This is a genomic window from Kutzneria sp. NPDC052558 (assembly GCF_044547355.1).
Lineage (GTDB): Bacteria > Actinomycetota > Actinomycetes > Mycobacteriales > Pseudonocardiaceae > Kutzneria.
Window position 1 is genome coordinate 1 of the sequence record NZ_JBIUAG010000052.1, and the last position, 56,254, is coordinate 56,254.

Annotated in this window: 40 protein-coding genes; 26 read left to right on the forward strand and 14 right to left on the reverse strand. The window is 70.8% G+C overall.

Annotation, left to right across the window (positions count from 1 at the left end):
• Positions 1-189: 189 nt before the first annotated feature.
• The gene (locus ACIG5F_RS46400) at positions 190-672 is read left to right on the forward strand and encodes a 2'-5' RNA ligase family protein (RefSeq protein WP_396526676.1); all 483 of its coding nucleotides are present in this window, start codon (positions 190-192) and stop codon (positions 670-672) included.
• A 2-nt stretch (positions 673-674) separates the two neighbouring features.
• On the opposite strand, the gene ACIG5F_RS46405 is transcribed toward ACIG5F_RS46400, so the two are convergent.
• Positions 675-1,463: an ABC transporter permease gene (locus tag ACIG5F_RS46405; RefSeq protein WP_396526678.1), complete on the reverse strand. Its 789-nt coding sequence runs from the start codon at positions 1,461-1,463 to the stop codon at positions 675-677.
• A gap of 80 nt (positions 1,464-1,543) precedes the next feature.
• Complete coding sequence (locus ACIG5F_RS46410; protein ID WP_396526679.1) at positions 1,544-2,500, reverse strand: ATP-binding cassette domain-containing protein; 957 nt, start codon at positions 2,498-2,500, stop codon at positions 1,544-1,546.
• A gap of 202 nt (positions 2,501-2,702) precedes the next feature.
• Between ACIG5F_RS46410 and ACIG5F_RS46415 the strand changes: the two genes are divergently transcribed.
• The 15 genes from ACIG5F_RS46415 to ACIG5F_RS46485 all read left to right on the forward strand — a co-directional run bounded on the left by ACIG5F_RS46415 (position 2,703) and on the right by ACIG5F_RS46485 (position 27,026).
• On the forward strand, positions 2,703-3,629 hold the full coding sequence (locus ACIG5F_RS46415; protein WP_396526680.1) for a TauD/TfdA family dioxygenase: 927 nt from the start codon (positions 2,703-2,705) through the stop codon (positions 3,627-3,629).
• 103 nt (positions 3,630-3,732) lie between these two features.
• A complete protein-coding gene (gene sbnB, locus ACIG5F_RS46420) occupies positions 3,733-4,776 on the forward strand; it encodes a 2,3-diaminopropionate biosynthesis protein SbnB (RefSeq protein ID WP_396526682.1) in 1,044 nt (347 codons plus the stop codon).
• Positions 4,777-4,799: 23 nt separating this feature from the next.
• Positions 4,800-5,780 (forward strand): 2,3-diaminopropionate biosynthesis protein SbnA, encoded by a 981-nt coding sequence (sbnA, locus tag ACIG5F_RS46425; protein ID WP_396526683.1) that lies wholly within the window; start codon positions 4,800-4,802, stop codon positions 5,778-5,780.
• Positions 5,781-5,811: 31 nt separating this feature from the next.
• Positions 5,812-17,670 carry an amino acid adenylation domain-containing protein gene (locus ACIG5F_RS46430; RefSeq protein ID WP_396526685.1) on the forward strand — a complete coding sequence of 3,953 codons (11,859 nt, stop codon included), beginning with the start codon at positions 5,812-5,814 and terminating at the stop codon, positions 17,668-17,670.
• Positions 17,663-18,373, forward strand: coding sequence for a thioesterase II family protein (locus tag ACIG5F_RS46435; RefSeq protein WP_396526687.1), 711 nt, complete (start codon positions 17,663-17,665; stop codon positions 18,371-18,373). The genes ACIG5F_RS46430 and ACIG5F_RS46435 overlap by 8 nt, the downstream gene beginning before the upstream one ends.
• Before the next feature lies 1 nt (position 18,374).
• The gene (locus ACIG5F_RS46440) at positions 18,375-20,882 is read left to right on the forward strand and encodes a non-ribosomal peptide synthetase (protein ID WP_396526688.1); all 2,508 of its coding nucleotides are present in this window, start codon (positions 18,375-18,377) and stop codon (positions 20,880-20,882) included.
• Complete coding sequence (locus ACIG5F_RS46445; RefSeq protein WP_396526690.1) at positions 20,879-21,709, forward strand: SDR family oxidoreductase; 831 nt, start codon at positions 20,879-20,881, stop codon at positions 21,707-21,709. Before ACIG5F_RS46440 ends, ACIG5F_RS46445 begins: the two co-directional genes overlap by 4 nt.
• A 21-nt stretch (positions 21,710-21,730) precedes the next feature.
• Complete coding sequence (locus ACIG5F_RS46450) at positions 21,731-21,940, forward strand: MbtH family protein (RefSeq protein WP_396526692.1); 210 nt, start codon at positions 21,731-21,733, stop codon at positions 21,938-21,940.
• Between the two features lie 43 nt (positions 21,941-21,983).
• Positions 21,984-22,235: an acyl carrier protein gene (locus tag ACIG5F_RS46455; protein WP_396526693.1), complete on the forward strand. Its 252-nt coding sequence runs from the start codon at positions 21,984-21,986 to the stop codon at positions 22,233-22,235.
• Positions 22,236-22,269: 34 nt separating this feature from the next.
• A complete protein-coding gene (locus ACIG5F_RS46460) occupies positions 22,270-23,490 on the forward strand; it encodes a beta-ketoacyl-[acyl-carrier-protein] synthase family protein (protein WP_396526694.1) in 1,221 nt (406 codons plus the stop codon).
• Positions 23,487-24,563, forward strand: coding sequence for a beta-ketoacyl synthase N-terminal-like domain-containing protein (locus ACIG5F_RS46465; RefSeq protein ID WP_396526695.1), 1,077 nt, complete (start codon positions 23,487-23,489; stop codon positions 24,561-24,563). The genes ACIG5F_RS46460 and ACIG5F_RS46465 overlap by 4 nt, the downstream gene beginning before the upstream one ends.
• A 12-nt stretch (positions 24,564-24,575) precedes the next feature.
• Positions 24,576-24,938 carry a 3-hydroxyacyl-ACP dehydratase FabZ family protein gene (locus ACIG5F_RS46470; RefSeq protein ID WP_396526696.1) on the forward strand — a complete coding sequence of 121 codons (363 nt, stop codon included), beginning with the start codon at positions 24,576-24,578 and terminating at the stop codon, positions 24,936-24,938.
• The gene (locus ACIG5F_RS46475; RefSeq protein ID WP_396526697.1) at positions 24,935-25,411 is read left to right on the forward strand and encodes a 3-hydroxyacyl-ACP dehydratase FabZ family protein; all 477 of its coding nucleotides are present in this window, start codon (positions 24,935-24,937) and stop codon (positions 25,409-25,411) included. The genes ACIG5F_RS46470 and ACIG5F_RS46475 overlap by 4 nt, the downstream gene beginning before the upstream one ends.
• Positions 25,408-26,151 (forward strand): 3-oxoacyl-[acyl-carrier-protein] reductase, encoded by a 744-nt coding sequence (fabG, locus tag ACIG5F_RS46480; RefSeq protein ID WP_396526699.1) that lies wholly within the window; start codon positions 25,408-25,410, stop codon positions 26,149-26,151. Before ACIG5F_RS46475 ends, fabG begins: the two co-directional genes overlap by 4 nt.
• Before the next feature lie 173 nt (positions 26,152-26,324).
• Positions 26,325-27,026: a 2-hydroxychromene-2-carboxylate isomerase gene (locus tag ACIG5F_RS46485; RefSeq protein WP_396526701.1), complete on the forward strand. Its 702-nt coding sequence runs from the start codon at positions 26,325-26,327 to the stop codon at positions 27,024-27,026.
• Positions 27,027-27,045: 19 nt separating this feature from the next.
• On the opposite strand, the gene ACIG5F_RS46490 is transcribed toward ACIG5F_RS46485, so the two are convergent.
• Positions 27,046-27,420, reverse strand: coding sequence for a YybH family protein (locus ACIG5F_RS46490; RefSeq protein ID WP_396526703.1), 375 nt, complete (start codon positions 27,418-27,420; stop codon positions 27,046-27,048).
• A gap of 70 nt (positions 27,421-27,490) precedes the next feature.
• Here ACIG5F_RS46490 and ACIG5F_RS46495 point away from each other — a divergent pair, with 70 nt between their 5' ends.
• Positions 27,491-28,372, forward strand: coding sequence for a LysR family transcriptional regulator (locus tag ACIG5F_RS46495; RefSeq protein WP_396526704.1), 882 nt, complete (start codon positions 27,491-27,493; stop codon positions 28,370-28,372).
• Here the strand turns inward: ACIG5F_RS46495 and ACIG5F_RS46500 are convergent.
• Complete coding sequence (locus ACIG5F_RS46500) at positions 28,362-29,732, reverse strand: hypothetical protein (RefSeq protein WP_396526705.1); 1,371 nt, start codon at positions 29,730-29,732, stop codon at positions 28,362-28,364. The two genes, ACIG5F_RS46495 and ACIG5F_RS46500, sit on opposite strands and share 11 nt — an antisense overlap.
• Positions 29,733-29,932: 200 nt before the next feature.
• On the opposite strand from ACIG5F_RS46500, the gene ACIG5F_RS46505 reads away from it, so the two are divergent.
• The gene (locus tag ACIG5F_RS46505) at positions 29,933-31,072 is read left to right on the forward strand and encodes a class I SAM-dependent methyltransferase (protein ID WP_396526707.1); all 1,140 of its coding nucleotides are present in this window, start codon (positions 29,933-29,935) and stop codon (positions 31,070-31,072) included.
• Positions 31,073-31,079: 7 nt separating this feature from the next.
• Here the strand turns inward: ACIG5F_RS46505 and ACIG5F_RS46510 are convergent, their stop codons facing one another.
• On the reverse strand, positions 31,080-31,463 hold the full coding sequence (locus tag ACIG5F_RS46510; RefSeq protein ID WP_396526709.1) for a VOC family protein: 384 nt from the start codon (positions 31,461-31,463) through the stop codon (positions 31,080-31,082).
• A gap of 770 nt (positions 31,464-32,233) precedes the next feature.
• Here ACIG5F_RS46510 and ACIG5F_RS46515 point away from each other — a divergent pair.
• Positions 32,234-33,370, forward strand: coding sequence for a DUF222 domain-containing protein (locus ACIG5F_RS46515; RefSeq protein WP_396526710.1), 1,137 nt, complete (start codon positions 32,234-32,236; stop codon positions 33,368-33,370).
• Here the strand turns inward: ACIG5F_RS46515 and ACIG5F_RS46520 are convergent.
• The 7 genes from ACIG5F_RS46520 to xylA form a co-directional block, all read right to left on the reverse strand.
• On the reverse strand, positions 33,351-34,427 hold the full coding sequence (locus ACIG5F_RS46520) for a cytochrome P450 (protein ID WP_396526711.1): 1,077 nt from the start codon (positions 34,425-34,427) through the stop codon (positions 33,351-33,353). The genes ACIG5F_RS46515 and ACIG5F_RS46520 overlap by 20 nt on opposite strands.
• A complete protein-coding gene (locus ACIG5F_RS46525) occupies positions 34,424-35,071 on the reverse strand; it encodes a hypothetical protein (protein WP_396526713.1) in 648 nt (215 codons plus the stop codon). The genes ACIG5F_RS46520 and ACIG5F_RS46525 overlap by 4 nt, the downstream gene beginning before the upstream one ends.
• Complete coding sequence (locus ACIG5F_RS46530; RefSeq protein ID WP_396526734.1) at positions 35,068-35,703, reverse strand: LuxR C-terminal-related transcriptional regulator; 636 nt, start codon at positions 35,701-35,703, stop codon at positions 35,068-35,070. The genes ACIG5F_RS46525 and ACIG5F_RS46530 overlap by 4 nt, the downstream gene beginning before the upstream one ends.
• 264 nt (positions 35,704-35,967) lie before the next feature.
• Entirely contained in the window at positions 35,968-38,787 is a 2,820-nt protein-coding gene (locus ACIG5F_RS46535; protein WP_396526714.1) for an AAA family ATPase, read from the reverse strand.
• 5 nt (positions 38,788-38,792) lie between these two features.
• Positions 38,793-41,039, reverse strand: a complete 2,247-nt coding sequence (locus tag ACIG5F_RS46540) for an AAA family ATPase (protein WP_396526716.1) — start codon at positions 41,037-41,039, stop codon at positions 38,793-38,795.
• Positions 41,040-41,049: 10 nt separating this feature from the next.
• Positions 41,050-43,872: an AAA family ATPase gene (locus tag ACIG5F_RS46545; protein WP_396526718.1), complete on the reverse strand. Its 2,823-nt coding sequence runs from the start codon at positions 43,870-43,872 to the stop codon at positions 41,050-41,052.
• Between the two features lie 484 nt (positions 43,873-44,356).
• Entirely contained in the window at positions 44,357-45,514 is a 1,158-nt protein-coding gene (xylA, locus tag ACIG5F_RS46550) for a xylose isomerase (protein WP_396526719.1), read from the reverse strand.
• A 106-nt stretch (positions 45,515-45,620) separates the two neighbouring features.
• Here xylA and ACIG5F_RS46555 point away from each other — a divergent pair, with 106 nt between their 5' ends.
• The 4 genes from ACIG5F_RS46555 (at position 45,621) to ACIG5F_RS46570 (ending at position 49,359) form a co-directional block, all read left to right on the forward strand.
• Positions 45,621-46,811, forward strand: coding sequence for a serine/threonine-protein kinase (locus tag ACIG5F_RS46555; RefSeq protein WP_396526721.1), 1,191 nt, complete (start codon positions 45,621-45,623; stop codon positions 46,809-46,811).
• Positions 46,812-46,829: 18 nt separating this feature from the next.
• The gene (locus tag ACIG5F_RS46560) at positions 46,830-47,435 is read left to right on the forward strand and encodes a hypothetical protein (protein WP_396526722.1); all 606 of its coding nucleotides are present in this window, start codon (positions 46,830-46,832) and stop codon (positions 47,433-47,435) included.
• A 26-nt stretch (positions 47,436-47,461) separates the two neighbouring features.
• Complete coding sequence (locus tag ACIG5F_RS46565) at positions 47,462-48,112, forward strand: DsbA family oxidoreductase (RefSeq protein ID WP_396526723.1); 651 nt, start codon at positions 47,462-47,464, stop codon at positions 48,110-48,112.
• A gap of 176 nt (positions 48,113-48,288) precedes the next feature.
• Complete coding sequence (locus tag ACIG5F_RS46570) at positions 48,289-49,359, forward strand: erythromycin esterase family protein (protein WP_396526725.1); 1,071 nt, start codon at positions 48,289-48,291, stop codon at positions 49,357-49,359.
• Here the strand turns inward: ACIG5F_RS46570 and ACIG5F_RS46575 are convergent.
• A complete protein-coding gene (locus ACIG5F_RS46575; RefSeq protein WP_396526726.1) occupies positions 49,347-50,765 on the reverse strand; it encodes an amidase in 1,419 nt (472 codons plus the stop codon). The genes ACIG5F_RS46570 and ACIG5F_RS46575 overlap by 13 nt on opposite strands.
• A 26-nt stretch (positions 50,766-50,791) precedes the next feature.
• Here ACIG5F_RS46575 and ACIG5F_RS46580 point away from each other — a divergent pair, with 26 nt between their 5' ends.
• Positions 50,792-51,280, forward strand: a complete 489-nt coding sequence (locus tag ACIG5F_RS46580) for a glutathione peroxidase (RefSeq protein WP_396526728.1) — start codon at positions 50,792-50,794, stop codon at positions 51,278-51,280.
• A 12-nt stretch (positions 51,281-51,292) separates the two neighbouring features.
• Here the strand turns inward: ACIG5F_RS46580 and ACIG5F_RS46585 are convergent, their stop codons facing one another.
• Entirely contained in the window at positions 51,293-52,828 is a 1,536-nt protein-coding gene (locus tag ACIG5F_RS46585) for a protein kinase (protein ID WP_396526729.1), read from the reverse strand.
• A 220-nt stretch (positions 52,829-53,048) separates the two neighbouring features.
• Here ACIG5F_RS46585 and ACIG5F_RS46590 point away from each other — a divergent pair, with 220 nt between their 5' ends.
• Together ACIG5F_RS46590 and ACIG5F_RS46595 are read left to right on the forward strand one after the other, a co-directional pair.
• A complete protein-coding gene (locus tag ACIG5F_RS46590) occupies positions 53,049-54,296 on the forward strand; it encodes an extracellular solute-binding protein (RefSeq protein ID WP_396526731.1) in 1,248 nt (415 codons plus the stop codon).
• Positions 54,297-54,942: 646 nt separating this feature from the next.
• Positions 54,943-56,127 carry an SGNH/GDSL hydrolase family protein gene (locus ACIG5F_RS46595; RefSeq protein WP_396526733.1) on the forward strand — a complete coding sequence of 395 codons (1,185 nt, stop codon included), beginning with the start codon at positions 54,943-54,945 and terminating at the stop codon, positions 56,125-56,127.
• The last annotated feature ends 127 nt before the right edge of the window (positions 56,128-56,254 follow it).

Genomic DNA, 56,254 nt, shown 5'->3' on the forward strand with positions numbered 1-56,254 from the left:
GTCAGAGGGCATCTGTGTGTCTAGGACACGGTCACACCATCAAGATTTTCGGTGGATCCAGGTTGAACGTGAGGAAGGGCCCCTTCATGACACCGAACGTTGTGAAGGGGTCCTTCCTGACGTTGAACGAGAGGATCGGTCCCTTGATCTTGGGGGGTGGGCGGGGGCGGGGGTGCGGATAATGGGGATGTGCCCAGAGCTGGTGACTCCGCCCTGATCATTCCCGTGCCTTCGGCCGCTCCTCTGCTGGCCCGGGTCGCCGAGGCCTTCCCGGCGGCGGTGCGGGAGGGCGACGTGGGGCACGTGACGATGCTCTATCCGTTCACCACGACGACTCCGGAAGAGCTGGCCGCCGTCGCCGCTGGCCTCGAGCCGATCGACGTGGTGCTGGATCGGGTGGTACGAGAACCGGGATTCGTGGCGTTGACGGCCGATGCCCTTGCGCCGCTGACGGCCCAGGTGCGGCGGCACTGGTCCGAGATCGTGCCGTACGGGGGCAAGTTCGGGCCCGCGCCGGAGGCGCATCTGACGTTGGCCATGGGGGTCACCGAACAAGAAGGCGACGCCATCGCGGGGATGGCGTCGCCCGTGCCGGCCCGGCTGGACCAGCTGTGGCTGCTGGCCTACACGGACACCTGGCAGATCACCGCCCGCTGCCCGTTCGGCGGCTGAGCTCAGGTGCCGGCGGTGCGGTAGGCGCGGATGCTCAGCGGCACGGTGATCGCGGCGATCACCGACAGCATGATCACGGCCGTTGTCATGGGGTGGGTCTCGGGGAAGCTTCCGTCCACAAAGGACACCGGTCCGCTCCAGAGTTCCCGGCAGGTGGCCACCACTGCCGAGATCGGGCTCCACTCGGCCAGCGTGCGCAGCCAGTCCGGCAGGCCGTCCAGCGGCACGAAGGCGTTGGACAGGAACGACCCGCCGACCAGGATCAGGCCGGCCAGCGCGCCGAGGGCCTCCGGGCTGCGGACCGTGAGGCCGAGCAGGACCCCGAGCCACAGCATCACGTACGCGAACGCCAACAGCACCGCGAAACCCGCGAGCACCGCCGCCGCCGAGGCGTGCGGACGCCAGCCCAGCAGCACCCCGACCGCCGTGGCGATGGCCATGCCGATGGCCGCCAGGACCAGGTCGGACACCGTGTGCGCCACCAGGATCGAGGCCCGGGCCGTCGGCAGCGACCGGAACCGGTCGATCAGGCCGTTGCGCAGGCTCGTCGCCGTGCCGATGGCGATGCCGCCGACACAGGCCAGCGCCACCTGCGCGCCGACGCCCGCCATCATGTAGTCGAGGTAATCCCCGTTGCCCCGCACGGTGATCACCTTGTTCAGCATGTAGCCGAGCACCAGCACCATGGTCACCGGGGTCAGGGTCACGCCCAGCACCCGGGTCGGGGTGCGGCGCAGGTGCAGGAAATGGCGATGGATCATCGCCGCGACGTCGCCGAGGGCGCCGGTCATCGGGTCTCCTATCGGTCACGCGGTCCGGGTCGGACCGGGCGGGCGGCCGAACAACGATGGCCGGTCAGGGAAAAAGGTGCTCACACCGTGCTCGGGGTCGAGCTGGGCTGGCCGGTGAGGTCGCGGAAGACGTCATCCAGGGACGGCCGGCGCAGGGCGAAGTCGTCGACGCGGACGGCGGCGGCGTCCAAGGCGGACGCGGCGGCGGCGACGGGGGCCATCCCTTCGGGCAGGCGGACCGAGACCACGCGGTAGTCCTCGCTGATCTGGGGCGGACCCTCGGCGCCGGCGGCGAGGGCGGCGACGGCGGCGGGAATGTCGCTGGGGGAAGCCAAGGACACCTCCAGCCATTCGCCGCCCACACGGCGCTTGAGCTCGTCGGCGGTGCCCTCGGCGATGACCTGGCCGTGGTCGATGACGGCGATGCGGTCGGCCAGCTGGTCGGCCTCCTCCAGATACTGCGTGGTCAGCAGCACGGTGACACCAAGGCCGACTTGCTGGCGGATCATCCGCCACAGGGTGGCCCGGCTGGTGGGGTCGAGGCCGGTGGTGGGCTCGTCCAGGAACAGCACGGGCGGCGAGACGACCAGGCAGGCGGCCAGGTCGAGACGCCGGCGCATGCCGCCGGAATAGGTCTTCACGAGCCGGTCGGCGGCGTAGCCGAGTTCGAACTCCTCCAGCAGCTCCACGGCTCGCCGGCGCGCGCCGGCCCGGCCCAGGCGCAGCAAAGTGCCCAGCAGCACCAGGTTCTCGCGCCCGGTGAGCTGCTCGTCCACGGCCGCGTACTGGCCGGCCAGCCCGATCCGGCCGCGCACCAGCCTGGGGTGCCGGACCACGTCGGCCCCGGCGACCACGGCCCGGCCGGCGTCCGGGCGCACCAGGGTGGCCAGGATCCGCACGGTCGTGGTCTTGCCGGCCCCGTTGGGCCCGAGCACCCCGAGCACGGTCCCGGCCGGCACCGCCAGGTCGATCCCGCGCAGCGCCTCGTGATTCCGATAGCTCTTGCGCAGCCCTTCGGCTTCGATCGCAGCGTCCACCAGTCCGCCCTACTCCGCCTCGACGAGTCCAGTTCTTCTCGACGCTTATGCAACCAAAAGCGGCGCTGGCCGAGAGCCAGCGAGACTGGCGGTACGCCAGTGAGGCGGGACATAGCGTTCTGCCGCCGGAGGAGAACTGTCCCCGCGGCACCGTCCGCTTTTTTACTCGCCGGTATCGGCGACCTGCTGAAGGGTGACACAGATGACCTGGGCGCCGACGGAGATTCGGCCGGGCGACATCGGCGCGGAGCCGAGCGTCGACGGTCTGCTCGACCACCTGCGTTCGAATGCCACTCTCGACAAGCAGCTGGTCGAGGCCAAGGCCCTTGTCTTCCGCGGTTTCCACGTCCCCGAGAACGGGCTGGCCGGCGTGTTGGATCTGGTGCTGCCGGACCGGTTGGCCTACGTGCACGGAAACACTCCGCGAACCAAGGTCGGCGAGAACGTCTACACGTCGACGGAATATCCCCCGGAGTTCACCATTTCGATGCACAACGAGATGTCGTACGCCCACCAGTGGCCGTCGCGCCTTTTCTTCTACTGCGCGGTCGCCCCGACCACGGGCGGCGCGACCCCGGTGGTGGACGGCACGGCGTGGCTGGCGGCGCTGGACGACGACGTGCGGGAGCGCTTCCTGCCGGGCGTGCGCTACACCCAGAACCTGCACAGCGGCGTCGGCTTCGGCAAGAGCTGGCAGGCCACCTTCGAGACCTCCGACCGGGACCAGGTCGAGGAGTTCCTGGCCGGCAACGAGGCGGACTGGGAGTGGAAGGCCGACGGCGGCCTGCGCATCACCCAACACCGCCGCGCGGTCACCGAGCACCCGGTCACCGGCGAGCTGGTCTGGTTCAACCAGGCCGACCAGTGGCACGTGGAGGCGCTGGACCGCGAGACGGCCGAGGCGATGCTGGAGATTCTGGCCGAGGACGAGATGCCGCAGACGGTCAGTTTCGCCGACGGCTCCCCCATTCCCGCCGCCGACGTCATCCAGGTCCGCGACCGGGGACTCGACGTGGCCGTGAACGTGGACTGGCACGCCGGCGACCTCATGCTCATCGACAATGTGGCGGTCGGCCACGGGCGGCGTCCATTCGGCGGCCCGCGCCGCGTTCTCGTCGCGATGTCGTGATTTCACCAGACTAGCCGTTGACCTAGCTGCCGCTCGATAGAGTCGATTCGGGTGGGCGAACTCTCCACCACGAATCGTGTGACCGTTAATTAGGGAGTCGTTCATGTCCGGTAAGGCGGTACCAACTTTCTCGGTTATTTCCGGCGCCCAGGTGAACGAGGCGCTGGGCGGGCACGAGAAGCAGGTGGTCGACCTGGTGGACGCCGCATACCGGGTGCACGGCCAGCGCGACACCGTGAACCCGCCGTCCTATTTCCTGACGTTCCCGGACCGGCCGACATCGCGCATCATCGCGCTGCCGGCCTCGCTGGGCGGGGACAACCGGGTGGACGGCCTCAAATGGATTTCCAGCTTCCCGGAGAACGTGGCCGCGGGGCTGCCGAGGGCCTCGGCGGTGCTGATCCTCAACGACCACGACACCGGCTACCCGTTCGCCTGCCTGGAGAGCTCCATCATCTCCGCCGCCCGCACGGCGGCCTCGGCGGCGCTGGCCGCGGACTGGCTGTCGCGGGAGCGGCCGGGCGGCCGGCCGCTGCGGGTGGGCTTCTTCGGCGTCGGCCTGATCGCCCGGTACATCCACACCTACCTGGCCGGCACCGGCTGGAGCTTCGACGAGATCGGCGTGCACGACCTGTCCCTCCAGCACGCCAACGGTTTCAAGGACTATCTCGACGCCAGCGACACCGGAGCCACCGTCACCATCCACGCCGAGGCCGAGGACCTGATCCGCGGCAGCGACCTGGTGGTGTTCGCGACCATCGCCGGCGCCCCGCACGTCACCGAGCTGGACTGGTTCTCGCACAACCCGTTGGTGCTGCACGTGTCGCTGCGCGACCTCGCCCCCGAGATCATCCTGGGCAGCGCCAACGTGCTCGACGACGTGGACCACTGCCTCAAGGCCAACACCTCGCCGCACCTGGCCGAGCAGCAGACCGGCAACCGCGACTTCATCGACGCCACCCTGTACGAGGTGATGACCGGCGCCAAGCGGGCGCCCACCGACCGGCCCGTCGTGTTCTCCCCGTTCGGGCTCGGCGTGCTTGACCTCGCCGTCGGCAAGTACGTCTACGACGAGGTCGTCCGCCAGGGCGCGCTCGCCGTGGTTGACGGCTTCTTCCACGAGCTGACGCGCTACGGCAAGCGCTGAGGGCTCGAGAACAGGAGTACGACGTGCCAATCATCTCTGCTCCACAGGACTTCCACGTCGACGATCTCTACGTCGACCTGGAGGGGCTGCTCGGCCGGTCGCTCTACCTCAAGTGCGAGGCGTTCAACTTCGCCGGCTCGGTCAAGCTCAAGGCGGCCTCCGAGATGGTGGCGGCGGCCGAGCGCAGCGGTTCGCTTGACCACAGCTCCGTGCTCGTCGAGTCGTCATCGGGCAATCTCGGCATCGCGCTGAGCATGATCGCGGCCAGCAAGGGCTACAAGTTCGTCTGTGTCACCGATTCCCGCTGCAACCTGGCCACCCGCCGGCTGATGGAGTCGCTGGGCAGCCAGGTGCACACGATCACCGAGCCGGATCCGGTCGGCGGCTTCCTCGGCGCGCGCATCTCCTACGTCAGCGGACTGTGCGCGTCGGACAGCCGCTACGTCTGGCTCAACCAGTACGCCAATCCCAACAACTGGCGGGCCCACTACCGCCGCACCGCGCCGGCCATCAGCCGCCGCTTCCCCGAGCTGGACGTGCTTTTCGTGGGCGCCGGCACCACCGGCACGCTGATGGGCTGCGCCCGCTGGTTCCGCGAGTTCGCCCCCAAGGTGCGCCTGGTGGCGGTGGACAGCATCGGCTCGGTGAGCTTCGGCGGCCCGCCGGCCCGGCGCATGATCCCGGGCCTTGGCACCAGCGTGCGCCCGGCCCAGCTGGACGAGTCCTTTGTGGACGACGTGGTGCACGTGGCCGAGCCGGACACCGTGCGGATGTGCCATCGCCTGGCCAACCGCGGCTTCCTGTTCGGCGGCTCGACCGGGACGGTGGCCAGCGGCGCGATCCGCTGGTTGCAGCTGCACGACCCCGGGCACGAGCTGACCTCGGTGGCGATCTCCCCCGACCTGGGCGAGCGCTATCTGGACACGGTCTACCAGGAGAACTGGCTGCGCGACATCTACGGCGACGACGTGCTCGCCGAGGAACGCTTCGAGCCGGTCGCATAAGCGATCCACCCCTGTCGAGGAGTTAGCTGACATGACTGGTTTGCCGCTGTCCGCGGCCCAGGCCGAGGTCTGGTACGCCCAGCAGCTCGACCCGGGCAACCCGATCTGGAACATCGCCGAGTACTACACGATCGACGGCGAGCTGGACGCCGTCCGGCTGGAACGGGCGCTGCGGCGGACCGTGGACGAGGCCGAGTGCCTGCGGGTCCGGTTCGACGACAGCGGCGACGAGCCTCGACAGGCCGTTTTCCCCTGCCCGGACTGGGAGTTCCCGGTCCTGGACCTGACCGCGGAGTCCGACCCGGAGGCGGCGGCGCTGGCGTGGATGCGCGCCGACGTCGGCGCCGCCGTCCCGGTGGACTCGCCTCGGCTGTTCACGTTCGCCCTGCTGAAGGTGGGCCCGCTGCGGGCGATGCTGTACCAGCGGGCCCACCACCTGCTGCTCGACGGCTACAGCGAGGCACTGGTGCTGCGCCGCGTGGCCGAGGTCTACAACGCCATGCTGAACGGGGAACCGTTCGAGGACAACGCGTTCAAGCCGGTGGCGACGCTCATCGAGGACGAGCTGACCTACCGTGACTCCAAGCATTTCGGCAAGGACCGTGACGGCTGGGCCGCCCGCTTCGCCGAAGGCGTGGAACTCCCCAGCATGTCGGGGAAGCCGGCGACGCCGGTGCGGGACTTCGTGCGCCGCAGCGCTTATCTGGACGCCGACACCGCCGCCCGGATGAAGGCGGTGGCCTGGGAGTCCCGGGCCGCATGGCCGGCGTACGTGATCGCCGCGACCGCCGCCTACGTGCAGCGGATCACCGGCGCCAGTGAGGCCGTGCTCTCGTTGCCGGTGACCGGTCGGACTTCGCCCACCACCAAGAAGATCCCGGGCATGCGGGCCAACGTGGTGCCGCTGGCCCTGGGCATCCGCCCGGAGCACAGTCGCGAGGAGCTGCTGGCCAATGCCTCCCGCGAGGTCGGCCTGGCCCTGAAGCACCAGCGGTTCCGCGGCCGCGAGATCCGGCCGTTGATGGGGCTGGCCCCCGATGACCGCCGGCCGTTCGGGCCGGAGCTGAACGTCGCGTCCTTTGTGGAGGAAATGCGCTTCGGCGACTGCACGGTCACCACCACGAACCTGTCCACTGCGCCGAGTGACGATCTCACGATCACCGTGCACGACACCGAGACCGGCGGTCTGGGCGTGCACTTCGACGCCAACACCGACCTGTACGCGATCGCCGAGCTGGAAGGCCACCTGGCCCGGTTCATGACCTTCCTCGACGCCTTCACCACGGCGCCGGCCGATCTGCCGCTGGCGCGGATCGACGTGCTGGAGCCGGCCGAGCACCAGCGGGTGGTCGAGGACTGGAACGCCTCCGACCGCGCGGGCGACTTCGAGGGCGTGGTCGAGCGGGTGCGGGCCGCGAACCCGGATTCCGTTGCCTTGTCTGATGATTCCGGCACGATCACCTACCGGGAGCTGGTGGCCCGGGCCAATGCCGTGGCCAAGCAGCTGCCGGCCGGCGAGCTCGTCGCGTTGCTGGGCAACCCCGGAATCCGTTTCGTGTCGGCGGTGCTCGGCGTGCTCGGTGCTGGATCCGCTTATGTGCCACTGGATCCGGCCGCACCGACCGCCCGCACCGCCGGCCTGATCGAGGACAGCGGTGCGAAGATCCTCATCGCCGGCGCGGAGTACGCCGACCTGGCCCGGGAAGTCGCCGGCGACGCCCAAGTTCTGTTCTTCGACGACGCCCAGGACGCGGATCTGGCTCCGCTCAAGGGATCCGACCACGACCTGGCGTACGTGATCTTCACCTCCGGTAGCACCGGCAAGCCCAAAGGCGCGATGGTCCACCGCAAGGGCATGGTCAACCACCTGCTGGCCAAGGTCGAGGACCTGGAGCTCACCAAGGATGACCTGCTCATCCAAAACGCGCCGCTGACCTTCGACATCTCGGTCTGGCAGATGCTGGCCGGCCTCATCGTCGGCGCGCACGTCAAGGTGGTCAACCGCAACACGGCGATGGACCCGGCGGAACTGTTCGGCCTCAAGGACGTCACCCTCCTGGAGGTCGTGCCGTCCCTGCTGCGCACGACCCTGGACTCCTGGGACGCCGGGGCCAAGATCCCCGAGCTCACGCTGCGCTGGCTGGTCGTCACCGGCGAAGCCCTGCCGCCGGACCTGTGCGTCCGCTGGCTGGAGCGGTTCCCGTCGATCCCGCTGATGAACGCCTACGGCCCAACAGAATGCTCCGACGACGTCACCCACGCCGTGATCCGCACCGCGGCCGAGGCCGACGGGCCGCGCACGCCGATCGGGCGGGTCGTCCGCAACACCCGGCTGTACGTGCTCAACGACCTGCTCCAGCCGGTTCCCGTTGGTGTGCCGGGAGAACTGTACGTGGGTGGCATCGGCGTCGGCCGGGGCTACCTCAACAACCCGGCCCGCACCGCCACCACGTTCGTGCCCAACCCCTTCCACGCCGGCCGCATGTACCGCACCGGCGACCGGGTCGTCTACCGACCCGACGGACAGCTGGAGTTCCTGGAACGCCGAGACTTCCAGGTCAAGATCCGCGGCCACCGCATCGAACTCGGTGAGATCGAGGCGGCGATCCGGTCCCTGGACGGCATCGCCGACGTCGCGGTCGCGGTCATCGGCCAGCGCCTGGTGGCCTACATCGTCGGCGCGGGCGAGACCGCCGCGGTCAAGGACCTGTTGCCGGACTACATGGTGCCCTCGGTCTACGTGCCCCTGGAGGCGCTGCCGCTGACTCCCAACGGCAAGGTCGACCGGAAAGCCCTGCCGGCCCCGGACTTCGCCGAGCTGACCCCGTCCCGGGCCGCCCGCACGCCCCGGCAGGAGATCCTCTGCGGCCTGTTCGCCGAGGTGCTGGGCCTGCCGGCGATCGGCGTCGACGACAGCTTCTTCGACCTGGGCGGCCATTCGCTGATCGCCACCCGGCTGATCGGCCGGATCCGGGCCGCGCTGGGCGTGGAGATGTCGCTGCGTCAACTGTTCGACGCGCCCACGGTGGCCGAGCTGGACGCGCAGCTGACCGACGGCGACGACGTCCGCCCGGCCCTGGTCACCGCCGAGCGCCCGGCGCTGGTCCCGCTTTCCTCGGGCCAGCAACGACTCTGGTTCCTCAACCGGCTGGAGGGCCCGAACGCCACGTACAACGTGCCGGGCGTGATCCACCTGACCGGCGAGCTGGACCGGGCCGCGCTGGACGCCGCCGTGCGGGACCTGATCGACCGGCACGAGGCCCTGCGCACGGTGTTCCCCGAGGTCGACTACACGCCGTACCAGGTGGTGAAGCCGGTCGACGAGGTGTACCCGGGTCTGTCCGTTGTGGACACCCGGGATCTCGACGCCGACATCGCCGCGTTCGTGGCGCGGCCGTTCGACGTCGAGCACGAGCCGCCGGTGCGGGCCCGCCTGTTCGCGGTGTCCGAGACCGAGCACGCGCTGGTGATCTCCATGCACCACATCGCCGGCGACGGCTGGTCGGCCGCCCCGCTCAAGCGCGACCTGGCCCGCGCCTACAACGCCCGCCGCGCCGGCCGTGCCCCGCAGGTGGCACCGCTCACCGTGCAGTACATCGACTACACGTTGTGGCAACAGGAACTTCTGGGCGACGAGTCGGACCCGAACAGCCGCGCGGCCCAGCAGGTCGAGTTCTGGCTGGACGAGCTCAAGGACCTGCCGGACGGCCCGCCCCTGCCGACCGACCGACCGCGCCCAGCCGTCGCCAGCCACCACGGCGCCGCGGTCAACGTCGAATACGACGCAGATCTGTTGCGCCGCATGGGAGAGCTGGCGCGGGAGACCGGCACCAGCGTGTTCATGATCGTGCAGGCCGGCCTGGCCACGCTGCTGCACCGGCTGGGCGGCGGCGAGGACATCCTGTTGGGCACGCCGATCGCCGGCCGCACCGACGAGGCCCTGGACGACCTGGTCGGCCTGTTCATCAACACCCTGCTGCTGCGCAGCGACCTGTCCGGCGAGCCGACCTTCCGCGAGCTGCTGGCCCGCACCCGCGACGGCAACCTCGGCGCGTACGCCAACCAGGACATGCCGTTCGAGCGGCTGGTCGACCTGGTGGCCCCGGTCCGCGACCTGGCCAAGGCCCCGCTGTTCCAGGTGGTCATGGCCTACCAGAACCACGACCCGGGCACGCTGGAGATGGACGGCCTGGCCGCCGAGTTCCGCCTGGCTACCACCGGCACCGCCAAGTTCGACCTCAACTTCGAGTTCACCGAGCGGCCCGACGGCATCGGCCTGCACCTGGAGTACGCCACCGACCTGTTCGACCGCGAGACGGCCGAGCGGATGGCCGCGATGCTGGGCCGGATCTTCAATGGTGTGGTCGCGGACGTGGACACCACGCTGGGCCGAATCGACCTGCTCGACGACGCCGAGCGGGCTCGGTTGCTCGACGCCTGGCGCACGGCCCGCACTTTTGTGCTGGACGAGCACATGCGGCCGGTGCCGACCGGTGTGCCGGGCGAGCTGCACATGGCCAGCCCGGCCGTGCCGGGCATCGACCCGGCGGCCATGGGTTTTGTGGTCAGCCCGCTGGTCGACGCCGACACCTGGCTGATCAAGACCGGCTCGCTGGTGCGCTGGACCAACGCCGGCGAGATCGAGCGCCTGGGCCTGGTGGAGAAGAAGGCCGCTCCGGTCATGGAGAAGGCTCCGGAGCCGGCCCCGGTGGTGGCGAAGCGGGAGCCGAGCACCGAGCGGGAACGCGTGCTGTGCCGGCTGTTCGCCGAGATCCTGGGCAAGGACGAGGTCGGCGTCGAGGACAACTTCTTCGAGTCCGGCGGCCAGTCGCTGAAGGCGACCCGCCTGGCCAGCCGCGTCCGGTCCGAGCTGAACATCGACGTCGTGGTCCGGGACGTGTTCGAGGCCCAGACCCCGGCCGCGCTGGCCGCCCGCATCGGCGACCGCGGCCGGACCCGGCTGGCGCTGACCGCCGGCGAGCGGCCCGAGCAGCTCCCGGTTTCCTTCGGCCAGCAGCGGATGTGGTTCCTCAACCGGCTGGAGGGCGAGTCCGCCACCTACAACGTGCCGGTCGCGCTGCGGCTCAAGGGCGAGCTCGACCGGGCGGCGCTGGCCGCCGCGGTGCGGGACGTCGCCGAGCGGCACGAGGTGCTGCGCACGGTGTTCACCGAGGTCGACGGCCAGCCGGTGCAGACCATCCGGGACGACGTGCCGCCGCTGGCGACCTGGCAGGTCACCGAGGCGGAGCTGCCGGAAGCCATGCGGGCAGCCATTTCCGTCGGCTTCGACCTGGCCGCCGAGCTGCCGCTGCGGGCCCACCTGTTCGGGCTGGGCGATCGGGAGCACGTGCTTCTCCTTGTCGCGCACCACATCGCCTGCGACGGCTGGTCGGCCCTGCCGCTGGCCCGCGACCTCGCCCGCGCCTACGCCGACCGCCGCGACGGCAACGCTCCACAGTGGACTCCGCTGCCGGTGCAGTACGCGGACTACGCACTGTGGCAACGGGAACTACTGGGCAGCGAGGACGACCCGAAGAGCCTGATCTCGGAGCAGCTGGCGTTCTGGAAGACCACGCTGGCCGACCTTCCCGACGAGCTGGCCCTGCCCACCGACCGGCAGCGGCCGGCGATCTCCAGCTACGAAGGCGACAGCCTCCGGTTCACGCTGAGCGCCGACCTGCACCGGCGGCTGGAGGCGTTGGCCAAGGACAACAACGCCACCCTCTACATGGTGTTGCAGGCCGGTTTGGCGTTGCTGTTCACCAAACTCGGCGCCGGCACGGACATCCCCCTGGGCAGCCCGGTCGCCGGCCGCACCGATGACGCCCTGGACGAGCTGGTCGGCTTCTTCCTGAACACGTTGGTGCTGCGCAACGACCTGTCCGGCGACCCGACCGTGGCCGAGCTGGTGGCCCGCACCCGGGACACCGACCTGGCCGCCTTCAACCACCAGGACCTGCCGTTCGAGCGGCTGGTCGAGGTGCTCAACCCGACCCGGTCCCGGTCGCGGCAGCCGCTGTTCCAGGTCGTGATGATCCTCCAGAACAACGCCACCGCCAGCGTGGAGCTGGCCGGCCTGGAGGCCTCCAGCGAGCTGATGGCCACCATGGCCGCCGATGTCGACCTGCACTTCGACTTCATCGAGGACGACAACGGCGGCGGCATCGACGTGCTGGTCAAGTACGCCACCGACTTGTTCGACGCTTCGACCGTGCAGCGGATGGGCCAACAACTGGACCGCGTGCTGACCGGCATGGCCGACGACGCCGGTGCGCGGCTGAGCGCCATCGACGTGCTCGGCGAGGACGAGCGCCGGCAGCTGATGGTGGACTGGAACGACACCGACCGCCCGGGCGGCTTCGCCGGTGTGGTGGAACGGATCCGCAGTGTGGCCGCGGCCAAGCCCGATGCCGTCGCCCTGTCCGACGACAACGGGTTGATCACCTACCGGGAACTGGTCGCCCGGGCCAACGCGGTGGCCAAGAAGCTGCCCGAGGGCGAGCTGGTGGCCCTGCTCGGCAATCCCGGAATCCAGTTCGTGTCGGCGGTTCTCGGCGTGCTCGGCGCCGGTTCCGCTTATGTGCCCTTGGACCCGACCGCGCCCGCGACCCGTACTGGGGGTCTGATCGCCGACAGCGGGGCCAAGGTGCTGATCGCCGGCCGTGAGCACGAAGCCCTGGCCCGGGAAGTCGCCGGAGACGCGCAGGTGCTGTTCTTCGACGACGCCCAGAACCCGGATCTGGCTCCGCTCAAGGGAACCGACCACGACCTGGCCTACGTGATCTTCACCTCCGGCAGCACCGGCAAGCCCAAGGGCGCGATGGTGAACCGCAAGGGCATGGTCAACCACCTGCTGGCCAAGGTCGAGGACCTGGAGCTCACCAAGGACGACCTGCTCATCCAAAACGCACCGCTGACCTTCGACATCTCGGTCTGGCAGATGCTGGCCGGCCTCATCGTCGGCGCACACGTCAAGGTCGTCAACCGTGACACCGCCATGGACCCGGCGAAGTTGTTCGGCCTCAACGGTGTCACGATCCTGGAGGTCGTGCCGTCCCTGCTGCGGGCGGCCATCGACTCCTGGGACGCCGGGGCGGCCGTCCCGGAACTGGCCTTGCGCTGGCTGGTCGTCACCGGCGAGGCCCTGCCGGCCGACCTGACCGGCCGCTGGCTGGAGCGGTTCCCGTCGATCCCGCTGATAAACGCCTACGGCCCAACAGAATGCTCCGACGACGTCACCCACGCCGTCATCCGCCAGCCGCAGGCCCGCGTGGCCATCGGCAAGGCGGTCCGCAACACCAAGCTGTACGTGCTCAACGACATCCTGCAACCGGTGCCCGTCGGTGTCCCCGGCGAGCTGTACGTCGGCGGTGTCGGCGTCGGCCGTGGCTACCTGCACGACCCGGCCCGCACAGCGATCACCTTTGTCCCCAACCCGTTCGACGGCGGCCGCATGTACCGCACCGGCGACCGCGTGGTCTACCGACCCGACGGGCAGCTGGAGTTCCTGGAGCGTAGGGACTTCCAGGTCAAGATCCGCGGCCACCGCATCGAACTCGGCGAGATCGAAGCGACGCTGCGTTCTCTGTACGGCGTGACCGACGTGGTCGTCACAGCCAACCAGCAGCGGCTGGTCGGCTATGTGGTCGGCGACGTCGACCCGGCGGCGGTACGGGCCGACGCGGCGACGCTGCTGCCGGACTACATGGTGCCGGCGGTGTTCATGGTGCTGGACGCGCTGCCGCTGACCGCCAACGGCAAGGTGGATCGGAAAGCCTTGCCGGCGCCGGACTTCTCCGCCGCGCCGACCGGCCGCGCGCCGCGTGACCCACGGGAAGAGGTGCTGTGCGGCCTGTTCGGCGAGGTGCTGGGCGTCGAGACGGTGAGCATCGACGACAGCTTCTTCGACCTGGGCGGCCACTCCCTGCTGGCCACCCGCCTGATCAGCCGCATCCGCAGCACTCTCGGCACCGAACTGTCCATTCGGGACATGTTCGACACGCCCACGGTGGCCGGCCTGGCCGAGCGCCTCGGCGACGGCGGCCGGGAGCGGCCGGCGCTGGCGCCCATGCCGCGGCCGGAGATCATCCCGTTGTCCAGCGGCCAGCAGCGCCTGTGGTTCCAGAACCGCCTGGAAGGCCAGGCTGCCACCTACAACATCCCGGTCCTGCTGCGGCTGACCGGTGAGCTGGAGCGGGCGGCCCTGCACCAGGCATTGGCCGACGTGGTCGCCCGGCACGAGAGCCTGCGCACGATCTTCCCCGCTACCAATGACGAGCCATACCAGCAGATCCTGACCGACGCCCGCCCCACACTGTCGGTCTCGGCCACCGATCCGTCCACTGTGGACAAGGCGATCGCCGAGGCCGTGACCAAGGGCTTCGACCTGGCCACCGAGCTGCCCATCCGCGCCGAGCTGTTCATCATCGGCCCGGACGAGCACGTGCTGGTGCTGATCACCCACCACATCGCCAGCGACGGCTGGTCGATGGCTCCGCTGGCCCGCGATGTCGCCCAGGCCTACGCGGCCCGCCGCGACGGCCTGGCCCCCGAGTGGGAGCCGCTGCCGGTCCAGTACGTGGACTACGCCCTGTGGCAGCAGGAACTCCTCGGCCGCGAGGACGACCCGAACAGCCTCGCCGCGACTCAGCTGGCGTTCTGGAAGCACGCCCTGGCCGACCTGCCGGAGCAGCTGGAGCTGCCGACCGACCGGCCCCGGCCGGCGGTCGCCAGCTACCGCGGCGAGACCGTCCGCTTCGAGCTGGACGCGCGGCTGCGCCAGGCCCTGGCCGAGCTGGCCCGGGAGACCGGCACGAGCCTGTTCATGGTGCTCCAGGCCGGGTTGGCGGCCCTGCTGAACGGACTCGGCGCGGGCACGGACATTCCGCTCGGCACCCCGGTCGCCGGCCGCACCGACGACGCGCTCGACGACCTGGTCGGCATGTTCATCAACACCCTGGTGCTGCGCACCGACCTGGCCGGCAACCCGACCTTCCGGGAGCTGCTCGGCCGGGTCCGGGACGCCGACCTGGCCGCCTACGCCCACCAGGACCTGCCGTTCGAGCGGCTGGTCGAGGTGCTCAACCCGGTTCGCTCCAGCTCCGTCCCGCCGCTGTTCCAGGTGATGATGGTGCTACAGAACAACGCCGAGGCGGCCGGCGAGCTGGCCGGTCTGGCGGCGACACCGGAGCCGGTCGGCACCGGGACGGTCAAGTACGACTTCCGGTTCGAGTTCGTCGAGGAAGGCGACGTGCTGCGGGTCGCCATCGACTACAGCACCGACCTCTACGACGAGGAGTCGGTGCAGGTCATCGGCCAGCGGCTGACCCGGGTGCTCCAGCGGATCGCCGCCGGGCCGGACACCCGTCTGTCCGAAATGGACATTCTCGACGCCGACGAGCGCCGGGCCATCCTGGTCGACCTCAACGACACCGCCCGTGCCGTCGAGCCGATCGCCATGCCGCAGCGGTTCGAGCGGGCGGTCACCGAGAACCCGGACGCGATCGCGCTGGTGTTCGAGGATGAGGACCTCTGCTACGCCGAGCTCAACGAGCGGGCCAACCGGCTGGCGCACCTGCTGATCGACCGGGGCGTCGGGGCCGGCCAGGTGGTCGGGCTGATCATGCCGCGGTCCACCGAGCTGATCGTCTCGCTGCTGGCGGTGGCCAAGACCGGCGCCGCGTACCTGCCGATCGACCCCGAGTATCCGGCCGATCGTATCCAGTATGTGATCGACGACGCCCGGCCGGCGATCACCCTGACGCCGGAGTTCCTGGCCGACCCCAAGGTCCGCTGCGAGCTGGCCGAACGCTCGGACGCCAACCCCGGAATCCGGATCGACCAACGGGATCCTGTATACATTATCTACACCTCGGGCTCCACCGGCCGTCCCAAGGGCGTGGTCGTCGAACACCGCTCAGTGACCGACTACCTGGCCTGGACCACCACGGCCTACGACGCGGTCACCGGCACCGCCCTGGTGCACTCCCCCGTGTCCTTCGACCTCACGGTCACCGCGCTGATCACGCCGCTGGTCTCCGGCGGCAAGGTGGTGCTGTCCGGCCTGGAGGACCCGACCGCCCCGGCGGTGCTGGCCAACCCGGCCACCTTCATGAAGGCCACCCCCAGCCATCTGCCGCTGCTGGCCAACCTGCCGCCGCAGTTCGCCCCCAGCAGGGAACTCCTGCTCGGCGGCGAGGCGCTGACCGGCGAGGCGCTGGCCGAGTTCCGGGCCGCCCACCCGGACGTGACCGTGTATAACGTATACGGTCCGACCGAGGCCACGGTGAACTGCTCGGAGTACCGGATCGAGCCGGGCACGGCCGTGCCGGCCGGCCCGGTGCCGATCGGCAGGCCACAGGCCAACGCCCGGCTGCTGGTGCTGGACGCGTTGCTGCGGCCGGTGCCGGCGGGCGTGGTCGGCGAGCTCTACCTGGCCGGCGACGGCCTGGCCCGGGGCTACCTGGGGCAGCCGGCGCTGACCGCGCAGCGGTTCGTGGCCGACCCGTACGGACCGGCCGGGGCCCGCATGTACCGCTCCGGCGACCTGGCCCGCTGGCGGGCCGACGGCAACCTGGAGTACGTGGGCCGGGCCGACGGCCAGGTCAAGCTGCGGGGCTTCCGCATCGAGCTCGGCGAGATCGAGTCGGTGCTGACCGCCCGGGACGACGTGGCCCGCTCGGTGGTGATCGTGCGGGAGCAGAGCCTGATCGCCTACGTGGTGCCGGCCGGCGACGCGCTGGACACCGCCGCCCTGCGGGATCACCTGGCCACCGTGCTGCCGGACTACATGGTGCCCAACGCCTTCGTGCCGCTGGCCGCGCTTCCGTTGACCACCAACGGAAAGCTCGATCGGGCGGCGCTGCCGGACCCGGCGTACACGGCCGGCTCGACCAAGGCCATGAGCACGCCGCAGGAGGAGATCCTCGGCGGCCTGTTCGCCGAGGTGCTCGGGCTGGACAGCGTCGGCGCGGACGACAGCTTCTTCGACCTGGGCGGGCATTCCCTGCTCGCGGCCCGGCTCATCGGCCGGGTGAAGAAGGTGCTCGGCGTGACGCTGACCATCCGCGACATGTTCGAAGCCCCGACGGTCGGCGGCCTGGCCGCCCGGCTCGGCGCCAACGGCTCGCTCGGCGCGTTCGAGGTGCTGCTTCCGTTGCGGGTCAAGGGCAGCCGCAAGCCGATCTTCTGCGTGCACCCCTCCGGCTGCATCGGCTGGTCCTACATCGGGTTGACGTCGCACCTCGGCCAGGAGTTCCCGGTCTACACCCTCCAGGCCCGCGGCCTGCTCGACCCGGACGGAATCCCCGGCAGCATCGGGGAAATGGCCGCGGACTACCTGGCACAGGTGCGCAAGGTCCAGCCGGAGGGCCCGTACCACCTGCTGGGCTGGTCGTTCGGCGGCCTGGTGGCGCACGAGATGGCCCGCCAGCTCCAGGAGGCCGGCGGCACCGTTGCCCTGCTGGCCAGTCTGGACAGCCACCCCGTGCCGGAGGCCGGCGAGCTGCCCAGCGACACCGAGCTGCTGGGCGCGATCCTCGCCTTCTTCGGGCACGAGCCCGGCGAAGCCCCGACCGCGGCCGAGGTGCTGGAGATCTTCAAGCGGGACAACAATCCCCTGGCCGGGCTGACCGAGGCCCAGCTGATGAACGTGGTCGCCGCCTGGCGGGCCAACGTGACGCTTCAGGTCGAGCACCGGCCGGGCCGGTTCCGGGGCCGGATGCTGCACTTCGTGGCCGGGCAGGAGAGCGACCCGGCCGACTGGTCGCCGTTCGCCGACGAGGTCGGCGTGCAGACGGTCGACTGCCAACACCAGGACATGCTGCGGCCCGAGCCGCTGGCTGACATCACCCGAGTTCTCGTCCAGGAAATGGGGACAGGTCGTGACTGACAAACTGTTCTGCTTCCCGTACGCCGGCGGCGGCGCGTCCTTCTACCGGGCGTGGGCGCCGAGCAGCGACCTCGGCTTCGAACTGCACCCCGTGCAGCTGCCGGGCCGCGAGGAGCTGTTCCTCGAGCAGCTGTACCGGGACATCGACAAGGCCGCCGACGAGCTGGCCGGCAAGATCGCCCGGTCGCTGCTGCCGACCGACACGGTGTCGCTGTTCGGCCACAGCTTCGGCGCGGTGCTGGCCTTCGAGGTGGCCCGCCGGCTGGTCGACTTCGTGCCGGTGCGCCACCTGGTGGCCTCCGGCTCGGCCGGCCCGACGGTGCCGCTGGCCCGCGAGGCCGCCGACCTGAACGACGACCAGTTCGTCGCCCGGGTCGAGCAGCTGGCCGGCTACACCCACCCGGCGCTGGCCGACCGGGACCTGCGCGACATCGTGCTGCCGGCGCTGCGGGCCGATGTCGAGCTGCACGAGGGGTACCTGGCCCGCGACCTGACGCCTATCCCGGTGCCGATCACCGTGGTGCGCGGGGCGGCCGACCACATCGTGTCCCGTGTGGACAGTGAGCGGTGGGAGCTGGCCACCGTGGACCACTGCGAGGTGGTCGACCTGCCCGGCGGGCACATGTACCTGGTCGACGACCCCGAGTCGCTGTTCGACCTGTTGCGCCGCATCTCTTCCGTGCCGGTCGGTCGAGGGGTCTGAGATGGAACTGCGTTCCGTGCTGGTCGGCGCCGACGGTGTCGACCAGGCCTCGATCGCCGAACGGCTGCGCGAAGGCCGGCTGTTCGTCGAGGACGTGCCGCGGGCCAGCGCCGACGCCGACGAGTCGACCCGCCGCGTGCTGGCCCGGCCGCTCGACGGCTCGACCTCGGTCCGGGCCGTGCTGCTGCGGTTCACCGACGGCGTCCAGCGCCTGGCCGTGACGGCGGCGACCACCGGCCCTTGCTTGCGGGCCTTGGCTTCCTGGCTGGTCGGCGCCGGCGAGGAGCCGATCCTGCTGACCCCGCCGGGCGGCGAGTTCGCCGGCGAGCTGGGCTGGGCGCGGGTCGGCGACCCGGCCGGTACCACTGCGGCCGGCGTCGCCTTCCGCACGCAGGACCGGACGGCCCCGGCTGGTTCGGCGGCACGGCTGGCGGCCGCCACTGCGGTGGTGCTCAACCGGTACACCGGAGTCGAAGCGCCGCAGGTGGGTTCGGTGCTGATCACCGTGGACGACGAGTCCACTGTGGACCAGCTCAAGACCGGCGACACCGTGGACGTGGTGCCGGCGGTCGCGGTCGAGCCGACCGACGACGTGCCGGTGCTGGCCGAACACGTGCACGCCCAGGTGCCACCGGTGGTGCTGCGCCTGGCCAACGACCACCTCACCGCCAGCTACCGGACCGACCTGGTCGACCCGGCGGCGGTTGACTGGCTGCTGTGCTCCGTGCGCAACGTCTTGGCGGCGCCGGAAAGCAAGGTCGGCGAGGTCGACCTGCTGGCCGGCCGCGACCTGGCTTCCGTGGGTGAGCCCGAGGAACTGGCCGACACCGACCGCACGATCCACGGCATGATCGCCGAGCGGGCCGCGGCCCGACCCGACGCCATCGCCGTGACCTGCGGGGCGGAATCCCTTACCTACGGCCAGTTGGACGAGGCAGCCAATCGTGTTGCCGCCGGCCTGGCCAAGCGGGGTGTGGTCGTCGGCTCCCGGGTCGGCGTGGCCAGGGCCCGTGGTGTCGACCTGATCGTCGCCCTGCTGGGCGTGTTGAAGGCCGGCGCGGCCTACATCCCGCTGGACCCGAACTACCCGGCCAAACGCCTGGACTACATGGCCGAGGACGCCGGGCTGGTCACGGTCGTGCGGGACGAGGACTTCGAGGAGGCGCCGGCGGCCGCGTTGCCCGACACCTCCCCCGACGACGCCGCGTACGTGATCTACACCTCCGGCTCCACCGGCAAGCCCAAGGGCGTCGTGGTCGACCACCGCAACGTGGCCGCACTGCTGTCGTCCACAAAGGACTTCGCCTTCGGCGGCGAGGATGTGTGGACCTTCTTCCATTCGTACGCCTTCGACTTCTCGGTGTGGGAGATCTGGGGCTGCCTGGCCACCGGCGGCTGCCTGGTCGTCGTGACGGCCGAGCAGACCCGTGATCCCAAGCAGTTCCACGACCTTCTCGTGGACGAGCGGGTCACCGTGCTCAACCAGACCCCGTCGGCGTTCGCCCAGCTGCTGTCGGCCGACCAGGAGAGCGACCGGCGATTGTCGGTGCGGCTGCTGGTGTTCGGCGGCGAGCAGCTGGACTCCCGGATGCTGCTGCGCTGGCTGGACCGCAACCCGGAAAGCCGCTGTCAAGCCGTGAACATGTACGGCATCACCGAAACCACCGTGCACTGCACGTGGTTCACGGTGACAAGGGAGGCGGCCCTGGCCGGCAGCAAGTCGGTTGGCGTGGCGATTCCCGGCTGGACGCTGCGCGTGCTGGACCTCAAGGGCCGGCGGGTGCCGCCGGGCGTGGCCGGTGAGATCGTGGTCAGCGGAGCCGGCGTGACCCGGGGCTATCTGGGCCGCCCGGAGTTGACCGACCAGCGTTTCCCGCTTCAGGACAACGGTTCTAGGCGTTACCGCAGTGGTGATCGTGGCAGGCTGTTGGTGACGGGGGAGCTGGAGCACCACGGCCGGCTGGACAGTCAGGTCAAGGTGCGCGGCCACCGGATCGAGCTCGGCGAGATCAAGGCCGAGCTGCTGTCCGATCCGACGGTCCTGGCCGCCGCCGTCGTGATCAACAAGCGCGGCGGGGCCGGCGACGTGCACCTGGACGCCTACCTGGTGGGCCCGGACGCCGACCCGGCCGCGGTGCGGGAGCGGCTGACCGGCCTGCTGCCCGCGTACATGGTGCCGTCCACGTTCACCAAGGTCGAAGAGCTTCCCTTGACCAGCAATGGAAAGCTGGACGTGGACCGGCTGCCCGAGCCGATGTCGGCGACCACGGCGACGGCGGCGGACACGGCGGACACCGGCGAGGTCGGCCGGATCTGGGAGCAGCTGCTGGGCGCCCGGGTCGGACCGGACGACAACCTGTTCATGATCGGCGGCAATTCCCTGATGGCGGCCCGCATCGCCGCCGAGATCCGGCAGCGTCGGCTCGGCGAGGTGTCGGTGGCCACCATCTACCACAACCCAACCATCCGGCTGTTGTCCGGAGTTCTGGCCGAGAGGAAGACAGCATGAGTGGCCGGCTGGGCGGCAAACTGGCGGTGATCACGGGCGCCGCGCGCGGCATCGGCCGCGCCACGGCGACCGAGTTCGCCGCCGAGGGCGCCGACCTCGTGCTGCTGGACGTGGCCGGCGACATCGACGGCGTGCCCTACCCGCTGGGCACGCGGAGCCAGCTGGACACCACCGCGCGCCTGTGCGGCAAGTTCGGCGGCAGCGTGACGGCGGTGTCGCTGGACATCCGGGATTCCGCCAGGGTCAAGGAAGTTCTGGCGGAAAGCTTGGATCAGCATGGCAGGATCGACGTGCTGGTCAACAACGCCGGCCTGGTCTCTCCTTCGGGCAAGCCGGTGCACGAGATCGACGACGACGAGTGGCAGGTGATGCTCGACGTCGACCTGACGGGACAGTTCCGCATGATGCGGGCGGTGTTGCCGTCGATGCTGCGCCGCGGCGCCGGCAGCGTCGTCAACATCGCCTCCACCGCCGGGCTGGTCGGCTACCGGCACTTCGCCGGGTACGTGTCGGCCAAGCACGGTCTGATCGGCCTGACCCGGGCCGCGTCGCTGGACTACGCGCCCAAGGGCATACGGATCAACGCCGTGTGCCCGGGTTCCGTCTACGACGACCCCGACCTGGAGGGCGTGATGATGGCGGAGATCGCGCGCTGCCTCGACCTTCCGGTCGGCGACAGCGAGCGGGCCTTCGTGGCCGGTCAGCCGACCAACCGGCTCGTGCGGGCGCACGACGTCGCGCGGGCGGTGCTGTGGCTGGCCAGCGACGAGTCCAGGGACGTGACCGGATCGGTGGTCGCCGTCGACGGCGGCTTCACCGTCCGCTGAGACATCGGGAGCGTGAACCCCATGAGCACCAACCCCTTCGACGACGAGACCGGGACCTTCCTGGTGGTGGTTGACGAGGAGGGCCGGCACAGCCTGTGGCCCGAGTTCGCGGCCGTGCCGGACGGCTGGCGCCCGGTGCACGGCCCGAGCTCGCGCGAGGCCGCCCTGCGCTTCGTCACCGAGAACTGGACCGACATGCGTCCCCTCTCGCTCGTCGACCAGCACGCCTGAACCCGATTTTCCCTTCCGCAGCAACGAGTTCGAGGAGCACGACATGACCGCGACCACCGACGAGCGCACCGCCAAGATCAAGGAGATCGTCTGCGAGATCCTGGAGATCGAGGAGGACGAGATCACCGACACCAGCCTGTTCATCGAGGACCACGAGGCCGACTCGCTGCGCGCCATCGAGATCCTGGCCTCCCTGGAGAAGGCCTTCGGCATCGTCATCGAGCAGTCCGAGCTGCCGCGCATGGCCAACCTCAACGGCGTGTACGAGGTCACCGCCGAGGCCGCCGGCTGGTAGTCGCACCCATCATCGCGAAGGACGGGCGAATCCCATGAACAGGGTTGTACTCACCGGGTTTGGGGTGGTCTCCAGCATCGGCGTGGGGGCCGAGGAGTTCGCGGCCGGGCTGCGGGCCGGCCGCAGCGGCGCACGGCCGATCTCGCTGTTCGACACCACGGGCTTCGAGCACGCCAACGGCTGCGAGGTCGTGGGATTCGACCCGTCCCCATGGCTGCGCGTGTTCGAGCCGTCGATGGTCGGCCGGGCCAGCCAGTTCTCCATCGCAGCGGCCCGGATGGCCGTGGCCGACGCCGGTCTGGACGAGGCCGAGCTGGCCCACAAGCGGGGCCTGGTCACCGTCGGCACCACCGACGGCGAGGCCTTCGACCTCGACTGGCTGGTGGAGACCGAAGTCAACGAGGGCCCGGAGAAGATGGACGCCGCGGCCAGCCGGCGGGTGCCCGCGCACCTGCTGTCGATGGCCATCGCCCGGGAACTGAAGCTGGCCAACGTCAGCGCGTACACCATCGCCACCGCCTGCTCGGCCGGCAACTACTCGATCGGCGACGGCTTCGACGCGGTCCGCTCGGGCGAGGTCGAGTTCGCCCTGTGCGGCGGCGCGGACGCCATGTGCCGCAAGACCTTCGCCGGCTTCTACCGGCTGGGCACGATCGCGCCGGAGTTCTGCCAGCCGTTCGACGCCGACCGCCTGGGCATCCTGACCGGCGAGGGCGCGGGCGTGCTGGTGCTGGAGAGCCTGGAGTCGGCGCGGGCCCGCGGGGCCCGCATCTACGCCGAGATCCTGGGCTACGGCCTCAACTGCGACGCCTACCACCAGGTCGCGCCCAACCAGTCCAGCATCGCCCGCTGCATGCAGCTGGCGCTGGACGACGCCGGCGTCAAGCCGCACGAGGTCGACCTGATCTCGGCGCACGGCACCGGCACCAAGGCCAACGACATCACCGAGACCGCGGCCATCCGCGAGGTCTACGGGGACCAGCCGCCCCGCACCATCTCGGTGAAGTCCATGCTGGGCCACACCATGGGGGCGGCCAGCGCCCTGGGCACCATCGCCTGCGCGCTGGCCATCACCCACGGCTTCGCCCCGCCCACCATCAACCACAACTCCACCGACCCCGAGTGCCCGATCGACTGCGTGCCCAACGAGTCCGTGCCGGCCGACCTGAACGTGGTGCAGAACAACGGCCTGGCCTTCGGCGGCAACAACGCCAGTGTGATCCTCGGCAAGTTCGTTGAGGGAGAGACCCGATGAGCGCGCCCGTGCGTCCCGTGATCACCGCCTGGTCCGCGGTGTCCCCGTTCGGCATCGGCCGCCAGTCCTATGTGGACGGTGTCAGCGCGGGCCTGTCCACCTCGGCCGCGCTGGACAAGCAGCAATGGGCCGGGCCCGACGAGCAGGCCCACCTGGTGCCGAACTTCACCATCAAGGAGGTGTTGGGGCGCAAGGGAACCCGGTCGATGGACCGGGTGACCGGGCTGGCCGTCAGCACCATCGGCCAGGTGCTGCACGACGGCGAGGGCAACCGGGTGGTGCAGACCGGGGCCGACTCGGCGCTGGTGCTGGGCACCACCATGGGCAGCGTGCAGTCGGTCATGGACTTCACCCGCGACTCGTTCACCGGCGAGCTGCCCTTCCACGTGGACCCGGCCCGCATGCCGAACTCGGTGATGAACTGCGCCGCCGGCCAGTGCGCCATCTGGCACCAACTGAAGGGCCCCAACACCACGCTGGCCGGCGGCGGCACCGCCGGGCTGCTGGCCATGGACTACGCCCGCCGGCTGCTCAACCACAACCGGGCCCGCAAGGTTCTCGTCGGCGCGGCCGAGGAGTACTCCCCGGCCCGGGCCTGGCTGCACCGGCACGGCGGCGGGAACACCGTGCTGGGCGAGGGATGCGCGGTGCTGCTGGTCGAGCCGCTGGGCGAGATCGGCGAGGGCCGCGAGCCGCTGGCCGAGGTGCTGGCCATTCAGTCCCGCTGCTACCTGGAGGGCGACCCGCGCGCGGCGCTGGAGGCCTCGGTGCGCAGTGCCTTGAGCAGCGCCGAGATCCAGCCCGGCGAGGTGTGGGCCGCGGTCGGCTCCGCCGCCGGCGTCAAGGGCGAGCACGAGCGGGCGACCCTGCGCCAGATCTTCGGTGACTCCACTGTGGACCGTGTGCCGGCCGCCGAGCTGGGCGACACCGGCGCCGCGTCCTCGGCGTTGCAGATCGCCACCGTGCTCAGCGTGGCCGAGCGCGACCCGGAAGCCGCCGGCAAGCTGGCCCTGGTCTCCGCGGTCGACCCGCACGGCACCGTCGCCTGCGCCCTGCTCCGCCTGGCGGGCTGAGGGATGACTGTGGTGAGCCCGGTCATCGGCGCGGTGAAGCCGTTGTCCGACAATGAGGTCACGTTCACGGTCAGCCCCGACGAACCGGTGTTCGCCGGCCACTACCCGGGATTTCCCCTCTTCCCGGGCATGTGCGTGGTGGAATCGGTGCACCGCGGCGCTTTGCTGACCGCCCCGGCCGAGGCCGGCGAGCTGACCATGGCGGCCATGGAGTCGGTTCGCTTCGTGGCGCCGGTGTTTCCCGGCGACCGGCTGACCATCACCGTGAACTGGACCAAGGATCGCGACCAGTGGCGCTGCGCGGCCCGGGCCACCGTGGCCGGGCGCGACGCGGCCGTGGTCAAGCTGCGCTACCGGAGCGGGGGCAACAAGTGACGGCCGTGCACACCGACGTGCGGGAGATCCTCCCCCACCGCTACCCCATGCTGCTGGTGGACCACGTGCTCGACGTGTCCCCCGGCGAGTGGGTGACGGCGGTGAAGTCGGTCAGCCGCAACGAACCCTGGTACCGCGACGGCGTCGACGGGCCGTACCCCGAGGTGCTGCTGGTCGAATCCTGGGCCCAGGCCGCCGGAATCGTGCTCGGCGTGCGCAAGCCCAATCCGGATGTGTTGTCCGGCCAGGTGATGCTGTTCGGGTCGCTGGCCGACATCGAGTTCCACCGGCCCGTGCTGCCCGGCGACGTGCTGGAGCACCGGGTCCGGGTGTCCCGCGCGGTCGGCGAGACCGTGATCTTCGAGGGCGAGTGCGTCGTGCGCGGCGAACTCGTGTTCACCGTGTCCAGGATGGTGGTGGCCTACCGGCCCGCCGAACAGCTGCGCGCAGCGGAAGGCGAGAAGCAGACATGACCACGGAATCCAGGGTCGCCCTGGTGAGCGGCGGCTCCCGGGGCATCGGACGGGCCTGCGTGCTGCGCCTGGCGGCTGACGGCCACGACATCGGCTTCTGCTACCACTCCAACGCCGACGCGGCCCGGGTGGTGGAGAAGGAAGTCCTCGACCTGGGCGTGCGGGTCGTCTCGCGCAAGGTCGACGTCAGCGACGGCGCGGCGGTGCGGGACTGGGTCGCCAGCGTGAACGAGGAGCTCGGCCCGATCGACGTGGCCGTCACCTCGGCCGGCATCACCCGCGACAACCCGTTGGTGCTCATGACCGACGACGAGTGGCACGGCGTGCTCGACACCAACCTCGACGGCGTGTACCACGTCTGCCGGGCCGTCGTGTTCGACATGATGAAGCGCAAGTCCGGCAGCCTGGTCAACATCTCCTCGGTGTCCGGGGTGTACGGCAATCCCACGCAGAGCAACTACTCCGCGTCCAAGGCCGGCATCATCGGCTTCACCAAGGCCCTGGCCAAGGAGGTCGGCCGCTACGGCATCCGGGCCAACGTGGTCGCGCCCGGCCTGATCGAGACCGACATGACCGCCCAGCTGGCCGACCCGGCCCGCAAGAAGATGCTCCAGTCGGTGCCGCTCAAGCGGTTGGGCACCGCCGACGAGGTCGCCGACCTGACCTCGTTCCTGGCCTCCGAGCGCGCCGGCTACGTCACCGGCGCGGTGTTCCAGATCGACGGCGGCCTGACGGTCTAGCCGTGCTGATCCGGCGCCGGCAGCCTCCCCAAGATCAACGCTCCTTTCCTCACGTTCAACGTCAGGAAGGGCCCCTTCATCACGTTCAACGTCAGGAAGGGCCCCTTCATCACGTTCAACGTCAGTATGGGGCCCTTCATGACATTCCCCCGGTTCCACATCAGGGAGTTCCCATGCCCAAGCCCAAGCGGCTGAAGTGGTACTTCTCGCTGCGCAGCCCGTACTCCTGGTTCGCCTACCGCGACCTGCTCGCCCACAACCCGGACGTGCTGGACGCCGTGGAGTGGTTCCCGGTGTGGGAGCCGGACGAGTGGACCTCGCGCCTGCTGGCCGAGGAGGGCATCGACGCGTTGCCCTACACCGACATGTCCAAGGCCAAGGGCCTCTACATCCTCCAGGACACCCGCCGGCTGGCCCGCGCCCGCGGCCTGGCCATGACCTGGCCTGTGGACCGCAAGCCGGTGTGGGAGGTCTCCCACCTGGGCTACCTGGTGGCCACGGATGCCGGCAAGGGCAAGGAGTTCCTGGCCGCGACCTACCGGGCCCGCTGGGAGCACGGCTTCGACATCTCCGACCCGGCGGTGATCGCCGACGTCGCCCGCGAGATCGGGCTGGACCCGGTCCGGGTCTCGACCGCGCACGAGGACCCGGTGATGCGGGCCCGCGGCATCGAAGCGCTTCGCCTGGTCTACAAGGACGGCGTGTTCGGCGTGCCGATGTTCATGCACGGCCAGGACAAGTTCTGGGGCACCGACCGGCTGCTGGACTTCGTGGCCGCCTTCCGCGGCGCCGGCGTGGCCCAGCCGGCCCCGATCGAGGCGCCGGTGCTGATCACCGTCGGCGCCGACACCGGCCACGCCGGCGGCTGCGGCTGAGCCACCGGCGCGAAAGCCGTCAGGCCGACGGCTGCGGCTGGGACTGCGCGGACCGGATCTCGGGCCGGTCGATCACGCGCAGCCAGGAACCGTCGGCCTGGCGGCGCACAACCTGCACCCGGCCGCCGGTGTTGTCCGACGGGACGGTGGAGGTCAGGGCCAGGTCGCCGTGGTACACGGTCGGCATGGCCCTTTCCTCCGTGAAGGTGCCGCCGCCGGCCACCAGCTGGGCCATCACCTCGCGGATGGCGTCGCGGCCGACCGTCTCCTGGCCGGGCGGGAAGGCAAGCACGGCGTCCGGCTCGTACAGGGCGGCCAGGCCGTCGACGTCGCGGTTGTTGGCCAGTTCCACGAACAGGCGGGACAGGTCCTCTGGGGTCTTCGCGGTTGTCATGCGCTTAGCCTGCTGCTTGGTCTGTGATAAGTCCAAGACATAGTTCTGCTCGTTGCTAGAATCAGTGGTTATGGAGCTTCGTCAGCTGGAGTACTTCGTCGCGGTCGCCGAGGACGCCAACTTCACCCGCGCGGCGGCCCGGCTCAACGTCGCCCAGCCGGGGGTGAGCGCGCAGATCAAGCAGCTGGAACGGGAATTCGGCCTGCCGCTGCTGGACCGCTCGGGCCGGACCGTGACGCTGACCGAAGCGGGGCGGGCGGTGCTGCCGTTCGCCCGGGCCGCTTTGGGGGCCGTGGCCGGCAGCAAACAGGTCGTGGATGAGCTGACCGGGTTGGTGCGGGGAGCCGTGGCCATCGGCACGATCACGTCGTGTCCGGCGGTGGCCATCGCGGACATGATCGACGGCTTCCACCGGGCCCATCCGGCCATCGAGATCACCTTGTCCCAGGACAACTCCGACCGGCTGGTCGATTTGGTCCGTGGTGGCGGGCTGGATCTGGCGGTGATCGCGTTGAGCTCGTCGACGTCCTATCCGGGCGTGGCGCTGAAGGTGTTCGTGGATGAGCGCATGGTGGCCGTGGTCGGGGACGGGGATCCGTTCGCTGGTTCGGATTCGTTGCCCATCAAGGCGTTCCGGGATCGGTCGTTGATCAGCATGCCGGTCGGGACCGGCATCCGGTCCTGTGTGGACGAAGCGTGCGCGCGGGCCGGCTTCGCGCCGCGGGTCGCGTTCGAGGCCAACGACCCGAACATGGTGCTCCAGCTGGCCCGCCGCGGCCTCGGCGTGGCCTTCCTGCCCACGTCGATGGCCGCCGGGCCCGGACTGCACGCCATCACCGTCGCCAGTCCGGCCCTGCGGGGCCAACTGGCGCTGGCGTGGCGTGCCGATGGTCCGGTCAGCCCGGCGGCCACCGCGTTGATCGATCACGGCATCGCGGCCCTCAGCAACTGACCAGGAGAGTGGTCAACGCCGAGCAGGTGACGGCGCCGCTGTCGTTGGCGGCGTTGCCATCCGTGGGCGTGCTGGCGGTCCGGGCGGCGGTCACCGACATCTTGCCGGAGATCGTCAACAGACCGACCGTCAGCGTGAGGGACTTGCTGGTCGATGCTCCGCTGGCAAGGGCGCCCAGCTGACAGGTCGCCGTGCGGGCGGTGGCGTTCACCGTGCAGCCGGGGGCCGACGGCGAGACAAAACCGTTGGGGTAGCTGAACTTCAGCGTGGAGGAGGACGAGGCGCCGGGGCCGTTGTCGGTGACGGTGGCGGTGAAGGTCACCTCGTGCACCAGCAGGCCGGACGGGCTGGCGGCCAGCTTCACCGCGAGGTCCGCGCTGCGGTTGCCGATCGCCACCTCGTAGGGCTGGGTGGCCGGCGCGGTCGGGATCACGGTGCTGACGGTGTTGCTGGCCGTGCTCAGCACGCTGACGCCGGTGGCGAAGTAGTTGCCGACGTAAAGACTCTGGCCGTCCGGCGTGGCCGCGATGCCGCCGAGCACTGCGCCCTGGACCGGGATCGTGTGCGTGACCGTGCCGTGGTCCAGCACCGAGACCGTGCCGTCGGCGTTGGTCACGTACAGCAGGCCCTGGGAGTAGGCCAGTTCCTGCGGGCTGCTGGTAAGCGGGGTGACGCCGGTCTGCTGGCCGGTGGCCGTGGCGAAGCGGGTGACCGTGTTGTTGAAGATGTCCACCGCCGCCAGCTCGGCGCTGTCCGGCGAGATCGCCAGCGCGCTCGGCCTCGGCGTGGCGATCGTGGAGACGACGGCGCTGGTCGCCGTGTCGATCTTGTAGATGGTGTCGGCGCCCGTGGCGGCCACGAAGACGTACTTGCCGTCCGGCGTGAGGACCGTGACCCCGGCCGCCACCGAACCCAGCTGGACCGCGGTGGTCACGGTGTTGGTGGCCGTGTCGATCACGTCCAGGGCGTTGGTGCCGTCGTTGCTGACGTAGGCCTTGCGGCCGTCCGGCGAGACCGCCACGAAGTTCGGCGCCCCCGCCACCGGGATCGTGCTGGTCACGGTGCTGGTGGCGGCATCGATGACGGAAACCGCCGCGCCGCCGTGATCGGCCACGTACACCCGGCTGCCGTCCGGAGTCACGGCCACGCCCCGGGGGCTCGCCCCCACCGGCACCGTCGCCGTGATCGTGTTCGTGGCCGTGTCGATCACGAACACCTGGTTCTGCCGGCTGTCGGTGACGTAGGCGTTGTAGCCGCCACCGCCCGCGGCAGCCGCCGGTGCGGCCAGGCCGAGGCCCGCGAGGACAACCGTGGTCCCCGCCGCGACGAGTCTTCGGATCCCCTTGCCGGCACCGCTCATCGGTCACTCCCGTCGACGTCGACGGCCGGCGGGGGCCCGCCGGCACACCGGGATTAGCGCGGTTGAGGCTGAAAGGGTTACATCCCGTTTCGCCCCTTCGGGTGAGGCCGGCCACCACCCTCCCTGTCACATTCCCGGGCCGGCGCGCGATAGGTCTGCTACTGCTCTGCTTTCGCGCACCCCGAGCCAGGAGTCCGCCGATGCCGAATCCGGGAGTCGCCGTGCAGGTCGTGACGGCGATCGAGTCCGTGTACGGCCTGCGCTTCCCCATCGGCATGCGGGCGTGGGACGGCAGCCGCGCCGGGGCCCCGGACGGTCCCGTAGCCGTGCTGCGCACGCCTCGGGCCGTGCGCCACCTGCTGCTGCGACCCGGGCGGTCCGGCCTGGTCAAGGCCTACGTGACCGGGCACCTCGACATCGACGGCGACTTCGCCGTCGGGCTCCGGCACTGCCGCGAACTCGTCGCCCACGTCCGGGCCCAGGGCCCGCCACGGCCCGCCCACTGGCCCCGGCTCATCGGGCTGCTGGCCCGCACCGGCGTCGGCGGCCGCCAACTGCCGGTCGACACCGAACGGCCCGCCACCGACTTCCCACCGTCCATATTGGACGACACGTTGGCAAGGTCCTGCGGCTACTGGACCTCCGACGGTCCCGAATACCACCTTTCCGACGCCCAGCACGACAAACTCGACCTCGTGTGCCGGAAACTGGGACTAGGGCCGGGAATGCGCCTGCTCGACGTCGGCTGCGGCTGGGGATCCCTGGTGTTGCACGCCGCCGCCGACTACGGCGTCACCGCCACCGGCATCACCGTGTCCGAGAGCCAATGCGAATTCGTCCGCGCCCGGGCCCTCGAGCGTGGGCTTGGTGATTCCGTCACCGTGCGGCGGGTCGACCCCCGTGAAGTCGACGGCTCGTTCGACGCCGTCGCCTCCATCGAGACCGGCGAACACGTCAGCGACCACGACTATCCCGCCTACTGCACCACCCTCCGCCGGCTCCTGCGCCCCGGCGGACAGTTGCTCATGCAGCAGACCTCCGGCGGCGGCATGTTCACCGGCTCGTACATGAAACCCGCCATGGCCACCCGGCCCGTCGAACGCACCCTCAGCCAACTCCGCGACGCCGGCCTGGAGATCAAGGACGTCATGTCCATGCGGGAGCACTACGTCCGCACCATCGACGCCTGGCGCCACGCCCTCGACCTCAACTGGGACGACGTCGTCACCCGCGTCGGCGCCCCCCGCGCCCGCATCTGGCGACTACAACTGGCCGACAACGCCTTGGCCTTCGCCGACAACACCATGAACGTGCATCAGATTCTGGCTGTGCGGCGGTAGGTTCTGTCTAGGTCTGGTCGACGCACAGGCAGAAGGGATGGCCGGCCGGGTCGAACAGCACGCGGACGTTGTTTTGCGGCTGGAACTCTGCTTCCGTAGCCCCCAAGGCTTTCGCTTCGGCGACTGCCTCGTCCAGGTCGCCGACCTGGAAGTCGAAATGCATCATCGGGCGCTGGTGGTTGTCGACCGGGGGCCACACCGGCGGTTGGTAGCCGTCTGCTTGCTGGAACACGAAGAACGGGCCTTGCGGCGAGGCGGCGAGGATGGCCGTGCCGGGCTCCTCGTGAACGACAGGCAACCCTAGGAGCTCGGCGTAGAACCTGGCCAGGTCGGCGGGGCTCGGGGCCTCGATCGTCGTTCCCCACCACATGCCGTTGGTACGAGATCTCATGCGGGAGATCCTGCCTGATGAGTGTCGGATTGTCTTGGGGAACGGCGGATGTGGTGGGGCGGGGGTGGGTTGGTTGGGGTTGGTTGGGGGGTTGGTTGGGGCTTTGGGGTTGGGCTTTGGGTGGGGTGTGGTGCGGTCGGGTGGCGGCCCACCCGTTGCCGTTTGGGTGGTTGGCGTTTGGTCCCCTCCCGCCTCCGCGCCACGGACCTCATCCCTGGCACGGTCCTGCGCATCCTTCGCTGCCGAAGCCAGTCGTCTGTACTGCCAAGCAATTCGGCCGCCGATCGGCCACTCCCCCAAACGCCGCCAGGCCAGACTCATCTCACCGTCAAGCCCATCCCCACTGGATCCAGCCCCTTCGTAGCCGTTCCCGCTCTGGCGGGTTGCCGCGAGTCAGGTGGGGGGTGGGGGTCGTGGCGCGGTGACAGGGAGGTGGGGGTGCGGTTTACAGAGGGCTTGGGACGTGGGAGGGGGGTGGCTTTGGTTGTTTGCTTGCCGTTTGGGGGGGGTGGGGTGCGGTGTGAGGGGTGGGGTGCGGCGAGTCAGGTGGGGGGTGGGGGTCGTGGCGCGGTGGCAGGTGGGTGGGGGTGCGGTTTACAGAGGGCTGGGGACGTGGGAGGGGGGCGGCTTTGGTTGTTTGCTTGCCGTTTGGGGGTGGGCGCGTTGCTAGGTTGGAAAGCGCTTTCCTGAAGGAATCTTCAGGGTGGACACGATCGGGTATTCCTTGTCTGGTAAGGGGATTTGTCTCTGGCGAGTGGTAAGATGGGGGTATGTCAGCGAACCCGGAATTGCCAGTCGACGCCGAGAGGTGGCGGCTGAGTGATGGGGCGTTGCGGGAGCACGGAAAGCGGTTGGAGGAGCGGCGTAAGGCCGACTATCTGGGGCAGGTCGAGGACGTGCGGGAGTTGTGGAACCGCACCAGCGGGACCAAGGACGATCGGGCGGCGTTGGTGGCGGATCTGGCCCTGGGGTGGGACATCACGCGGGGTGAGGCGCGGGAGCTGGTTCGGCACGCGGAGCTGTTCCAGCGGGATGCGGTTCGTGAGGTGGCGCAGGATGCGTTGCTGAGCAGGCAGCATCTGGTCGTCATGGACAAGACGTTGACCGAGGCGCCCGAACCCGACCGGGATCGTGTTGAGGCGGCGTTGGTGGAGCACGTGGTGACGCTTGACCTCGGCCAGTTCAAGGACGCCGCCAAGAGGATCCTGATGCTACTCGATCAGGACGGCAAGGCACCGGATGATCGGGAGCTGGCGCGGCCGAAGCGGACGTTGACCATTCGCAAGCGCCGCAACGGCGGGGACATCGACGGGTTCCTTGACCTGGAGAGCCTGGCGTTGTTGGAGGCGATGATCAGTCCGTTGGCCAAGCCGAAATCGGCTGAGGACCCGCGCACGACTGCGGAGCGGCAGGGTGATGCCCTGGTGGAGATCCTCGAGCTGGCGGCCGGCTGCAAGGACCTGCCCGAGGAGGGCGGGGAGAAGCCGCACATCGCGCTCACCATGCCACTCAAGGACTTTCAGGAGCAGCGGGGCACCGCCGACCTGGAGGGCATGGGGCCGCTCAACGCGGCCTCGGTGCGCAGGATCGCGTGCGACAGCAGGATCCTGAGGGTGGTGCTGGGGGCCAAGTCCGAAGTGCTGGACATTGGACGCGCGTCCCGGACGATACCGAATGCGATACGGAGAGCGTTGATCATTCGAGACAAGGGGTGCGCGTTTCCGGGATGTGGAAGGAAACCCCGGCAATGCCACGCGCATCACGTGATGGAATGGGCTGACGGAGGGCCGACCAGCCTGGACAATCTGGTGTTGCTGTGCAGCGCCTGTCACCGGCTGATTCATCATAGCGACTGGACGGTGGAGATCAACGACGGGCTGCCGGAGTTCAGCAACGTGGCTGGGTGAGGGACCAGTGGACGGGGAGAGCCACAGGGCGGGGCTCGGCGGAGCCGGAGAGGATGCGCAGCGAATCGGGAGGCACGGCCAGGCGGACGGAGGGAAAGCGGAGGGCTATGCGTTCCAGGGCAACGGAAAGGCCCATCACGGCCAGCTGGGAGCCGGAGCAGAAGCGGTCGCCTGCGCCGAAGGCCAGGTGGCGGTTGTGCTCGCGGTCGGGGCGGAAGGAGTCGGGGGCCGGGAAGTGCGCGGGATCGCGGTTGGCGGGGCCGGTGGCGGCGAGGACGATCTCGCCCTGCGCTATCGAGGCGTTGCCGACCTGGAGGTCGACCAGGGCGCAGCGGGAGCGGAGGGTGCCGCCCAGCGGAGCGAAGCGGAGCAGCTCGTCGATCAGGCGGCGAACGTCCACACGGGACGAAGGCCACATGGCGAAGTCGTGGTGGGTCAAGACAGTCAAGGAGGCGTTGGCGATGCCGGCGACCACGGTCTCGTAGCCAGTGGCCAGGACGGTGGCGGCTAGAGGGACGGGATCGGTGGCGGTGGCGGCGAGAGCGGAGAGCAGGTCGAGGTGAGCGGGGCGGGACGAGAGGAGGCCACCGAGATAGTCGAGGAGGTCGAACTGGGCCTGCTCCACAACCTCGGCGGGGAACTGGTTCACGGAGAGGACAATCGAGGAAAGCTCGGCGCAGCGGGGCCAATCGGAGGGAGGAAGGCCCAGCCAGGTGCCGATGGCCCACATGGCCAGCGGGGACGCGTAGGAGGAGACCAGGTCGCTGGAAAGGGGAACGGCGGCCAGCAAGGAGTCGGCGTAGGCGGTGAAGCCGGCCAGGAGGGAGCGGCTGGGGCACAGGCGCATGGCGGCCAAGAGCTCACTGCGTAGGGCACGGTGCTCGGGGCCGTCGGTGGTGAAGAGGAGACCGGGGAGCAGGCGGCCGGAGCGGGTGGAGTTCCGACAGGCGGTGAGCGGGGCCTTGCCGAGGCGGGGATCGGACAGGACCTGCCGCACATCGGCATAGCTGGTGGCCAACCAGGCGGGATGGCCGGTTGGCGTGAGGATCCGCTTCACGCGACGGACCAGCCATGGCGGGCAAGCCAACGGACGCCGGAGTCGACGGCGCGGCGGGCGTCCACTTCGACCAGCACGACAGGAACTCCGTTCGGTCCCAAGGCGAGAGGCTCGGTGAGGACGCGGCCGCCGAAGGCCAGCGCGGCGGGCACGGTGCGAGCCAGGCAGGTGACGACCAGGCGGGTGCTGCCGCTGTGACGGAGCCACCAGCGGCAGGCGGCATGCACAACGGCATGGAGAACGCCGCAGGAGCGGAGCTCGGGAACCACCAGGGCACGGCCGACAACGGCGAAACGGCCGGGAGTGAGAACCGAGCGGACACCGGTGAAATCGTCATGCAGGTCACCGTCGTGCTCGGTGTTGGCGGTCAGCCGGAGACAACCGACCGGTTGATCGTCCACAGTGCACAGAAGCTGCACCGCGTTCTCGTCGTATCCGTCCCACAGCGGGACACCCAGACCCGTGAGCGTGTCACGGTAGTGCTGGTCCCTGATCCGGACCACCTGTTGCCTACGGGGAAGGCTGTTGGCGATTCGCACGTCCAGCGCCCGCTCCGGACCGCCGTAGTGGCCGATCACGGGGTCGAGCCGGTCGAACGCACGCGTCGCGGCCGCGAACAGGTCGTGGTCGCGAGGCGCGATCACTTCACATAGTCCGGCAGGACGCGCGGCGGCCAGGTGGCGACGCTCAGGATGCCCAACGCATAGGCCTTCGCGACCAACGCGGGACGGTTGGGGGCCTTGAGCTTCCGCAACATGGCGCTCACGTGGTACTCCACACCCTGCCGGCTCAGGTACAGCTGCGAAGCCATCTGCACGGTGGACACGCCGGCGGCCACGCCCTCCAAGATCCGGGCGTCCACATCGGTCAGCACCTTGCTGTGGTCGACCACAACCCGCCCGGACTTGGCCGGATTGCTGGGAATGATCAGCACCAGGGTGGTGGCGGCGACCCGGCTGTTGGCCCGCACCGACACGGCGGTGAGGTTGCCGGCCACGACGGTGCCATCGGGGCGCATGGCGACCACGTGCTCGCTGAACCGCCCCCGCTTGCCCTCGGCCAGCTTGGCGAACTGGCGGCGCAAGCCGGCCCGGACGCCGGGGTGCAGCAGGTCCGTGAAGTCCCGGCCGGTCACCTCGGGGGCGGACCGGTCGAGCAGGTGGAACAGGTCGGCGTTGGCCTCCAGCACCCGATACGTCGCATCGAGGGAGGCGATGCACACTCCCGACCGTTCGAATAACGATCTGAAAAGGTCATCGGACTGGTCGGCGACCATTCGACGGTCGGCGAGTTCGGTGACCACACTCAGTGGCCTGCTGTAGGACTCGGACACGATGACCCCCGGTGCGTTGGCGTCGGCGACGGGACAGGCAATCTGATTTCGAGTACGAGACAATCGTATTAAGGCGTTTCACGACCCGTCTACGGCGTGGGGACTCGCGGGCACTAACACTGTGGTCGTCGATCACTGTTGGTTCGGTGGCGTGGTCGGGGTTCGGTGGGTGCGGTTCGGTCCCCCAGCCCCGCTCTGACAACGTTGTCACCCCTCCTGCACCCGCATCGCGGCCACCAACCCCGATCGCCCGGGCACAGCCAGCTTGCGGTAGGAGTTGGTCAGGTGCTTCTCCACCGCCCGAGAGGAAACGCCCAGCTCATCGGCTATCTCCCCGTTGGTCCGGCCGGCGGCGGCGAGCGTGGCGACCCTGCGTTCGGTCTTGGTCAGCTCGGTCCGAGCGCCGTTGGCACGGGTCGGCACGGCCGTTGGCACGGTCAGCCAAGGGGTGGCGGCGACCGAACCGGCCTGCCGGAGGTAGGCCTCGCCCTCGGCGCCGCCGAGCCGGGCCCCGAGGGCGGACTGGGCCCGCGCCAGTTCCAGCCGGTTGGCGCCGTCGGTCAGCACGGTGACCGCGCCGCGCAGCCGCTGCACGCCCTCGGCCCCCTCGGTGATGGCGCCCCACACCCGCAGCGACCGGCCCATGGCGCTGGCCGACCCCCAGTCCCGGGCCAGGTCGTGCTCGGTCCGCAGCAGCTCGACGGCCTCGGCCCGGTCCCCCAGCTGGTGCTGGAGGCCGGCGGCCCAGCCGCGCCACGGCACGATCGCCGGGTTGCGCCAGCCGATCCGGTCGGTCCGCCGACCCAGCTCGTAAAGGTAATCCAGCGCCGTAGAGACGCGGCCGGCGCGGGCGGCGAGCCAGGCCCGCACGGCCTGCAACGGCCACAGGCTGGGCAGCGCCTCGCCGGGTTCGGTGCACTTGGCCAGCAGCCGCTCGGCCAGCTCGACGGAGTCGGTCTCGATCGCCGCCATGGCCAGCGCCCGGGTCGGTGTGGCCACGGTGCGCAGCCAGTCGGCGTCGGCCAGCGCGAGCCCCTCCGCCGCCGCGGCCTGGGCCTCGACCAGCAGGCCGGCCCGCACGAGCAGGGTCGCCCGGTGGGTGGCGATGATCGCCTGCGGCACGGTCGCGTTCTGCCGCCGGGCCTGGCTCAGGGCCAGGTCCAGCCACGGCCGGGCCACATCGTCGCAGTCGCCGGCCAGCAGGGTGGTGATGATCAGCGGCACGGCGGCGTGGGTGTGGCTGGCCACCGCCGGCTCGTGCTCGATGATCAGCCGGGCCAGCGGCACCGCCTCGGCGGCCGGCAGCTCGCCGCTGAGCGTGCCGGCGTGCACAAGCACGGCCAGCAGCTCCCGCTCGCCCCGGGAGTCCAGAGGCAGGTGTCCGCCCAGCTCACGCAGCCTTTCCACGGCCATCGCCAGCCGCGTCGGGTCGTCGTTCTGGGTGCAGCGCAGCCGGGCCTCCAGCGACAGCGCCAGCTCCCGGTCGGTGCCCTCCAGGTCGTCCGGGTCGCCCAGCTCGGCCGCGACCTGCTCGATCACCTCCAGCACAGGCGAGGAGGCGACGCCGAGTAGGGGCGGGGCCAGCCGGGAGACGGCCAGGGCGCGTTCCCGGGTCGACGCGAGCATCGGAACGGCCTGGGAAATGTGTCGAACGGCCGCGACGGGATCGAAGCGGCATTCCGCGGTGGCCAGATCGACCAGCAACATCGCACGATCGGGGCCATCGGACGAACAATCGAGCAATGCCCGGCGTAAATAGCGGGTGGCCACTTCGGGAGCGCCTCGTGACAACGCGGTGTCGGCGGCCGCCCTGAGCACGGAAGTGGTCCAATTGTCCTGGTCAGCGCCAATCACGAGCAGATGCGCGGCGACCTGTTCGGCCGGATAGCCGCCGGCGTGCAGCAGGGCCGCGGCCCGCCGGTGCAGCCGCTCCGCGTCGTCGGCCCGCATGAGCTGCTCGACGGCGTCCTGCACGGCCAGGTGCAGGAACTTCGGCACCGGCGTGGTCTGGGCCAGCAGCCCCATCCGGTCCAGCACCCGGGCCGCCTCCGCGCAGCCGATGGGGTCCAGTTCGGACAGCTGGCCCAGCAGCTCGGCGTCGGCCTGCTCGCTCAGCACGGCCATGGCCTTGGCGAAGGCCTGGATGCCGGGCGGCTGGCCGGCCATGCAGGTGGTCAGCCGCTCGCGCAGCTGGGACGGCAGCAGCGAGCGGGCCACATCGGCGTCGGCGGCGATCGGCCGGTAGCCGGAGACGGCCATGCCCAGCAGCACCGACATGAGGAACATCGGGTTGCCGTCGGACACTTCGTGGCAGGCCTGGACGAACTCCTCCTCGCCGGGCTCGCCGAACTCCTCGGCCACCATCAGCCGGGTGCTGGCCAGCGACAGCGGGCCGGGCCGCAGCGTGGTGCGGGCCCCGTTGGCCACGGCCCGCACCAGCGGGCGCTCCGACAGCGGATCGCCCTCCCGCACGGTGACGACCACAGTGGCGCGCACGCCGCCGAGCCGCTTGGCCAGATAACCCAGCCACCGCAAGGAAGGCTGGTCGCCCCACTGGAGATCGTCGACGACAAGCAGCACCGGACGCCGCGCGCTCATGGCGGTCAGCAGCATGAGCAGGCCGTGCAGCACGGTGTGCCGGACGCCGCCGTCGGGCCGGCCGTCGTCCCAGCGCAGGTGTTCCCACTCCGGCGTCTCGTCCGGGCCGGCGAGGTCGTCGAACACCAGGCGGGCCGGTTCGGCCGGCCCGGCCAGCCACTGCTCCCGCTGCCCCGGCTCGACGCCGGCCAGCACCGGTTCCATCAGCTGGCGCACCAGCCCGAAGGCGAAGTCCTGCTCCAGCAACGCCCCGTTGGCCCGCATCACCCGGGCGCCCTGTAGGCCGGCGAGGCTGGGCAGGCCGCCCAGCAGCGCGGTCTTGCCCACGCCCAGCGGCCCGGTGATCACCAGCAGCGAGCCGTGGCCGTCGGCGGCCTCCTGCAACGCCTCGGCCACCAGGCCGAACTCGGTCTCCCGCTCGCACAGCACGGCGGTCAGTCCTTCCTCAGCTGTTCGACTCGGGCCACCACGCTCGGGACCCCCCACGCTTCGGCCAGCCGCAGCTCGGCCGCCAACAAGTTCTCCGCCGGCCCGGTCCGCCCGAGCGCGCGCAGCGCGATCACCGCCGGGCCGCGCCACGACAGCAGGGCCGGGTTGTCGGCCTGCCGGGTCTGCAACTGCCGGCCGCACTCCAGCATCATGGCGGCGGCCTGCTCGTGATCGCCGTTGGCCAGCCGCAGCTGGCCGTGGGCGTAGAGCAGGTGCGGCCACATCATGCCGTCGGGCAGCCCGGTCGGGGCCGGGTGATCACGGGCGATCCGTTGCGCCGCTTCGAGTTCACCGTGTCCGAGACACATCAGCACCTGGGCCGCGACCAGGCTCGGCGACACGCGCCGGTGCCAGCGGTCCAGCGGCAGCAGCTCCAGCGCGGTGGCCAGGGCCTGCTCGGCGGCGTCCCGGTCGAACCGCCGCGAGGCCAGGTCGGCGCCGCAGGTCCAGGCGAACGCCGCGAGCACACGGTCGGTCGGCAGCCGCAGATCGCCGAGCACTGCTCGCAATCCGGCGTCGGCCTCGTCCAGCTCGTCGGCGACGGCCAGCGCCCACGCCGCCATGGTGCGGGGGCCGACCGGGCCGTCGGCGCCGATCGCCTTGCGGGCCAACGCCTTGCAGCGTTCGATGTCCCGGCCGGCGCAGGCCAGCCGCCAGGCCACGACCCCGGCCTGGGACGGGTCTTCCGGCCGTTCGGCCAGCCGGGGTGGGCCGTCCAGGCTGATCGGCAGCGCGTTGTCGAGCTCGGACAACCAGTGCAGCGCCACGAGCTGGTCGACGTGCTCCCGGTCGGCCTTGTGCCCGCGGTAGGCGTCGGCCGTGGTCCGCCGCACCAGCATGCCGGCCCCGCGCGCGTACAGCAGGTCGGCGGCGCGCACCCGCAGCGGACCGATCTCCGGACCGCCGTCGGCGACGACCACCTGGCTGAGGTGCCGGTCGGCCGCGTCCGGGCTCTCCAGCAGCTCGATCTCGCCCAGTTCCAGCCGAACCTTGGCCCGGGCCAACGGATCCCCGCTCTCCCGGGTGGCGCGGGAGAGCAGCTTGACCGCGGTCGCGGCGTCGCCGGCCAGGTTGTGCCAGGCGGCGGCGCGGCGCAGCACCTCCACCGCCCACGTTTCGCCGATGGACTTGGTGCCCAACAGGATCGCCGCCACGCCGGTGTCCGGCGCGGCGCTGAGGTGACCGAGCCGGGCGGCGTGGGCGTGCATGGATTCCCGTTGCGCCACCGGCATTCCGGCCAGCAGCCGGTCCGCCGACACCCACTCGGCCAGCCGGGGCCGGTCCTCTCCGGTGATCAGGCCGGCGTTGCGCAGCAGGGCCCGGGCCCTCGGCGCGGACCACGAGTGCAGGCCGGTGACCGTGCAGACCAGGTCGAAGTCGAGGATCCCGGCGCAGATGGCGATGGCCCGCAGCAGCAGCACGAGTTCGGTTGGCAGGCCGTCCATGGTGCGGGAGACCAGGTCGCTGGTCGCCTCGGCGACGGCGTCGAGCAGCCGCGGCACGGACTCGTCGGTCGGCGGGATCCGTTGCGAGCCAAGGCGTCCGAGCACCGCTCGGAGCACGGCCGGGTTGCCGCGGACGGCTCTGACCGCCTCCTGCGCGAACCGATCGCCCAACCCGGGGAGTTTCCGGGCCAGCGCGGCATGCACGGCCGCCGGCTCCAGCGGGACCAGGCGCAGTCGATACGTGACCGGGACGGCGAGTTCGATCCCGCTGCGCACGGTCAGCAGCAGCACCAGCCGGGTGCCGGTCATCCGCCGGGCCACACCTTGCAGCCACCGCACCGAATCCGCGTCCGCCCACTGCGCGTCGTCCACGATCGCCAGCAGCGGCTGCTGCCGGGTCGCCGTGAGGAATCCCCGGATCAGCCGGTCCAGTCCGGCCCCTGCGCCCAGGTCGTTCCACTGTGGACTGTCGGGCGGCAGCAGCGGAGCCATCAGCTGGGCCACCACGCCCAGCGGCGTCTCGGCCTCGGTCGCCGCGCCGGTGGCCTGCACGACCCGGATGTCGGACTCGGCGGCGATCGCGGCGGCGCAGCCGGCCAGGGCGGTGCGGCCCAGGCCCGGCGCGCCCTCGACGACCACCACCGCCGGCCGGCCGTCGGCCGCCTCGGCCAGCGCGGCCCGCAACCGGTCCACCTCGATCTCCCGGTCGGCGAGGATGTCCGCGAAGGCAGGGACGCGGGGCGACATGGCCGCCGGCTTACCGCTCGGCTCGCAGGATCGCGGTCAGCTCGGCGCGCCCGGACACGCCGAGCTTGCGGTACGAGCTGGTGAGGTGGACCTCGACGGTGCGCAGCGACACGAACAGCGTCTCGGCGATGGCCCGGTTGCTCAGCCCGTCGGCGGCCATCGCGGTGACCCGCCGCTCGCTGCCGGTCAGCGCGTCCACCGGCGAGTCGCTGGGGTTGCGCACGCGGCCGCCGGCCTGCACCACCAGCCGGCCGATCGCCGCCACCTCGACCCGTTCTCCGCTGCGGTTGGCCACGTCCATGGCCGCGCGCAGCACCTGCCGGGCCTGCTTGACGTCGCCGGCGCGCAGCAGCGCCTGCCCGAGCCGGTGCCCGGCGCGGATCCGGTCGGGGATCGCGCCGCAGTCCTCCAGCCGCTCCACGGCCGCGGTCAGCGGGGCCACCGCGTCCTTCGGGTCCTCGGCCACCAGCCCAGTCACCAGCGCGACCAGCCCGGCCGCCTTGGGAATGGGCCAGCGCTTGACGTCCTCGCTCATCCGCGCGGCCAGCGCGGCGGCCTCGTCGCGGCGGCCCAGCTCGACCAGGACGTCCACCGCCTCCGGCCACCACAGCACGTACATCGGGTTGGTGATGCCGGCCTCGGCCATGCTGCGCTCGCAACGCCGAAGCATCTCCAGCGTGCCGGGCAGATCGCCGAGCTGCCGCAGCACCTTGGCCTGGACGAGCGCGTAGTTGTACCACTCCCAGCCGAACTCCTCGTAGCGCGGCCGAACCACCAGGCCCAGCAGCTCGGCCGCCCGCTCCGGCTCGCCGACGTCGGCGAACACGCCGGCCTGGGCGATCAGCGGCAACGTCAGCAGCAGGCCCGGCAGCTCCTGGCCGGCGACGTCGGCCGCGGTCTGCGCGTCGGCGGCGGCCTCGGCCAGCTCGCCGCGCCGGCGCTGCATGACGGCCCGGAAACCCAGCGCCATCACGTGCATCACCGGCTCGGCCCGCCGCCGGGTCTCGGTCAGCGTGCGCTCCAGGCCGGCCAGCGCCGAGTCGACGTCGCCGGCGAGCTCGAAGGCCAGCGAGGCGCCGAGCAGCGTCATGCCGTCCACCGGGATGTCGCGCGCGTCCATCACCCGACGGGCCCGCCGCAGCACCGTCTCCACCGAGCCGCCCTCGAACGCCGACAGCATGGCCATCAGGGACAACGCCAGCATCTCCGAGCCGCTGTGGCCGGGCGGATCGGCCATGGCCCGGGCCCGCGCGGTGGCCAGCGGCAGCGTCGAGCACTCATCGGTGGCCGCCATCAGCAGCGCCGACTCGGCCAGCGTGCGCAGTTCCTGGTCGGCCGGGCCGGGTTCGGGGCCGATCACGGCGTCGAGCTGGTCGATCACCTCGACCAGCAGGTCCACCGCCTCGTGCGAGGAGTACACCGGCTGCGCGGCCCGGGCGAACAGGGCGGCCAGCGGCGTGCGGGCGCGGGGGTCGGTGATCCGGCCCAGCACCTCGCGCAGGGTGGCCAGCGCGCCGGCCGGATCGATCTGCGCCATCAGCCCGGCCAGGTCGATCTGCATCCGGGTGCGGGTGTCGGCGTCCGGCCACTTCGAGTCCAGGGCCCGTTGCAGGTAGTTCATGGCGGCCTCGGCCGAGCCGCGCCGGCCGGCGCTGGCGGCGGCGTCCCAGAGCACCGACTGCATCCACGGCTCGTCCACCGGCGTGAGCAGCAGGTGGCCGGCGACGGCCTCGGCCGGCTCGCCCTCGTCGCTGAGCAGCCGGGCCGCCCGGGCGCGGGTGGCGTGCAGCTCCTCCGCGGAGATCCCGGCCAGGATGGTGGTGCGGACCTGGTCGTGCACGAAGCCGGTGTGGTCGGCGTCCAGCACGTCGCAGCGGGACAGCGCGCTCAGGGCCGGGGCCACGGCGCGCACCGGAACCTGGCCCAGCGCGGCGAGCCGGTGGGGCGGGCTGGTGCCGATCAGCGCGGCGGCGCGGGCGACGGCGGTGACGTGTTCGGGCTGATTGGACAGCGCGGTGAGGACGGAGGCGGTGAGCACGTCCCGCCCCAACTCCTGGACCAGCTCCACGCTCTGGGCGTCCGGCTGCACACCCTGGCGGCGCAGCTCGCCGAGCAATCGGTCCAGCAGCAACGGGTTGCCGCCGCTGACGTCGCCGCACCGGGCGGCGAACGCGGGCGCGGGCGCCTCGTCCAGGCCGGCGGCGATCAGATCGACCACGTCGTCCGGGCCGAGCGGGGCGACCTCGAGCGTCGAGCAGCACTCGTGGGTGGACAGTCCGGCCAGCAGCTCGCCGCCGGCCAGGCCGGTGCGCTGGGCGATCACCACCAGCAGCCGCAGGTTGTCCGCGCGGCGCAACAGGAAGTCCAGCCAGCGCAGGGAGGAGTTGTCGGCCCAGTGCGCGTCGTCGACGATCAGCACGAGCGGCTGCTCGCCGGACAGGCCGACCACCAGCCAGTAGAGACCGTGCAGGACCGCGTAGCCGCCGGCCGGCTGGTCGCCGTCGTCGCCCGGGATCAGCGCGGCACGGGCCCAGCGGGCCGCGCCCTGCAACAGATCCTCGTCGATACCGTCGAACAGTTCCCGCACGGCAACGTAACCGGAGCCGCTGCCGACCTCGGTGCAGCCGGCGCGCAGCACCCGCATGCCCTGCGCGGCGAAGCGCTGTTCGGCGGCCCGCAGCAGCTGGGTCTTGCCGATGCCGGATGGGCCGCGCAGCAGCACGGCCTGGCCGCGGCCCTGCACGGCGAGCTCGGCCCTGCGCTCCAGGTGGCCCAGTTCCTCGGTCCTGCCCAGCAGGACGCGGCCGAGCACGGGCGTGCCGGCTTTGTCCACTGTGGACAGATCCGGCCCCGTGCCGGCGGGGACGAGCCCACGATCCGGTTTCAGGGCAGACCGCCTTCCCTAGCTGGTCCGACTGGTGCGACCAATGCTTACAGGGAGGCCACCATCGGATGGGGAAAGAGGCCGCAGGGCTGCCCTTACGATCCTCAAATCACGGCCTTCTGACTTCAATGCACGAGCATCGACCGAGGTGGCGGCGGACGTCCCACGCGATTCGCGACGACCCCCATTGCATCGCCGCCGACGGGTTCACAGTTAACTGTTGGTCAATGATCCCACGTCGAGCCCACCCCGAGGCCCACACGCACACGGACCGGGTTGTCGCGCTCCAACAACGGAAATTCTGAGTGGATCACCAGTAAACGTCCCGGAACGGTTCCCCGATCAAATGCCGGCGGGTGAAATTCCGCCGGCATTTGACCTGGTGACGATCTTGACGGGCCGGATACGTCAAATCATCGTGAGAAAGCGCTCATCATTGCCGGGCGCCGGTCAGGTGATCCAATGCCAGCTGGGACAGGCGGACGAACCCGTATCCCCTGGCCCCGACCGCGTCGGGGTCGAAGGCCGGGTCGGCGGCCCGCAGCTGCGCCACCGTCTCCCGGCGCGACAGCGTCGGCAGCAGGATCTCGTCCACCTTGGCCTCCCGCAACGCCTCCTGCACCTCGGGGTCGGCGCGGTAGGCCGCGGCGCGTTCCTTGAGCAGTAGGTAGGTTCGCATGTTGGCGGCGGCGCTGGCCCACACGCCGGTGATGTCCTCGGTGCGCAACGGCTTGTAGTCGAAGTGCCGGGGACCGCTGTATCCGGCCTGCTCCAACAGATCCACCAGGAAGAAGGCCGACAGCAGGTCGCCGTGGCCGAAGATCAGGTCCTGGTCGTAGCGGGGTCCGCGCTGGCCGTTGAGGTCGATGTGGAACAGCTTGTCCTGCCACAGGGCCTGCGAGACGCCGTGCACGAAGTTCAGCCCGGCCATCTGCTCGTGGCCCACCTCCGGGTTCACCCCGACCAGGTCGCCGTGCTCCAGCGTGGCGATGAAGCCCAGGGCGTGGCCGATCGTGGGCAGCAGGATGTCGCCGCGGGGCTCGTTCGGCTTGGGCTCGATGGCGAACCGGATGCCATAGCCCTGGTCGATCACGTACTGCGTCAGGACGTTCATCGCCTCGCGGTAGCGGTCCAGCGCCGCGCGGACGTCCTTGGCCGCGTCGGTCTCCGAGCCCTCGCGGCCGCCCCACAGCACATACGTCGACGCGCCCAACTCCGCCGCCAGGTCAACGTTGCGCAACACCTTGCGCAGCGCGAACCTCCGCACCGAACGGTCGTTGCTGGTGAAGCCGCCGTCCTTGAACACGGGATGGGTGAACAGGTTCGTGGTCACCATCGGCACGACCAGACCGGCTTGCGCGACCGCCTTGCGGAAGCGGGCCACCCGCTCCTCGCGGACGGTGTCGTCGGAGCCGAACGGGATCAGGTCGTCGTCGTGGAAGGACACGCCCCACGCGCCCAGCTCGGCCAGCCGCTCCACCGACTCGACGGGGTCCAGCGCCGGCCGGGTCGGCTCGCCGAAGGGATCGTTGGCCCGCCACCCCACCGTCCACAGCCCGAAGCTGAATCTGTCCGCAGGAGTCGGATCCACGTCGACCTCCATCTGGCTTAGTTAGTCGGCCGAACTTACGCATCGCCGCTTCGGGCAGTCAATGGGCGTCGGATTGCCCCGGGGTGAACGCGGGTACCTGGACAGCGTGACTACAGGCGAACACTGCGGCCAGCCGCCGGTCGCCGGCCGATATGCCCTGGTCAGAACCCTGGGCACGGGCGGAATGGGCACCGTGTGGCTGGCTCGGGACCTGCTGCTGGGCCGGGACGTGGCGGTGAAGGACGTCACCGGGCAGGGCGAACGGGTGCTGCACGAGGCCCGGGCGGCGGCACGCGTGGTGCATCCGAACGTCGTCACGGTTTACGACGTTGTGGCGCACGACGATCGGCAGTGGATCGTCATGCAGCACGTCGAGTCGCGAACCTTGGCCGAGGTCATCACGGTCGACGGCGCGCTGCCACCCCAGCGCGTCGCCGAGATAGGTCTGGACCTGTTGGCCGGGTTGCTGGCCGCGCACGCCAGCGGGGTGCTGCACCGGGACGTCAAGCCCGGCAACGTGTTGCTCGACGGCCAGGGCCGGGCCTTCCTCGCCGACTTCGGCATCGCCAGCGCCGAGGGCGACACCTCCAGCGGGGTTCTGGTCGGCGCGCCGGGATTCATGGCGCCGGAGCGTATCCAGGGGCTGGCCGCCGGGCCCGAGTCGGATTTCTGGTCGCTGGGCGTCACTTTGTACGCCGCCGTCGAGGGTGCGGTGCCGTTCGACCGCGGCGAGGCGCTGGCCACGATGACCTCGGTGCTGACCGATCCGCTGCCGCCGCCGGTGCGGGCCGGGCCGCTGGGGCCGCTGCTGATCCGGTTGCTGGACAAGGATCCGGCGGCACGGCCGACGGCGGAGGAGATCTACGCGGCGCTGTCGGGGGCGGCCGTCGTGCAGGCGACCGTGCCGGTGACGGCCCCGACGCCACTGGTGCAGGCGGTGGCGGCGCGACGGCGGCGGCGTGCGCCGATGGCGGTGGGGGCGGTCGGATTGGCGGCGGCGATCGGCGCCCTGTTGTTCGTGCTCCGGCCCGCGCCGCCGGTGGTCCCGGCGCAGACGCCGGCCGCTCCCCCGATCGCGGCGACGACCAGCCATGACGCCGATCCCATCGCGCCCGTGCAGGTGAAGACGACCACGCGGAAGCCGACCTCGACCCCCACCAGCACCACGACCACCACCGTCACCACGACCACCACAACCACCGCGCCGCCGACAACTACGACAACAACCAGCACTGCGCCACCCGCGAGCACCACTGTCACCACCACGGACCAGACTTCCGTGTTGCCCACAAGTTGATGTTGCCGGGAGGCACAGGTGAAGTGGTACGCGGACCGGCCGGGACGGTTCCTGCGTCAAATAATCGCCGACCTGGTCGTGCTGGCCTGGGTCGGCGGCTGGATCTGGCTCGGCTTCCAGGTGCACGACACGGTGCAGCAGTTACGCGGCCCGGGCGACCGGCTGGTCAGCGCCGGCAGCGGGCTACGCGACGTGTTCACCTCGGCGGCGGCCAGCGCCGGCAAGGTGCCGCTGGTCGGCGGGCAGCTCGCCAACGCGCTCGGGGCCGGGGTGCAGGCCGGGGCGACCCTGGCCAACGCCGGCAACGGGGAGATCGACACCGCCGAGAGCCTGGCGCTGTGGGTGCCGGTCGCCCTCGTGCTCGGGCCGGTGCTGTTCGCGTTGGCCATCTGGCTGCCGCTGCGCGTCCGGTACGCCCGCGCCGCCGCCGCGGCCCAGCGCCTCGCCCGTCTCGACGGCGGGGAGGACCTCCTGGCCCTGCGCGCGCTGACCCGCCTGCCGCTGCGGTCGCTGGCCCGGGTCAGCCGCGACCCCGCCGGGGACTGGCGTCACGGTCGTCACAAGGTGATCCGCGAGCTGGCCGCGCTGGAACAAAACGCCCTCGGATTGCGCTCTCCCCACTGACAGTCTTTCGAGGTGGAGGAGTTGTGGTGCGCGTCGACATCTGGTCCGACATCGTCTGCCCGTGGTGCTACATCGGGCGGCGGCGCTTCGAGCGGGCGCTGGCCGGATTCGAGCACCGGGACCAGATCGAGGTCGTGCACCACTCCTTCCAGCTCGACCCCTCCTTTCCGGCCGGGCAGACCGAGCTCACCGTCGACATGCTCGCCGGCAAGTACGGCATGAGCGTGGACGAGGCCGCCGCGATGGAGGCCCGGATGGAGGCGACCGCCGCCGGCGAGGGGCTGGAGTACCACATGGCCGGGCTGCGGATCGGCAACACCACCGACGCGCACCGCGTCGTGCACCTGGCCCACGAACGCGGCCTCCAGGACGCCATGGTCGAGGCCCTGTTCAAGGCGCACTTCACCGCGCAGCGCTCCGTCTTCACCCACGAGTCGCTGGTCGAGATCGCGACCGAGGTGGGCCTGGCCGCCGACGAGGTCCGGGCCGTGCTGGCCTCCGACGCCTACGCCGACGATGTCGCCGAGGACGCCGCCACCGCGTCCCGTCTCGGCGCGAACGGCGTCCCCTTCTTCGTGATCGACATGCGCTACGGCGTCTCCGGCGCGCAGCCGACCGAGCTGTTCACCCAGGCCCTCACCGAGGCCTGGCAGTCCGCCGATCTCACCCGAAGTTGAGCCCCGCCATGCGTAGCGCCAACCGCCCCAACCCGCAACGCCCGCCCGCCGGCCGTCCCTGGCCTCGCCGCCCCGAGGCCCGGACCGTCACCACGCGTTAGAGCCTTTCCCGGGCATTGCCCAGGCCATTGCCGACCAACCTTCAACTCGTAGGTTCAACGATAGTGTTCAATGGCATGGCATTCGAGATCGACACCCCGTCCAGCCTGGCCACCGCTGTCGACGAACTGCTGCCGGCGACGCCGACCCTGCTCGGCCTCGGCGAGCCGACCCATGGCATCAAGGAGTTTCTGTTGCTCCGCAACGAACTCGTGGCCCTGCGACGATGGCGGGCGATCGCCCTGGAGACCGATTTCTTCGCGGCCGCCAGGGTCGACGACTACGTGAACGGGGGCCTGGCCGACCTCGACTCCATGCTGGACAAGGGTTTCAGCCACGGCTTCGGCACCATCCCGGGCAACCGCGAGCTCCTCGAATGGCTGCGCGCCCACAACGCCGACCAGGCGCCCGAGGACCGGATCCGCTTCCACGGCTTCGACGCCCCAACGGAATTCGCCGCCGCGCCGAGCCCCCGGTCGTTCCTGATCGCCGTCGACACCTACCTGAACGCGGGGTCAGCGGCCGAGATCACCGCGCTGGCCGGCGACGACGGCGACTGGTCGAATCCGGCCGCCATGTACGACCCGACCAAGTCCATCGGCAACTCCGACCAGGCCCGCGCCCTCCGCGTCATCGCCGAGGACCTGGCCGACGCGGCTTCCGTGGACCCGGAGGCCCACGACCTCGCCCGCACCGCCCTGGGGCTGCTGCGCTACCACGCGGCGATGGCCACCGAGGCCCCCGACCGCATCGGAAACCTCAGCCGTGTGCGCTCCGAGATGATGGCCGACAACCTGCTCGCGATCATCGCCCGCGAGCGCGGCCCCGTCCTGGCCTTCGCCCACAACCACCATCTGCAACGCACGAACGCCAGCGCCGGCGCGCGCGTGGCCGCCGTCCTCGGCCCGCAGTACGTCGTGATCACGAGCGACGCCAACCCGCAGAGCGAACCGGGCACGCTCCAGCACACTCTCGCCTCGGCGACCACCCGCCGCGCCCTGTTCCGGACCGAGGAACTCCGCGGCGAAACCCGAGCCGGCGACCCGATCCTGCCCGGTCACCTGCCGCTCACCCCCGACGACCTCACCGGCGCCGACGCCGTCGTCTTCATCGCCGACACCGACGGGAAACGCCATCAGTACTGGTGAGACGGCCACCGCCCGGTCCACCCGCAGGCCTCCTCCAGCTGGGCGCTGACGGAGATCAACGTCGCCTCGTCCGCCGGCCGCCCGATCAGCATCACGCCAACCGGTAGCCCGCCCGGCGACCAGTGCACCGGGAGCGACACCGCCGGCTGACCCGTCACGTTCTGCACCGGCGTGAAGGCGACGAACTGCATCGTGCGGTCGAACTCCTCCTCCGGGTCGCCCCCGTCGGTGAACCAGCCGAGCGGGCGCGGCAGCAGGGGCAGGGTGGGGCACAGCACGACGTCGTACGCCGCGGTCCGGTCGATGATCGCCCGTCCGGTGCCCTGCAACGCCGCCAGCAGCGACAACGCCTCCGCGCCGGTGAATCCGGCCCCGCGCTCCCGCAGCATCCGCGTGACCGGCCGCAGCAACTTCTCCTTGGCCCCCGACACCGGCGCGGCGGCGGCCAGCAGCGTCGTCACCCGCGTGAACAGCTGCGCGAACTCCGGGCCGGCCGGCGGTTTGATCTCCTCCACCACATGCCCGGCCTCGACCAGCAGCTCGGTCGCCACGTCCACGGCCCGCACGCACTCCGGATCCACCTCGACCCGGTTCGCCGGCACGGTGAACCGCCCGATCCGCAACTGTCCGGGCGCGCGGTCGGCCGCCGCCAGGAACGACCCGGCCGGCCCGGTGATCGGCACCAGGCCGCCGGGTCGGCCGGCCACCAAGGCGTCCAGCCCGGCCGCCGAGTCCCGCACGGTCCGGGTCAGCACGCCGCGGACGAACAGCCGGCTGGAGTCGGGCGGCAGCGGACCGTCGGACACGCGCCCCCACGACGGCTTCAGCCCCACCAGACCGCAGGCGCTGGCCGGGATCCGGATCGAGCCGCCGCCGTCGCTGGCCTGCGCGATCGGCACCAGCCCGGCGGCCACCGCCGCCCCCGCCCCGCCGCTGGAGCCGCCGGCCGAGTAGGCCAGGTCCCACGGCGTCCGCGTCTCCGGGCCGAAATCGGTCTCCGTGTGGGCGGTCAGGCCGAATTCGGAGGTCGTGGTCTTGCCCAGGCTGATCAGCCCGGCCTCCCGCAGCGCCTTCACCACGTCGGCGTCCAGCGGCGAGCGGAAACCCAGGTGGGCCCGCGACCCGAACGTCGTCGGGGCGTCCCGGGTGATGGTGAGGTCCTTCATCGCCGTCGGCACGCCGAACAGCGGCGGCAACTCGGACCGGTCGCCGTCCAACAGGGTCTGCTCGGCCCCCTTGGCCTGCTGCCGGGCGTTGTCGGGGTCGACCGTCACGAACGCGTGCAGACGGCCGTCCATGGCCTCGATCCGGGCCAGGTGGTGATCGACCAGCTCGACCGGGCCCACCTCGCCCGACCGCACCGCGGCGGCCTGGTCGAGCGCCGACAGCTCGTGCAACTCGGTCACACCGCGCTCCCGTCTAGGCTTTCCCCATGAGCATCCTGGATCTTCAGCTGACCACACTGGGCGGCGAGCCGACCACCCTCGGCGCGCTCGGTGACAAGGCGCTACTCGTGGTGAACGTGGCGTCCAAGTGCGGCCTCACCCCGCAGTACGCCGGCCTGGAGCGCCTGCACGAGCAGTACGCGGACCGCGGCTTCGCCGTCGTGGGCATTCCGTGCAACCAGTTCATGGGCCAGGAGCCCGGCACCGCCGAGGAGATCCAGACCTTCTGCTCCACCACGTACGGCGTGACGTTCCCGATGATGGCCAAGGTCGACGTGAACGGGGACGAGCGGCACCCGCTCTACACCGAGCTGACCCAGACCGCCGACGCCGAGGGCGCGGCCGGCGACGTGCAGTGGAACTTCGAGAAGTTCCTGGTCGCGCCGGGCGGCAAGGTGGTCGGCCGGTTCCGGCCGCGGACCGAGCCCGAGGACGCCGGGCTGGTCGCGGCCGTCGAATCCGTGCTGCCGGCCTGAGCCGGACCGGACTCAGCTCTCCGGCTTGGCCGCGCCGATCTTGTCGATCTTGTTGATGTAGAGCTGGGTTCCCTTCCACTGCAATCCGACGCCGACCGGCTGCACCGTCTTGCTGCCGTCCTTGCCGACGATGTGCTCGTTGGCGCGGATGTAGTAGTCGCCGGGCTGCGCGTCGGTCAGCGTCACCGTCTTGGCCTTGCTCATCTCCGACAGGAACTGGTCGAGACCGCTCTGGAAGTCGGGGCTGAAGTAGGCGTCCGTGGCGTTCTTGGCGTTGCCGGGCAGCTGCGCGTAGAAGTCGGTGACCGTCTGGAGCTGCACCTCCGGGCTGGGGTCCCCGCCCACCGACAGCGGCGGCCGGTTGATGACCGTGCCGGCCGCGGTGGAGCTGGTGGAGCTGGTGCCGCCGGCGCCCGGTGTGGCGCCGGCGCCGCCGGAGCTGTCGGGCGTGTTGCCGCTGCCGCGGTTGGTAACGAGGATCACGCCGATGATCACCGCCACGACCACCGCCGCGGCGATGCCGATCATCGCGCCGCGGTTGGGGCCGGCCGCCTTCTGCTGCGGCGGGTTCGGCCGGACGGGCGGCATCGCGGTGGTCGAGGTGGACCGCATAGGCGCGCCGTGGGGACGCTGCGGCTCCACCCGGGTCGCCATCGGGGCCGGCCGGTGCGCGGCGGTGGCCACCGTCGGCATGTGCGAGGGCATCGGCATCGGGGGCGCGGCCTGGCCGGAGGCGACGGCGCCCAGGGTGTCCCGGCAGCGCACCATGCTGACCCGCTCGGTCGGCTCCGGCGACAGCAGCGACAGCAGCGGCTGCGTGAGCGGTCCCGCCTGGCGCGGCGGATCGATCTGGCCGGAGGCGACCTTGTGCAGCAGTGCCAACGGGTTGTCGGACAGGCCGAACGGCGGGATGCCCTCGACGGCGGCGTAAAGCGTTGCCCCCAGGGAGAAAACGTCCGAGGACGGGGTCGGGTCGTGGCCCTTGGCGATCTCCGGCGCGAGATAGGCCGGCGTGCCGGCCAGCATGCCGGTCGCGGTCACCGTGGAGTCGCCCTGGGCCCGTGAGATGCCGAAGTCGGTGATCTTCACGGTGCCGTCCTCGCCGAGCAACACGTTGCCGGGCTTGACATCCCGGTGCACGATGCCGGCCGCGTGGGCGGCGGCCAGCGCCGAGGCCACGTGCATGCCGATGCGCGCCGCCTCCTGTGGCGCGAGCGTGCCCTGCTCCTCCAGCAGCTGCGACAGGCTGACCGAGGGCACGTACTCCATCACCAGCCACGGCATGCCGTCGCCCTCGTCGACGACGTCGAACACCGCCACCGCGTTGGGATGCTGAAGGCGCGCGGCGATCCGGCCCTCGCGCATCGCGCGGCGGCGGGCCTCCTCGGACTCGGCCTCGGACTGTCCCGGCTGCAGCAACAACTGCTTCACCGCGACGGTCCGGTACAGCAGCTCGTCGTGCGCCTGCCACACGACGCCCATAGCGCCGCTGCCGATCCGTCGGCCCAAGCGGTAACGGCCCGCGACTACCCGGCCATCGACGGTCACGCCATCTCCTCGTTCATGGTTTCGCACGCCAGCGCTTGCGGCGTCGCGACTGCTGCCCGCCGCCCATGTAACCAGCCACGCGCGCCACGCGGTTGGGCCACCACGGCAGACCGCCGTAGACAATACCCAGCCCCGCGCGAATGGAGGCATTGACACGGTGCGAAACCGCCATCACCGTCGTCGTCTACTCAGGCACCGATCCCGGCGGGGGGATGATCATATGAGACACGCGCGCGCCTCCGGCCCGGCCGTCCTGGCCGCCCTGCTGCTGGCTGCCGCCTGCGGGACGCCGGGAGCCCAGCCGGGGCCGACCACGACGCTGACCGTGTGGCTGATGAAGGAGAGCGCGCCGGACAACGTCATCCGCGAGCTCAACCAGCAGTTCCACACCCTGCACCCCGACGTTCAGGTGCGGCTGACCACGCTCGAGTGGCCGGGGCGGGACGCGAAGTGGCAAGCCGGGATGGCCTCGGCCACGCCGCCGGACGTGCTGGAGATGGGCAACAGCGACGTGCTGGCCTACGCCAGCACCGGCAAGCTGACCGACCTGACCACGCAGGACTTCGAGAACTCCGACAGCTGGCTGACCGGCCTGCGCGACGCCGGCAGCTACGAAGGCCGCCTTTACGGCGTGCCGTACTACGGCGGCGACCGCGTCGTCATCTACCGCAAGGATCTGTGGCAACAGGCCGGCCTTGGCGCACCGCCCAGCACGTTGGCCCAGCTGGAGGCGGACGCGGCCAAGCTGATCGCCGCCAACCCGGCCACGGACTTCTCCGCCCTCTACTTCCCCGGTCGCTATCAGTACGCCGCCCTGCCCTTCGTGCTCGACGCCGGCGGAACCGTCGCCACCCAGCAGAACGGCAGGTGGGCCGGCGCCTTGTCGTCGCCCAAGTCGCAGGCCGGGTTGCGCACCTGGGCGGACTTCGTGGCGAAGGTCTCCCGGGCGCCGGCCGACAAGGACGAGACCAGCGACGTGGACGCCCTGGGCAGCGGGCGGGCGGCGATGATCATCGACCAGGGCACCACCGCCGGGGCCGTGGCCAAGAAGTACCCGACCCTGGGCGAGCAGCTCGGCGTGTTCCCCATGCCCGGCGCCACCGGGCCGATGCCGGTGTTCCTGGGCGGCTCCAACCTGGTCGTGCCCAAGGCCAGCCAGCAGGCCGACCTGGCCGCGCAGTGGATCCGGCTGCTCACCGGCACCCAGTACGAGGGGCTGCTCGGGCAGAGCGGCCTGGTGCCCAACAGCACCGGCCTGTCCGCCCTGGTCAGCGGGGTCACCGCGGTCGAGCTGGCGGCGGCCGGCAAGAGCTGGTTCACGCCCCTGTCGACCCGCTGGTCGGCCGTGGACAACGCCAACGTGATCCAGGACATGCTCCAGTCCATCGCCGCCGGCAAGGCCACCGTCGCCGAGGCCACCACCGCCGCCGACCGCAAGATCACCGACCTGCTCAACACCCCCGGCTGACCCCCGCTCAACGTCACACCGAACTTGGTGAATCCGTTTCATCAGTTCGCTGTGACTGTGGGCGGGACTCGCGAGATCTCTCACGGAGTGCGGTCAGGTGATTGCCTGGGGTCATGATCAATATCACTGTCCATTGTTTCTTCGGGCATTTACGCGGCGGAACCATTGCATCCATCGGGCGTTGCGAATGGTCCCTTCACCCCGCCGGGGTTTCGCCCATTCGCCGGGCGATCCGGCCACCGGCCATCACCTCGGTGTGGGCGATCCAGGCCCGGTCGAGCGGCCGTTGGGCTCCGCCCACCGCGCGTAGACGTACGCAGGCAAGTTGACGACGGCCTGCACCGAGGCGCGTCCGACTAGTGGCGATTGACCCGATGAATGGGTCCACGCAGTCAACCGACCCGGCCTCCCCTGCTCGATCCTCGGCAGCCAGCGCCGCGCCGCCCGTCGCGGCCAGAAGTCCCATCTGGTGAGCGGGTTATCCGAGTCTCGCCTGGCGCGTGCTCCCCACGGCGAGACAGAGTCGTCCGCCGTCCAGCTCAAGGCATCCGCCCCGCGCACGTCACGATTAGGTCGGATGTTTTCCGGGTCCTGTCCGGTACTGTCGAACCGCCCGCCACAACGACGTGTCGAGTGGAGCTGCCCTGTGACGACAAGATCCCTGCTCGTGGCCATGGCGGCCGCGACAACCCTGGCCACAACCGCGGTTCCGGCCGCCGCCGTGGACTCCCCCGCCCGGCTGGCCACGTGGGGCCCGAGCATGACCATCGGTGGCCCCAACTTCAGCAACCAGACCCTTCGGATGGTGGTGCACAGCAGCATCGCCGGCAGTTCGCCCCGGGTCACGCTGTCCAATCTGCGCGGCACCACACCGCTCGCCGTCGGCGCGGTCGACGTGGCCGTGCAGGGCGCCATGGCCACCGCCGTGGCCGGCAGCCATCACACCGTCACCTTCGCCCGGTCGCGGACGCTGACCATCGCCGCCGGCGGCGAGGCCGTGAGCGATCCCGTCCCGATGTCGGTGGCGGCCGGGCAGAACCTGCTCGTCAGCGTCTTCCTGCCCAAGGCCACCAGCTCCGCCACCTGGCACTTCGACGCCTTCGACACCAGCTACCTTTCCCTGCCCGGCGACCACACCCGGGACGACGGCGACGGAAACTACGTGGCCGCGAGGACTTCCTGGTTCTACCTGTCCGGTGTCGACCTCGTCCCCGCCACCGCCCGCGGCGCCGTCGTCGCCTTCGGCGACTCCATCACCGACGGCTACAACACCCCGGTCGGGGCCAACCAGCGCTGGCCTGACGACCTCGCCCACCGCCTCGCCGGCTCTCGCTCCGTCGTCGACGCCGGTCTCGGCGGCAACCGGGTGCTCACCGACGTGCCCAACATCTGGCAGGGCGTCAGCGCCCTCAAGCGCTTCGCCCACGACGCCCTCGGCCAAGCCGGGGTCCAGACCGTGATCCTGTTGGAGGGCATCAACGATCTGCACGCCGGCATCAACACCGCCGGCGGCCCGCTCACCGCCCAGGACCTGATCGCCGGCTACCAGCAGCTCATCGCCCAGGCCCACCAGGCCGGCGTGAAGATCATCGGCGGCACCGTCATGCCCGACAACGAACCCACCGACCGCGAGGCCATGCGCCAGGCCGTCAACACCTGGATCCGCACCAGCGGCGCCTTCGACGGCGTCGTCGACTTCGACCACGCCATGGCCGACCCGGCCAACCGCCACAGCCTGCTGCCCGCCTACGACTCCGGCGACCACCTGCACCCCAACGCCACCGGCATGCAAGCCATGGCCAACGCCGTCGACCTGACTCTGATCAGCTGACCCATGTCATGAAGGGGCCCTTCCTGACGTTGAACAGTACTTTGTCACTTTGTCAGGGAGTGTGGTTTGATCTTGTGCTGTGGATCTTGGTCAGGTGGAGTCGCTCAATGACGAGTTGACCCGGTTT

Coding starts and splice junctions, on each gene's coding strand:
- ACIG5F_RS46460 (WP_396526694.1), top strand. CDS start 22,270: ATGAACAGGGTTGTACTCACCGGGTTTGGGGTGGTCTCCAGCATCGGC.
- ACIG5F_RS46445 (WP_396526690.1), top strand. CDS start 20,879: ATGAGTGGCCGGCTGGGCGGCAAACTGGCGGTGATCACGGGCGCCGCG.
- ACIG5F_RS46580 (WP_396526728.1), top strand. CDS start 50,792: ATGAGCATCCTGGATCTTCAGCTGACCACACTGGGCGGCGAGCCGACC.
- ACIG5F_RS46405 (WP_396526678.1), bottom strand. CDS start 1,463: ATGACCGGCGCCCTCGGCGACGTCGCGGCGATGATCCATCGCCATTTC.
- ACIG5F_RS46430 (WP_396526685.1), top strand. CDS start 5,812: ATGACTGGTTTGCCGCTGTCCGCGGCCCAGGCCGAGGTCTGGTACGCC.
- sbnB (WP_396526682.1), top strand. CDS start 3,733: ATGTCCGGTAAGGCGGTACCAACTTTCTCGGTTATTTCCGGCGCCCAG.
- ACIG5F_RS46415 (WP_396526680.1), top strand. CDS start 2,703: ATGACCTGGGCGCCGACGGAGATTCGGCCGGGCGACATCGGCGCGGAG.
- ACIG5F_RS46440 (WP_396526688.1), top strand. CDS start 18,375: ATGGAACTGCGTTCCGTGCTGGTCGGCGCCGACGGTGTCGACCAGGCC.
- ACIG5F_RS46465 (WP_396526695.1), top strand. CDS start 23,487: ATGAGCGCGCCCGTGCGTCCCGTGATCACCGCCTGGTCCGCGGTGTCC.
- ACIG5F_RS46570 (WP_396526725.1), top strand. CDS start 48,289: ATGGCATTCGAGATCGACACCCCGTCCAGCCTGGCCACCGCTGTCGAC.
- ACIG5F_RS46450 (WP_396526692.1), top strand. CDS start 21,731: ATGAGCACCAACCCCTTCGACGACGAGACCGGGACCTTCCTGGTGGTG.
- ACIG5F_RS46490 (WP_396526703.1), bottom strand. CDS start 27,420: ATGACAACCGCGAAGACCCCAGAGGACCTGTCCCGCCTGTTCGTGGAA.
- ACIG5F_RS46540 (WP_396526716.1), bottom strand. CDS start 41,039: ATGTCGCCCCGCGTCCCTGCCTTCGCGGACATCCTCGCCGACCGGGAG.
- ACIG5F_RS46455 (WP_396526693.1), top strand. CDS start 21,984: ATGACCGCGACCACCGACGAGCGCACCGCCAAGATCAAGGAGATCGTC.
- ACIG5F_RS46500 (WP_396526705.1), bottom strand. CDS start 29,732: ATGAGCGGTGCCGGCAAGGGGATCCGAAGACTCGTCGCGGCGGGGACC.
- ACIG5F_RS46530 (WP_396526734.1), bottom strand. CDS start 35,703: ATGGTCGCCGACCAGTCCGATGACCTTTTCAGATCGTTATTCGAACGG.
- ACIG5F_RS46510 (WP_396526709.1), bottom strand. CDS start 31,463: ATGAGATCTCGTACCAACGGCATGTGGTGGGGAACGACGATCGAGGCC.
- fabG (WP_396526699.1), top strand. CDS start 25,408: ATGACCACGGAATCCAGGGTCGCCCTGGTGAGCGGCGGCTCCCGGGGC.
- ACIG5F_RS46485 (WP_396526701.1), top strand. CDS start 26,325: ATGCCCAAGCCCAAGCGGCTGAAGTGGTACTTCTCGCTGCGCAGCCCG.
- ACIG5F_RS46505 (WP_396526707.1), top strand. CDS start 29,933: ATGCCGAATCCGGGAGTCGCCGTGCAGGTCGTGACGGCGATCGAGTCC.
- ACIG5F_RS46515 (WP_396526710.1), top strand. CDS start 32,234: ATGTCAGCGAACCCGGAATTGCCAGTCGACGCCGAGAGGTGGCGGCTG.
- ACIG5F_RS46495 (WP_396526704.1), top strand. CDS start 27,491: ATGGAGCTTCGTCAGCTGGAGTACTTCGTCGCGGTCGCCGAGGACGCC.
- ACIG5F_RS46590 (WP_396526731.1), top strand. CDS start 53,049: ATGAGACACGCGCGCGCCTCCGGCCCGGCCGTCCTGGCCGCCCTGCTG.